The organism is Streptomyces sp. NPDC058619, assembly GCF_042717785.1.
Lineage (GTDB): Bacteria > Actinomycetota > Actinomycetes > Streptomycetales > Streptomycetaceae > Streptomyces.
In genome coordinates this window covers 1-56,174 of the sequence record NZ_JBHXQN010000002.1, presented here as the reverse complement: position 1 = coordinate 56,174, position 56,174 = coordinate 1, and the positions used below count along the sequence as shown (strand labels likewise).

The 56,174-nt window shown below is 74.6% G+C and carries 51 protein-coding genes, 1 pseudogene and 1 riboswitch; of the genes and pseudogenes, 30 read left to right on the top strand and 22 right to left on the bottom strand.

Annotation, left to right across the window (positions count from 1 at the left end; genetic code table 11):
* The first annotated feature begins 219 nt into the window (after positions 1 to 219).
* Positions 220 to 1,806: a hypothetical protein gene (locus tag ACFWTC_RS02285; protein ID WP_384025305.1), complete on the top strand. Its 1,587-nt coding sequence runs from the start codon at positions 220 to 222 to the stop codon at positions 1,804 to 1,806.
* A 335-nt stretch (positions 1,807 to 2,141) separates the two neighbouring features.
* Positions 2,142 to 3,582, top strand: a pseudogene (locus ACFWTC_RS02280) (alkaline phosphatase PhoX).
* A gap of 134 nt (positions 3,583 to 3,716) precedes the next feature.
* Here the strand turns inward: ACFWTC_RS02280 and ACFWTC_RS02275 are convergent.
* The 4 genes from ACFWTC_RS02275 to ACFWTC_RS02260 all read right to left on the bottom strand — a co-directional run bounded on the left by ACFWTC_RS02275 (position 3,717) and on the right by ACFWTC_RS02260 (position 7,166).
* Positions 3,717 to 3,893, bottom strand: a complete 177-nt coding sequence (locus ACFWTC_RS02275) for a hypothetical protein (protein ID WP_383915137.1) — start codon at positions 3,891 to 3,893, stop codon at positions 3,717 to 3,719.
* 103 nt (positions 3,894 to 3,996) lie between these two features.
* Positions 3,997 to 5,247, bottom strand: a complete 1,251-nt coding sequence (locus ACFWTC_RS02270) for a TerD family protein (protein ID WP_384025302.1) — start codon at positions 5,245 to 5,247, stop codon at positions 3,997 to 3,999.
* Between the two features lie 53 nt (positions 5,248 to 5,300).
* Positions 5,301 to 5,522: a hypothetical protein gene (locus tag ACFWTC_RS02265; protein WP_383915135.1), complete on the bottom strand. Its 222-nt coding sequence runs from the start codon at positions 5,520 to 5,522 to the stop codon at positions 5,301 to 5,303.
* Between the two features lie 120 nt (positions 5,523 to 5,642).
* Positions 5,643 to 7,166, bottom strand: coding sequence for an aldehyde dehydrogenase (NADP(+)) (locus tag ACFWTC_RS02260; protein ID WP_384025299.1), 1,524 nt, complete (start codon positions 7,164 to 7,166; stop codon positions 5,643 to 5,645).
* A gap of 127 nt (positions 7,167 to 7,293) precedes the next feature.
* On the opposite strand from ACFWTC_RS02260, the gene ACFWTC_RS02255 reads away from it, so the two are divergent.
* From ACFWTC_RS02255 to ACFWTC_RS02220, 8 genes are all read left to right on the top strand, one after another.
* Positions 7,294 to 8,142, top strand: coding sequence for an IclR family transcriptional regulator (locus ACFWTC_RS02255; protein ID WP_383915133.1), 849 nt, complete (start codon positions 7,294 to 7,296; stop codon positions 8,140 to 8,142).
* Between the two features lie 130 nt (positions 8,143 to 8,272).
* Positions 8,273 to 9,310 (top strand): hypothetical protein, encoded by a 1,038-nt coding sequence (locus tag ACFWTC_RS02250; RefSeq protein WP_384025296.1) that lies wholly within the window; start codon positions 8,273 to 8,275, stop codon positions 9,308 to 9,310.
* The gene (locus tag ACFWTC_RS02245) at positions 9,310 to 10,608 is read left to right on the top strand and encodes a sensor histidine kinase (protein WP_383915131.1); all 1,299 of its coding nucleotides are present in this window, start codon (positions 9,310 to 9,312) and stop codon (positions 10,606 to 10,608) included. Before ACFWTC_RS02250 ends, ACFWTC_RS02245 begins: the two co-directional genes overlap by 1 nt.
* A 146-nt stretch (positions 10,609 to 10,754) precedes the next feature.
* The gene (locus ACFWTC_RS02240; protein WP_384025763.1) at positions 10,755 to 11,405 is read left to right on the top strand and encodes a response regulator; all 651 of its coding nucleotides are present in this window, start codon (positions 10,755 to 10,757) and stop codon (positions 11,403 to 11,405) included.
* Between the two features lie 62 nt (positions 11,406 to 11,467).
* A complete protein-coding gene (locus ACFWTC_RS02235; protein ID WP_384025293.1) occupies positions 11,468 to 12,916 on the top strand; it encodes a penicillin-binding transpeptidase domain-containing protein in 1,449 nt (482 codons plus the stop codon).
* A gap of 63 nt (positions 12,917 to 12,979) precedes the next feature.
* Positions 12,980 to 13,471 (top strand): GNAT family N-acetyltransferase, encoded by a 492-nt coding sequence (locus ACFWTC_RS02230; RefSeq protein WP_383915129.1) that lies wholly within the window; start codon positions 12,980 to 12,982, stop codon positions 13,469 to 13,471.
* A 70-nt stretch (positions 13,472 to 13,541) separates the two neighbouring features.
* The gene (locus tag ACFWTC_RS02225) at positions 13,542 to 14,249 is read left to right on the top strand and encodes a DsbA family oxidoreductase (RefSeq protein ID WP_384025290.1); all 708 of its coding nucleotides are present in this window, start codon (positions 13,542 to 13,544) and stop codon (positions 14,247 to 14,249) included.
* Between the two features lie 135 nt (positions 14,250 to 14,384).
* Complete coding sequence (locus tag ACFWTC_RS02220) at positions 14,385 to 15,440, top strand: aminotransferase class V-fold PLP-dependent enzyme (protein WP_383915117.1); 1,056 nt, start codon at positions 14,385 to 14,387, stop codon at positions 15,438 to 15,440.
* 78 nt (positions 15,441 to 15,518) lie between these two features.
* Here ACFWTC_RS02220 and ACFWTC_RS02215 read toward each other — a convergent pair whose 3' ends face one another.
* Positions 15,519 to 16,601, bottom strand: coding sequence for a pyridoxal-phosphate-dependent aminotransferase family protein (locus ACFWTC_RS02215; RefSeq protein WP_383915116.1), 1,083 nt, complete (start codon positions 16,599 to 16,601; stop codon positions 15,519 to 15,521).
* 84 nt (positions 16,602 to 16,685) lie between these two features.
* On the opposite strand from ACFWTC_RS02215, the gene ACFWTC_RS02210 reads away from it, so the two are divergent.
* A complete protein-coding gene (locus tag ACFWTC_RS02210) occupies positions 16,686 to 17,816 on the top strand; it encodes an amidohydrolase family protein (RefSeq protein ID WP_384025287.1) in 1,131 nt (376 codons plus the stop codon).
* A 365-nt stretch (positions 17,817 to 18,181) separates the two neighbouring features.
* A complete protein-coding gene (locus tag ACFWTC_RS02205) occupies positions 18,182 to 19,123 on the top strand; it encodes an SCO1860 family LAETG-anchored protein (protein ID WP_383915114.1) in 942 nt (313 codons plus the stop codon).
* A gap of 153 nt (positions 19,124 to 19,276) precedes the next feature.
* Here the strand turns inward: ACFWTC_RS02205 and ACFWTC_RS02200 are convergent, their stop codons facing one another.
* Together ACFWTC_RS02200 and cobC are read right to left on the bottom strand one after the other, a co-directional pair.
* Positions 19,277 to 20,521, bottom strand: coding sequence for a CapA family protein (locus tag ACFWTC_RS02200; RefSeq protein WP_383915113.1), 1,245 nt, complete (start codon positions 20,519 to 20,521; stop codon positions 19,277 to 19,279).
* 127 nt (positions 20,522 to 20,648) lie between these two features.
* Positions 20,649 to 22,073 (bottom strand): Rv2231c family pyridoxal phosphate-dependent protein CobC, encoded by a 1,425-nt coding sequence (gene cobC / locus ACFWTC_RS02195; protein ID WP_384025281.1) that lies wholly within the window; start codon positions 22,071 to 22,073, stop codon positions 20,649 to 20,651.
* Between the two features lie 163 nt (positions 22,074 to 22,236).
* Here cobC and ACFWTC_RS02190 point away from each other — a divergent pair, with 163 nt between their 5' ends.
* Positions 22,237 to 22,962 carry a ZIP family metal transporter gene (locus ACFWTC_RS02190; RefSeq protein WP_383915111.1) on the top strand — a complete coding sequence of 242 codons (726 nt, stop codon included), beginning with the start codon at positions 22,237 to 22,239 and terminating at the stop codon, positions 22,960 to 22,962.
* A gap of 2 nt (positions 22,963 to 22,964) precedes the next feature.
* On the opposite strand, the gene ACFWTC_RS02185 is transcribed toward ACFWTC_RS02190, so the two are convergent.
* The 7 genes from ACFWTC_RS02185 to ACFWTC_RS02155 form a co-directional block, all read right to left on the bottom strand.
* Positions 22,965 to 24,383, bottom strand: a complete 1,419-nt coding sequence (locus ACFWTC_RS02185) for a cobyrinate a,c-diamide synthase (RefSeq protein ID WP_383915110.1) — start codon at positions 24,381 to 24,383, stop codon at positions 22,965 to 22,967.
* Positions 24,377 to 24,976 (bottom strand): cob(I)yrinic acid a,c-diamide adenosyltransferase, encoded by a 600-nt coding sequence (gene cobO, locus ACFWTC_RS02180; protein ID WP_383915109.1) that lies wholly within the window; start codon positions 24,974 to 24,976, stop codon positions 24,377 to 24,379. Before cobO ends, ACFWTC_RS02185 begins: the two co-directional genes overlap by 7 nt.
* Entirely contained in the window at positions 24,976 to 27,111 is a 2,136-nt protein-coding gene (locus ACFWTC_RS02175) for a putative cobaltochelatase (RefSeq protein ID WP_384025277.1), read from the bottom strand. Before ACFWTC_RS02175 ends, cobO begins: the two co-directional genes overlap by 1 nt.
* Positions 27,112 to 27,202: 91 nt before the next feature.
* A complete protein-coding gene (locus ACFWTC_RS02170; protein ID WP_383915107.1) occupies positions 27,203 to 28,762 on the bottom strand; it encodes a cobyric acid synthase in 1,560 nt (519 codons plus the stop codon).
* Positions 28,759 to 29,760 (bottom strand): cobalamin biosynthesis protein, encoded by a 1,002-nt coding sequence (locus ACFWTC_RS02165; protein ID WP_383915106.1) that lies wholly within the window; start codon positions 29,758 to 29,760, stop codon positions 28,759 to 28,761. Before ACFWTC_RS02165 ends, ACFWTC_RS02170 begins: the two co-directional genes overlap by 4 nt.
* A gap of 35 nt (positions 29,761 to 29,795) precedes the next feature.
* A riboswitch (cobalamin riboswitch) is annotated at positions 29,796 to 29,927 on the bottom strand.
* Between the two features lie 162 nt (positions 29,928 to 30,089).
* Positions 30,090 to 30,311: a hypothetical protein gene (locus ACFWTC_RS02160; RefSeq protein WP_267722397.1), complete on the bottom strand. Its 222-nt coding sequence runs from the start codon at positions 30,309 to 30,311 to the stop codon at positions 30,090 to 30,092.
* A gap of 25 nt (positions 30,312 to 30,336) precedes the next feature.
* Complete coding sequence (locus ACFWTC_RS02155; RefSeq protein WP_383915105.1) at positions 30,337 to 31,605, bottom strand: anion permease; 1,269 nt, start codon at positions 31,603 to 31,605, stop codon at positions 30,337 to 30,339.
* Positions 31,606 to 31,937: 332 nt separating this feature from the next.
* On the opposite strand from ACFWTC_RS02155, the gene ACFWTC_RS02150 reads away from it, so the two are divergent.
* Entirely contained in the window at positions 31,938 to 33,068 is a 1,131-nt protein-coding gene (locus ACFWTC_RS02150) for an alpha/beta hydrolase family protein (RefSeq protein ID WP_383915104.1), read from the top strand.
* 147 nt (positions 33,069 to 33,215) lie between these two features.
* A complete protein-coding gene (locus ACFWTC_RS02145) occupies positions 33,216 to 34,658 on the top strand; it encodes a hypothetical protein (RefSeq protein ID WP_383915103.1) in 1,443 nt (480 codons plus the stop codon).
* A 139-nt stretch (positions 34,659 to 34,797) separates the two neighbouring features.
* Here the strand turns inward: ACFWTC_RS02145 and ACFWTC_RS02140 are convergent, their stop codons facing one another.
* Entirely contained in the window at positions 34,798 to 35,193 is a 396-nt protein-coding gene (locus tag ACFWTC_RS02140) for a VOC family protein (protein WP_383915102.1), read from the bottom strand.
* 80 nt (positions 35,194 to 35,273) lie between these two features.
* On the bottom strand, positions 35,274 to 36,164 hold the full coding sequence (locus tag ACFWTC_RS02135; RefSeq protein ID WP_384025273.1) for a neutral zinc metallopeptidase: 891 nt from the start codon (positions 36,162 to 36,164) through the stop codon (positions 35,274 to 35,276).
* 262 nt (positions 36,165 to 36,426) lie between these two features.
* Here ACFWTC_RS02135 and ACFWTC_RS02130 point away from each other — a divergent pair, with 262 nt between their 5' ends.
* From ACFWTC_RS02130 to amaP, 8 genes are all read left to right on the top strand, one after another.
* On the top strand, positions 36,427 to 38,025 hold the full coding sequence (locus ACFWTC_RS02130; protein ID WP_267722406.1) for an ABC-F family ATP-binding cassette domain-containing protein: 1,599 nt from the start codon (positions 36,427 to 36,429) through the stop codon (positions 38,023 to 38,025).
* 365 nt (positions 38,026 to 38,390) lie between these two features.
* Positions 38,391 to 38,612, top strand: coding sequence for a helix-turn-helix domain-containing protein (locus ACFWTC_RS02125; RefSeq protein ID WP_030010789.1), 222 nt, complete (start codon positions 38,391 to 38,393; stop codon positions 38,610 to 38,612).
* A gap of 153 nt (positions 38,613 to 38,765) precedes the next feature.
* Positions 38,766 to 39,545 carry an enoyl-CoA hydratase/isomerase family protein gene (locus ACFWTC_RS02120; protein WP_384025270.1) on the top strand — a complete coding sequence of 260 codons (780 nt, stop codon included), beginning with the start codon at positions 38,766 to 38,768 and terminating at the stop codon, positions 39,543 to 39,545.
* 194 nt (positions 39,546 to 39,739) lie between these two features.
* Positions 39,740 to 40,174: an Asp23/Gls24 family envelope stress response protein gene (locus ACFWTC_RS02115; protein ID WP_267722424.1), complete on the top strand. Its 435-nt coding sequence runs from the start codon at positions 39,740 to 39,742 to the stop codon at positions 40,172 to 40,174.
* Positions 40,175 to 40,221: 47 nt separating this feature from the next.
* Entirely contained in the window at positions 40,222 to 40,431 is a 210-nt protein-coding gene (locus ACFWTC_RS02110) for a hypothetical protein (protein ID WP_383915099.1), read from the top strand.
* A gap of 7 nt (positions 40,432 to 40,438) precedes the next feature.
* A complete protein-coding gene (locus ACFWTC_RS02105; protein WP_384025267.1) occupies positions 40,439 to 40,831 on the top strand; it encodes a hypothetical protein in 393 nt (130 codons plus the stop codon).
* A complete protein-coding gene (locus ACFWTC_RS02100; RefSeq protein ID WP_383915097.1) occupies positions 40,732 to 41,400 on the top strand; it encodes a DUF6286 domain-containing protein in 669 nt (222 codons plus the stop codon). The genes ACFWTC_RS02105 and ACFWTC_RS02100 overlap by 100 nt, the downstream gene beginning before the upstream one ends.
* Before the next feature lie 7 nt (positions 41,401 to 41,407).
* On the top strand, positions 41,408 to 41,965 hold the full coding sequence (gene amaP / locus ACFWTC_RS02095) for an alkaline shock response membrane anchor protein AmaP (RefSeq protein ID WP_384025264.1): 558 nt from the start codon (positions 41,408 to 41,410) through the stop codon (positions 41,963 to 41,965).
* Positions 41,966 to 42,151: 186 nt separating this feature from the next.
* On the opposite strand, the gene ACFWTC_RS02090 is transcribed toward amaP, so the two are convergent.
* From ACFWTC_RS02090 to ACFWTC_RS02065, 6 genes are all read right to left on the bottom strand, one after another.
* Positions 42,152 to 42,907 carry an SDR family oxidoreductase gene (locus ACFWTC_RS02090; protein WP_383915095.1) on the bottom strand — a complete coding sequence of 252 codons (756 nt, stop codon included), beginning with the start codon at positions 42,905 to 42,907 and terminating at the stop codon, positions 42,152 to 42,154.
* A gap of 9 nt (positions 42,908 to 42,916) precedes the next feature.
* Entirely contained in the window at positions 42,917 to 43,702 is a 786-nt protein-coding gene (locus ACFWTC_RS02085; protein WP_383915094.1) for an SURF1 family protein, read from the bottom strand.
* 115 nt (positions 43,703 to 43,817) lie between these two features.
* Positions 43,818 to 44,051, bottom strand: coding sequence for a hypothetical protein (locus ACFWTC_RS02080; protein ID WP_383912822.1), 234 nt, complete (start codon positions 44,049 to 44,051; stop codon positions 43,818 to 43,820).
* Between the two features lie 119 nt (positions 44,052 to 44,170).
* Complete coding sequence (locus tag ACFWTC_RS02075; protein ID WP_383915093.1) at positions 44,171 to 45,148, bottom strand: DEDDh family exonuclease; 978 nt, start codon at positions 45,146 to 45,148, stop codon at positions 44,171 to 44,173.
* Positions 45,149 to 45,212: 64 nt separating this feature from the next.
* On the bottom strand, positions 45,213 to 47,864 hold the full coding sequence (locus ACFWTC_RS02070) for an MXAN_6230/SCO0854 family RING domain-containing protein (RefSeq protein WP_384025261.1): 2,652 nt from the start codon (positions 47,862 to 47,864) through the stop codon (positions 45,213 to 45,215).
* A gap of 152 nt (positions 47,865 to 48,016) precedes the next feature.
* Positions 48,017 to 48,673 carry a TetR/AcrR family transcriptional regulator gene (locus ACFWTC_RS02065; RefSeq protein WP_384025258.1) on the bottom strand — a complete coding sequence of 219 codons (657 nt, stop codon included), beginning with the start codon at positions 48,671 to 48,673 and terminating at the stop codon, positions 48,017 to 48,019.
* Between the two features lie 112 nt (positions 48,674 to 48,785).
* Here ACFWTC_RS02065 and ACFWTC_RS02060 point away from each other — a divergent pair, with 112 nt between their 5' ends.
* From ACFWTC_RS02060 to ACFWTC_RS02030, 7 genes are all read left to right on the top strand, one after another.
* A complete protein-coding gene (locus tag ACFWTC_RS02060; RefSeq protein ID WP_383915090.1) occupies positions 48,786 to 49,583 on the top strand; it encodes an acetoacetate decarboxylase family protein in 798 nt (265 codons plus the stop codon).
* 1 nt (position 49,584) lies between these two features.
* On the top strand, positions 49,585 to 50,469 hold the full coding sequence (locus tag ACFWTC_RS02055; RefSeq protein ID WP_383915089.1) for an SDR family NAD(P)-dependent oxidoreductase: 885 nt from the start codon (positions 49,585 to 49,587) through the stop codon (positions 50,467 to 50,469).
* A 10-nt stretch (positions 50,470 to 50,479) separates the two neighbouring features.
* Positions 50,480 to 51,784, top strand: coding sequence for an amidohydrolase family protein (locus tag ACFWTC_RS02050; RefSeq protein ID WP_384025255.1), 1,305 nt, complete (start codon positions 50,480 to 50,482; stop codon positions 51,782 to 51,784).
* On the top strand, positions 51,781 to 53,004 hold the full coding sequence (locus ACFWTC_RS02045; protein WP_383915087.1) for an amidohydrolase family protein: 1,224 nt from the start codon (positions 51,781 to 51,783) through the stop codon (positions 53,002 to 53,004). Before ACFWTC_RS02050 ends, ACFWTC_RS02045 begins: the two co-directional genes overlap by 4 nt.
* 192 nt (positions 53,005 to 53,196) lie before the next feature.
* Positions 53,197 to 54,216 carry a sterol desaturase family protein gene (locus tag ACFWTC_RS02040; protein ID WP_384025253.1) on the top strand — a complete coding sequence of 340 codons (1,020 nt, stop codon included), beginning with the start codon at positions 53,197 to 53,199 and terminating at the stop codon, positions 54,214 to 54,216.
* The gene (locus ACFWTC_RS02035) at positions 54,213 to 54,917 is read left to right on the top strand and encodes a lysoplasmalogenase (RefSeq protein ID WP_383915085.1); all 705 of its coding nucleotides are present in this window, start codon (positions 54,213 to 54,215) and stop codon (positions 54,915 to 54,917) included. The genes ACFWTC_RS02040 and ACFWTC_RS02035 overlap by 4 nt, the downstream gene beginning before the upstream one ends.
* A 27-nt stretch (positions 54,918 to 54,944) precedes the next feature.
* On the top strand, positions 54,945 to 55,988 hold the full coding sequence (locus ACFWTC_RS02030; protein ID WP_384025250.1) for a zinc-dependent alcohol dehydrogenase family protein: 1,044 nt from the start codon (positions 54,945 to 54,947) through the stop codon (positions 55,986 to 55,988).
* Positions 55,989 to 56,174 lie beyond the last annotated feature (186 nt).

Sequence of the window (56,174 nt, the reverse complement as noted above, 5' to 3'; positions counted from 1 at the left end):
AAGGGGTCCAGGGAAGACGACAGCTGACTGTGTGATGAACCAAAGGCGCCGGCCCGCCGGACGCGCCCGAAATGCGTCTACGCTGGGACGCCGTACGGGGGCCCGCGACCGCCCCGGAACGGCCCGGACGGCCCGCCCGGCCGGGCCGGACCTCCGTACCCGTCCGGCCCGGCCGATCATCACGGCCCGCCCCACCGCGTCCGCGAGGAGAACCACCCCATGTCCGCAGAGCCGCACTCCACTCTGCCGCCGGTCCGGCTGCACTCCGACGCGGAACTGGCCGGAGCCGCCCTGGCCGCCCCGCTGTTCGCGCGCGCCGTACGGCTGGCCCGCTGGGCCGGTCCCGCCACCCGCGTCGACGTCGGCGGCGAACTCGTCGCCGAGCAGCTGCCCGACGCCGCCGCGGCCCTCGGACTCGACGCCGGTGAACCGGACTCCGCCATGTACGCGAGCCAGGCGTGGCGGGTGGCCGTGGACACCGGGCTGGTCGACGTGACCGAGCCGGAGGACGTCGGGGCGGACCTCCCCGGTACGGGCGCGGACGCCTCCGGTGCGGGCGCGGACGCCTCCGGTGCGGGCGCGGACGCCTCCGCGGGCGGGGACGCCTCCGCGGCCGGGGAGGGCGGTTTCACGGCGAACCACGGCACCGCCGCGCCCGGCGAGGACCTGGCGCTCGTGACGGGCGGCACGCCCGGCGACGTCCTCGACCTGTGGCTGGCGGCCCTGGACACCGTGCTCACGGACGCGGCGGTGCCCGACCTGGACGACCTCGTCGACGCGCTGGACGCGGGCGGCGAGATCGACTTCGACCGACTGGACTGGAACCCGGGCCGCGAGGCGGACTTCCTCGACGGGGTCCTCGCCAACCTCTACCTGCTCACCGTCGCCGAGGGCGGAGCCGCGGACGGCCCGGTTCCGCTGCCCGTGCTCGCCGCGTCGATGGTGGTGCCCGACGACATGGGCGAGCCGACCGACGCCGTACTGGAGCAGGTCTCCGACGCGATGATGCGCCTCGACGACCAGTTCCGGCAGCTGGAGCCCATCGGGCTGGTCGAGTTCCGGCCTGTCGACGAGGAGCTGATGGCGGAGGCGGACGACGCGGACATCGCGGCCGGGCGCCCCGACGGCGGGGACGGGGACGAGGACGTGTCCCGCTACGGCATGGTCCGCCTGACACCGCTGGGCCTCTACGGCGTACGCGCCCGGATGCTGGAGGCCGGGGTCGACGCCCCGGCCGTCGGCGACCTGGCCGACAAGGGCGCGGACGTGCTGCTCGACGCGGTCTCCTGCTACCCCGAGGGCGCCGCGCAGACCGAGATGGAGCAGTGGATGAGCGGCCGCGAACTGCCCGCCGCCGTTGCCGAGCTGCTCGCCGCGGCCCGCGGCGCGGACGAGGCCGCCCCGTTGCGCCGGCTGCGCTGCCAGCTGGCCCTCGCGCCGGTCGGACCGGAGGCGGAGGGGGCGGTCCGCGCCGTACTGGACGACCCGGAGCTCGGCGGGCTCGCCCGGGTCTGGCTGGCCGAGCGCGGGGCGGCCGACGTACCGGCGCCGGACGCGGCCCTGGTGTTCTGGCTGACGGTCGACACGATCGCGGCGCAGCTCGCCGCGGACGGCGAGACGCAGGAGCTGCCGCTCCTGATGGAGACCCTGACCGCCCATCACGCGGGCTTCTTCGAGAAGGCGTGGCGGGTGGAACACCCGGCGACGGCCCACGTACTGGAGGCGATGGGGCGGCTGCACCCGGACAAGAAGGCGGCGAAGGAGGCTCGCAAGGCCGCGTTCAAGGCCCGGTCCCGACCGGCCTGAGCGACGGCCCTCCCGGGCAGGGGGACGGGGACGGGCACGGGGACGCGGGGCGCGCCGAGCCGGGCCCGGACGCGCTCCGGCGGTCCGGGAGGCGGTCCGCGGCGGGAGGTGGTCCGGTCCGGGAGGCGGCCGGGGCGCGGGCCGGGCGGGCCGGGCGGGCCGGTCGGGTAAGGCGGCGACAACGCGCCGTTCCTGAGCCGGAGTTCGCCATTCCGGCCCCCGGCAAGGGGCCGGTTCGTCTTGTTGGGTAGTTCAGCCGCCGTTCACGTGCGGGCGGGAGCGTGTGCGCCGACGACCGCACGACAGGCGCACCACCTCCCCACCCTGGAGACCCGATGCCGCTCACCCGCAGAGACTTTCACCGCCCGCACCGTGATCGCCGGAGCGGGAGTCGCGCTCACCGGGACGGTCGGCGCCCTGGCCACCGCGCCGGGCGCCCTCGCCGCCGACGACGGCACGCTCCGCGACGCGCACGGAAAGCCCTGCGAGCCCGGCTACGGACCGCTCGTCCCCGACCCGGCCGGAGTGCTCGCCCTCCCCGCCGGGTTCCGCTACCGGGTGATCACCCACAGCGGGGTGACGCGGCTGGAGTCCGGGGAGACCACCCCCTCGAACCACGACGGCACGGCCGCCTTCGAAGGGCCCCGCGGGGTCACCCTCCTCGTCAACAACCACGAGCTCAAGGGCAGGCGCGAGACCTGGCCCCGCCCCGTCCCGCTCGCCGAGGGCCTCGTCTACGACCCGGCCGCGGCCGGCGGCTGCACGGTCGTCGAGGTCCGGCGCGGCGGCGAGGTCGCCGAATGGGTGGGCATCGCCGGTACGTCGACCAACTGCGCGGGCGGCGCCACCCCGTGGGGCACCTGGCTGACCTGCGAGGAGAACTCCGACCGCGCCGGCAAGAACGGCATGACCAAGGACCACGGCTACGTCTTCGAGGTCGACCCGCACGACCGGCGCGCCAACCGCGACCCGCGGCCCGTGAAGGCCTTCGGGCGCTACGACCACGAAGCCGTGGTCATCGACCCCCGCCAGGGCCACGCCTACCTGACGGAGGACGCCTCCGGCCCCAACGGGCTGCTCTACCGCTGGACCCCGCCCCGCGGCTTCCGGCACGGTCGCGGCATGCTCCGTACGCTCGCCGACGACGCCGGGGTGCTGCAGGCCGCCAAGTGCATCGACCGTACGGGCCGGTTCGTCGACGACCTCTCGCGCGCGACGCGGATCGGAACCCTCTACGGGGTCGACTGGGTGGACGTGCCGGACCGCGACGCGCGGACCGTGCCGGTGCGCGGGCAGTTCGCGGACGGTGTCGTGACGCGCGGCCGCAAGCTGGAGGGCATGTGGTGGGCCGACGGCGGCGCGTACTTCGTCTCGTCCTACGCGCGTGCGGAGAGCCCGGGCGCCGCGCACGACGGCCAGGTGTGGTTCTACGACCCCAAGCGGCGCACGGTCCGGCTGACCGTCCTGATCGGGGTGAACGCCGACCCGTCGGCGGACGGCGGCTACGACGGCCCCGACAACATCACCGTGTCGCCGTACGGCGGCCTGGTCATCGCGGAGGACGGTTCGGGGCTGCAGCACCTCTTCGGCGCCACCGACTCGGGCCGGACGTACCCGCTGGCGCGCAACGAGCTGAACATCGGGTCGCCGCAGGACCCGGAGTACGCGGAGTTCACAGGCGTCTGCTTCTCACCGGACGGGCGCACGCTGTACGCCAACATCCAGGACCCGGGGATCATGCTGGCCGTCACCGGCCCGTGGCGGCGCGGGCACTGAGAACGGCCCTGGCGGCGGGAAGGGGCCCTGCCGGCCGGACGGGACACGGCCCTGCCGCGCCAACCCTCGGGGCGCCCCGTCGGAGGAGTCGCCTCGGAGGGCCGGGGGGCCGCCGCATCGGACGGCCCGCCGGCTCACTGGGCTGCGGAGACCTCCGCGCGGGAGGCGTCGGCCCACTCGGCGAGGAGGAATTCATACGCCTCCGAGGGCCACTCGCCGCCCACCCCGGTCTCGACGAGGTGCCGGATCGCCTCGTTCGCCTCTGAGGCGGACGGGCGGGCCGGACCCGCGGGTGTGAGTGACTCGTGCATGAGTCCAAGGCTACGGGCGGGCACTGACAGCCACCTCCGGATTACGCGTGGCTTCCATCACCCGCTGACGCTTACCAGTGGCAGCACGTGCCCGCCCACCTGCTCAGAGTGCCTGCGCGGCGGGCTTGACCATGCCGCGCACTGTGCGCGACTTCACAAAGTCGCCGATCGCCGTCATCTCCCACTCGCCGGTGAACTGCTTGATGAGCTTCGCCATCATCACGCCGGTCTGCGGCTCGGCGCCCGTGAGGTCGAAGCGGACCAGCTCCTCGCCGCTCGCCGCGTCGATCAGGCGGCAGTAGGCCTTGGCGACCTCGCTGAACTTCTGGCCGGAGAAGGAGTTGACGGTGAAGACCAGGCCCGTCGCGTCGGCGGGCAGCCGCCCGAGGTCCACGACGATCACCTCGTCGTCGCCCGCGCCCTCTCCGGTGAGGTTGTCACCGGAGTGCTTGACGGCGCCGCCGAGGATGGACAGCTTGCCGAAGTAGCAGCTGTCGATGTGGTTGCGCTGCGGGCCGTACGCGATGACCGAGGCGTCGAGGTCGATGTCCTTGCCGCGGAACGCGGGCTCCCAGCCCAGACCCATCTTGACCTGGGACAGGAGCGGGCGGCCGCCCTTGACCAGGGAGACGGTCTGGTTCTTCTGGAGGGTGACCCGGCCCTTGTCGAGGTTGATCTTCCCGGCGCCGGGGGCGGCCGCGGGGGCAGGCGGAGCGGCGGCGGGGACCGGTGCGGCCGGGGCGGGCGTCGTCGCACCGCCGAGCCAGGGGGAGACGGGGTGGGCCGCGGGCTGGGCGGGCGGCGCCGGCGGCGCGGGCGGGGCGACCGGGGCCGCCGCCGCGGGGGCCGGCTCCTCCTCCACGGAGACACCGAAGTCGGTGGCGATGCCGGCGAGGCCGTTCGCGTAGCCCTGGCCGACGGCGCGGACCTTCCACACGCCGCCGCGCTGGTAGACCTCGACGACGACCAGCGCCGTCTCGGTGCCCAGCTGCGGCGGGGTGAAGGTGGAGATCACCGCGCCGCCGTCCGCGTTGCGCACGGTGGCGGTGGGTTCGATGCCCTGGAAGGACTGTCCGGCGGCGTCGGGGCTGGCCGTGACCACGATGCGCTCGATGCCCGGCGGTACCGAGGCGGTGTCCACGGTGATCGAGTCCGGCGCCGACCCCCCGCCGGACCGGTAGGTGACACCGGGCCTGGAGGGCTGGTTGAAGAAGATGAAGTCCTCGTCGGAGCGCACCTTGCCGTCCGCCGTGAGGAGCAGGGCCGATACGTCGAGCCGTACCGGCGCCGCCACGTCGACCGTCACGCGGACGGCGTTGAGCGGCAGGTTGGATCCAGGGGTCATAGCGGTCATGCCGGGAGAACGACCGGAGGTGCTTTGCCGTTCCCTTGCCCTCGCGAGAGATTTCAGCGGCGGTTGCGCGGGTGGTTCCTCGCGGTGCGCTCGTTGCCGAACTTGTACGAGCCCGTCCAGCGGGCCATCACGAGCTGCGGGTCCCCCGACCCCACCTCGGCGAGGAACTTCTCGGCCCGGCTCCCGCGCAGGGTGGCCGCGGCGCGCCCCTGGTGGGTGATGGCGACGCAGCGCTCGCCCAGCTGTTCGTACGTGAATCCGTGCGGTTTCGGCATGGGCCGCAGCCTGCCGGGCCGCGGGCGGGACGGCAACGGCTTTCGCGGGCGGCCGCGGCGGGCGGAGAGGGGGGCGGGTCCGGGCCGGCAGGGCGTGTGCGGTGGCGGCCCGGACCCCGGTCAGGCGCCCGTGACGCGGCGCGGCAGTCCGAGCGGGTTGGCCTCGCGCAGCTCCGCCGGAAGGAGGGCGTCCGGCACCGACTGGTACGCCACCGGGCGCAGCCACCGCTCGATCGCGGTCCCGCCGACCGAAGTGGAGTGCGAGGTGGCCGCCGGGTACGGGCCGCCGTGGTGCTGGGCCGGGGCCACCGCGACCCCGGTCGGCCAGCCGTTGACCACGATCCGGCCGGCCAGCCCGGTGACCTGCGCGATCAGTTCGGCGGCGGGCCCCGGAGCCCCCTCCGTCTCGGCCGACGAGAGCTGGAGGGTGGCGCTCAGGTTCCCGGGGAGGCGCCCGAGCACCGCGGCGGCCTCGGCCCGGGAGGCGTACCGGGCGACCACGGTCACCGGGCCGAAGCACTCCTCCAGCAGGAGCGCGTGCGCGCTGCTTCCGACGAGGCTGCCGGCGGGCACGGTCAGGTATCCCGCGCCGACGGTGTGCTCCCCGCCGGAGCCCGGGGTGACGGGCGCCCCGACACCGGGCAGCGCGGCCCGCTCCCGTACGCCGGCGACGAAGTTCTCCCGCATCCGGTGGTCCAGCAGCACCCCCGGCTCGGTCTCGCCGAGCGCCTTCGTGAGCGCCTCGGCGAGGCGGTCGCCGTCCGGCCCCTCGGGGACGAGGACCAGGCCGGGCTTCACGCAGAACTGGCCGACCCCGAGGGTGACCGCGCCCGCGAGTCCGGCGCCGATCTCCTCGGCGCGCTCCGCGGCCGCGGCGGGCGTGACCACGACGGGGTTGAGGGAGCCGAGCTCGCCGTGGAAGGGGATGGGCACGGGCCGCGCGGCGGCCGCGTCGAACAGGGCCCGCCCGCCACGGATGGAACCGGTGAACCCGGCGGCGGCCACCAGCGGGTGCCGGATCAGCTCCAGACCGGCGTCGAACCCGTGGACCACAGACACCACGTCGGCGGGCAGCCCGGCGGAGACCGCCGCGCGGCGCAGCAGCGAGGCGCACAGTTCGGAGGTGGCCGGGTGGTCCGGGTGGACCTTGACCACCACGGGGCAGCCCGCGGCCAGCGCGCTCGCGGTGTCCCCGCCGGGAACGGAGAAGGCGAGCGGGAAGTTGGAGGCGGCATAGACGGCGACCACGCCCAGCGGGACCTTGTAACGGCGCAGTTCGGGGCGCGGAGGGCTGAGGGAGGGGTCGGCGCGGTCGATCCGGACGTCGAGGTAGGACCCCTCGTCCACGGCGTCGGCGAAGGCGCGCAGCTGGCCGGTGGTGCGGGCCAGCTCGCCGGTGAGCCGGCCCGGACCGAGTGCGGTCTCGGCGTCGGCGGCCTCGATGACGTGGGCGGCGGCCTCGTCGAGGAGACCGGCGGCGGCGCGCAGGAAGGCGGCGCGGGCGGCGGCGTCGGCGAGGGCGCCGCGGGAGGCGTGGGCCGCGCGCACGGCCTCGTCCACCTCACGGGGTGTGGCTTCCACCGCAACCTGCTCGCGCTGCTTCCCGGTGCGGGGGTCCACACTCCAGACTGGTGTCGTTGTCATGGCCCACTGCCTCCTGGAACGTTCAGTATTCTGAACGCCGTTCCGGTGGATGAATGATCACATCTGCTGCGGACTCTATTTCCGCGTCCTCCGCGTGACAAGGGGCGCCCTGAGGGGAAGCAGGCGTATGACGACGACCGAGTCGGGGAGCGCGGTACAGGGAGCACGGGGCGCGGTACGGGCCGTACCGGAGGCGGCGGAACTCCCGGCGGTACCGGCAGGGCCGGCGGCGCCGGTCAAGTCGGCGGTGCGGACGGTGCTGCTGCTGGAGCACTTCGCGGCGCGGCCCGGGCTGCACAGCCTGGCCGACATCCAGAACGACCTCTCCCTGCCCAAGTCCAGCCTGTACATGCTGCTGCGCACGCTCGTGAACCTCGGATGGGTGGAGACCGACGCCACGGGCACCCGGTACGGCATCGGCGTACGGGCCCTGCTCGTCGGCAGCTCCTACATCGACGGCGACGAGGTGGTGGCGGCGGCCCGGCCGACTCTGGACCGGCTGTCCGACGACACGACGGAGACCATCCACCTGGCCCGGATGGACGGCACGAGCGTGGTGTACCTGGCCACCCGGCAGTCCCAGCACTACCTGCGGCCCTTCACCCGGGTCGGACGGCGGCTGCCCGTGCACTCGACCGCGCTGGGCAAGGCGCTGCTGGCCACGCACACGGACGAAGAGGTACGACGACTGCTGCCGAGGCGGCTGGAGGCGGTCACCGAGCACACCATCACCGACCGGGAGCAGCTCGTGGAGGAGCTGGCGCTGGTGAGGGAGCAGGGGTACGCGGTGGACCGGGAGGAGAACACGCTGGGGCTGCGCTGCTTCGGCGTGGCCGTGCCGTACCGGACGCCGGCGCGGGACGCGGTGAGCTGCTCGGTGCCGGTGGCCCGGCTGACGCCGGGGCACGAGCAGGGCATCAAGGCGGCGCTGTTCGAGGCGCGGGACCGGCTGTCGGTGGTGACGCGACGGATGTGAGGTGTCGGCGGGGGCGGCTCGGTGAGGGGCTGCGGGGGCCGGCGGAGCCCGTGGTTCCTCCCCCGCGCGGGGGAGGCGGTTCCCCATCACGGGGGAGGTGGCGGGGCGGCGCGCGCGGGACCGTTGGGTCATGACCACACGAACCGTTCACCCGTCGTACGCATCGCGGCCGCAGGCCCCCCGACCGGGGGCGGGGCGGCGGACCCTGCGGGCGGTGGCCGTGACCGCCACCCTTCCGTACCTGACGCTCAAGGCCGCCTGGCTGGCGGGGAGCCGGACGGGGATACCGGACGGCAGCGTGCTGACCGAGCCCGGGACGTTCCTCGTCCTGGCGAACTCCGTCACGCTGCTCATGGACGCCTGCGTGATCGTGCTCGTGCTGCTCCTCACCCAGCCCTGGGGCATGCGGGTGCCGTCCTGGCTGCTCACCGTCCCGGCGTACGCGGCCTCCGGACTGCTGACCCCGATCCTCCTCGGGTTCCCGGGCCAACTGCTCATACGGGCCGCCGGGTTCGGGGCGGATCCGTCCGGGAGCGCGCAGCGCGAGCCCTTCCTGGACCCCTGGGTCTTCAACGTCGTCTACGGGGGGTTCATCGTCCAGGGGCTCGCCCTGGCGGGGCTGTTCGTGCCGTACGCCCGGGAGCGCTGGGGCTGGGGCCGGAGCCGGATCGCCGACCGGCCGGGTGATGGCGCGGAGCGGGCGACGGCGTCCACGCGGCCCGCGGAGTCCGTGCGGGTGACGGCGTCCACGCGGGTGGTGGCGACGGCCGCGGCGCTGGGGAGCGCGGGGGTGGCCGCGGCGTACTTCACCTGGGCCTTCGGGGGTACGGCCGGGATGGGCGCGGAGCGGGCGGCGTCGTGGTCCGCCGAGGCGGGCGTGGTCTCCGCGGTCCACGCGGTGTGCGCACTGGCCGCCGGTGCGGGGGCGCTGCTGCTGGCCTCGGACCGGGGGCGCCGGGCCTGGTGGCCGATGGCCCTGGCCTGGGTCGGCTCGGGGGCCGCGCTCGGCTGGGGCCTGTGGCCGCTGATCGCCTCGCTGGGCCCGCAGCTGGACGGGGGCGAAGCCCCTTCCGGCGCCTCGCAGTTGATCTACGCTGGTCAGATGGCCACTGGAGCGCTCGCCGCCGTCGTCCTCACCCGGTTCCTGACCCGCCGCAGCGAGGGGTGATGCGCGGGTACGGCCCGGGGCGGCTGTTCGGGCCGTGGGTCCGGCTGCGCTGGGTCCACCTCATTCTCGGCGGGGCCCTGTTGATGCCGTACTTCCTCCTCACCCAGGTGGGGGTCGGCATGGCGGCGGGCGGGGTCAACGCGCTCTCCTCCATGCCGCTGGTCCTCGCCTCCTACGCGGCGGCCCTGCCCCTGGCCGCGGCCACCGGGGTGTTCGGGCTGGTCCGGCCGATGTCCGTGGCCGCCGTCCGGGCCATGTGCGGGGTACCGGGGGAGCGGCTGGCCGAGGGCCCGGCGCGGTCCTGGGCCGCCCGGGGGCGGGCCTCGGCCTGGTGGACCCTGCACCTGGGGGTCGGCGCCGCGCTCAGCGGGATGACCCTCGCGGTGCCGCCCGCGGCGGTGGCGCTGATCGCGCTGCCGTTCGTGAGCGGGCTGCGGGGCATCCCGCGGGAACTGGGCTGGGGCGGTGTGGCGGCCGACCCGTACGTGGCGCCCCTGCTCGGAGCGGCCCTGCTGGCCGCGCTCGTCCTGTGCGCCGTCGGGGCCGGGGCGCTGTTGGCCCGGATGGCGCCCGTACTGCTCGGGCCGACGGCCGCGGACCGGCTGGCCGCGGCCGAGGAGCGGGCCGCCGACCTCGCCGTGCGCAACCGGCTGGCCCGGGAGCTGCACGACGCGGTGGGGCACGCGCTGAGCGCCGTCACCCTCCAGGCGGTCGCCGCCCGGCGGGTGCTCGACACCGACCCCGGGTTCGTACGGGAGGCGCTCGCCGCCATCGAGGACACGACGCGGCGCACGGTGGGCGAACTGGACGCCGTACTGGGCCTGCTGCGGGACGGCGACCCGGCCCGGACGGACGCCGCGCCCTCGCCGACCCTCGCCGCCGACCTCGACGGGCTGCTGGCCCGCACCCGGGCCGCCGGCACCACCGTCACCGCCCACCAGGACCCCGGGCCGGCGGGGGACTGGTCCGGGCTCCCGGCGATCGCCTCCCGCGAGGCGTACCGGATCGTCCAGGAGGGCCTCAGCAACGCCCTGCGCCACGGCGCGGGCCCCGTGGACCTGCGGGTCCGCCTCCGGCGCGGCGGCCCGTCCGGCCACGGCGCGCATCCCGACCTGGAGATCACCATGACGAACCCGCCCGCTGCCGCCGACGGTCCGGAGCCCCGTACCACCGGGGGCCGCGGCCTGCGCGGCGCCGCCGAACGGGCCGCCCTGCTCGGCGGCCGCGTCGAGGCCGGCCCGTACGAAGGAGGGTGGCGACTGCGCGCCGTCCTCCCGCTCGCCGGACCCACCCGATGACCCCCGCCCGCCCGGACAGCGGACCCGTGGCCCCCGTGCCCGGGCAGGCGGCGTCCTCGTCCCCGGGGTCGGCGGCCGGGCAGGCCGGCGCTCCCGACACACCCGCCGGTGCCGGGAGGCCCGCGGCGGCGGCCGGGCGGCGGGCGCTGCGGATCGTGCTCTGCGACGACGAGCGGATGGTCCGCACCGCGCTGCGGGTCATCCTCGAGGCCGAACCGGACCTGGAGGTCGTCGGCGAGGCCGCCACCGGGTCCGAGGCCGTCTCCCTGGTCCGCTCCCTGGCACCCGACGTGGTGCTGATGGACGTCCGGATGCCCGAGATCGACGGCATCCGGGCCACCGAGCAGATCCTCGCCACCATGTCCGAGCCGCCCCGGGTGGTGGTCGTCACCACCTTCGAGAACGACGCCCACGTCTACGACGCGCTGCGCGCGGGCGCCGCCGGGTTCCTCCTGAAGCGGGCCGACCCGGACGAGCTGATCGGCGCGGTCCGGCTCGTCGCCCGCAGCGACTCGCTGCTCTTCCCGTCCGCGGTCCGCTCCCTCGCCGCCGCCCACACGGCCGGCGCCCCGGCCACGGCCGCCGCACCGTGGGAGGCCCGGCTCACCGACCGGGAGGCCGACGTCCTGCGCCTCATCGCCACCGGCCTGTCCAACCACGAGATGAGCGAGCGCCTGGGCGTCGGACCGCAGACGGTGAAGACCCACGTGGCGGCCGTCCTCGCCAAGACCGGCTCCCGCGACCGGACCCAGGCGGTGATCGCCGCCTACGAGGGCGGCTTCATGAGGAAGGGCTGAGAACTCCGCCACAATCGGGGCAGAGCGGAACGACCGGGGCCGCCGGGGCGTCCTTCCGGGGGATGAACAAGACGATCAGGCGTGCGTCGGTCTTCTGTCTGCTTCTGGTGCTGGCCCTGCTGGTCCGTGTCACCTGGGTGCAGGCATACCAAGGCCAGGCCCTCGCAGACGACAAGAACAACCGCCGGAACCTCATCGGGCAGTACGAGAACCCGCTGGGCAACATCATCGTGGGCGGGGAGGCGGTCACGGGCTCGACGAAGACGGGCGGCAAGGACTTCGGGTACAAGCGCACGTACACCGACGGCCCGCTCTACGCGCCCGTCACCGGGTACAGCTCCCAGGCCTTCGGGACGAGCATGCTGGAGGGCGTCTACAAGAACGTCCTCAACGGCTCCGACAGCCGGCTGAAGACCATGATGGACATGCTGACCAACAAGCGGGCCGCCCCGGGCGACGTGCTGACGACCATCGACAAGGACGTCCAGAAGGCCGGCTTCGACGCCCTCCAGGGCAAGCAGGGCGCCGCCGTGGCCATCGATCCCGCGACGGGTCAGATCCTCGGCATCGTCAACAATCCCTCCTTCGACCCGGGCCGGATCGCCGGCGCGAACGACAAGGAGGCCTGGGAGGAGCTGTCCGCCGACAAGGGCAAGGCGCTGGAGAACGTGGCCCTGCGCAAACCGCAGGCGCCCGGCTCCACCTTCAAGCTCGTCACCCTCGCGGCGGCGATCGAGAACGGCCTGGTCAGCGACATCGACACGCCGACCGGCATCAAGGCCCCGTACACGATCCCCGGCACCCGCACCGATCTGCGCAGCGAGGCCCCGGCGGAGATGTGCAACAACGTCTCGGCGCGCGTCGCCCTCAGGCTGTCCTGCAACAACGTCTTCGCCGAGCTGGCGCACCGGCTCGGCCAGGACAAGATGCGGGCCATGGCCGAGAAGCTCGGTTTCAACACGCAGATCGACACCCCGGTCCGCACCAACCCGCCGAGCTCGTACCCCAAGGCGAAGATGTCCGTCGACCAGGTCGCGCAGACGGGTATCGGCCAGCTCGACGTCCAGGCCACCCCGCTCCAGATGGCCATGGTCACGGCCGCCGTCGAGAACGGCGGCAAGCTCGTCGCGCCGCACATGGTCTCCCAGGTCACCGACGCCAACGGCAACGTCCTGGAGAGCTTCAAGGACCCGAAGTCCGAGCAGGTCATGAAGGCCAGGACCGCCTCGATGCTGCGGGACGCGATGAAGACGGTGGTCAGCGAGGGCGGCGGCAAGCCCGCCCAGGTGAGCGGCGCCGAGGTGGGCGGCAAGACGGGCACCGCCCAGCGCGGCGTCAACAACAGCCTCCCGCCGCTGGCCTGGTTCACCTCCTACGGCAAGCTGAACGGCAAGCAGATCGCCGTCGCGGTCGTGATCGAGAACTCGGACACCGACCGCTCCGAGATCGGCGGCGGCAAGCTCGCAGCCCCGATCGCGCAGAAGATGATGGAGGCGTGGCTGAAGAAGTAGCCACGCGGACCGCCCGGCCGGCGCGCCGGGAACCTTCGCGGTTCCCGGCGCGTCCGTCATTCCATGATCAGGACCGCGCAGCCCGCCGACCTCGACGCCATAGCCGCCCTCCACACCCGGGCGCGGGCCACCTACTACCAGGGCCGCCTGCCCGAGGAGGCCTACGGCGGCGCGGCCGAGCTCGCGCGGACCCGTGAGGGCTGGTCCCGCGCCGTAGCCCGGTCCGCAGCCGACGGCAGCGTGCTCTGCGCCGAGCGGGACGGGCGCATCACCGGCGTCGCCGCCTTCCGCACCGCGGACGGCGAGACCACCCTCACCCAGCTCCACGTCGACCCGGACCACTGGCGCCGGGGCACCGGAACCGCCCTGCACGCGGCCTGCCTCGACGCCTGGCGCCGGGCCGGGGCGCACAGGGTCCGGCTGGAGGTCTACGAACACAACCTGCGCGCCCGGGCCTTCTACGCCCGCCGGGGCTGGCTCCCGGAACCGGAGTCCGCCGCCTCCGGCTCCCACCGCGTCCTGTGGCTCGCGGTGACGTCGCCGACCGGGGAATGAGCCGCCCCCCCCCAGGTCGTTGAAGGGGGAACTGTTTCATCCCGCTCGGAACCCGGAGAGAAGAAGGATCATGCGCGTCGAGATCTGGAGCGACATCGCCTGCCCCTGGTGCTACATCGGCAAGGCCCGTTTCACCAAGGGGCTGGCCAGGTTCGCGCACCGCGACGAGGTGGAGGTCGTCTTCCGGTCCTTCGAGCTCGACCCCAACGGCCCCAAGGGCGTCACCGCCCCCGTCGTGGAGATGCTCGCCCAGAAGTACGGCCGCACCCTCGAAGAGGCGCGCGGCATGGAGGAGCACGTCGCGCAGAGCGCCCGCGCGGAGGGGCTGACGTACCGCACCGAGGGCCGCGACCACGGCAACACCTTCGACATCCACCGCCTCTTGCACCTGGCCGCTGCCCGCGGCCGCCAGGAGGAGCTGCTCGACCTGGCCTACCGCGCCAACTTCGCCGAGGAGCGCTCCGTCTTCGACACCGGGGTACTGCTCGCGCTCGCCGTCGAGGCCGGACTCGACGGGGCCGAGGCCCGCGCCGTCCTCGCCGACGACTCCGCCTACGCCGAGGAGGTCCGCACCGACGAGCGCGAGGCCACCGAGCTGGGCGCGAACGCCGTGCCGTTCTTCGTCCTCGACCGCCGTTACGGGATCTCCGGCGGACAGCCGGCCGAGGTGTTCACCCGCGCCCTGGAGCAGGCCTGGGCGGGGCGCGAGGTGGAGGAACCGGCTCCCGCCGAGGGGGCGTGCGAGCCCGACGGGGCGTGCGCGGTCCCGCAGTCCTGACCTCTTGGCCGGCAGCCCTGCCCCCCCCCCCGCGGCCCCGATGCGGCCCCGACCACCCCGCATAAGGATCGCTTTGGGTCAACCCGGGAAACTCGGCCATGGACTTTGGGTCGGTCCTGGGTCAGAGTGGAAGGCATGGATCTTCCCCTCGCCGAGACGGCCCGCGCCGAGTTCGCCCCGTCCACCGTCTACCTCAACACCGCCACCTGCGGCGTGCTGCCGCGCGCGGCCGTCGCCGCGGTACGGGAGCTGTCCGAGGCGGCGGGGGCCGCAGTCCCCGCCGGCTTCGGCGACTTCGACCGGGTGAACCGGGTCCGCGCCGCCTTCGCCCGCCTGGTCGGGGTCGGCGCCGACCGCGTGGCCGTCGGCTCGGCCGTCTCCACGCACGTCGGCCTCGTCGCCGCCTCCCTGCCGTCCGGCTCCGAAGTCCTCTGCCCCGAGGGCGAGTTCGCCTCCGTCATCAACCCCTTCGTGGTGCGCGGGGACCTCAAGGTCCGCTTCGCCCCGCTGGAATCCCTCGCCGAAGCCGTCGACGCCGGCACGGCGCTGGTGTCGCTGAGCGCCGTGCAGTCCGCCGACGGGCGGACGGCGGACCTGGCCGCGGTGCGCGCGGCGACGGCCGCGCACGGGGCCCGGATGCTGGTGGACGCGACACAGGCGGCGGGCTGGCTGCCCTTCGACGCCTCGCCGTACGAGTACACGGTCACCGCCGGGTACAAGTGGCTGCTCGGCGCCCGCGGAGCCTCCTACCTGACCGTCTCGGAGGACGCCGAGCGCACCCTGACCCCGCTGCACGCCGGCTGGGTCGCGGCCGAGTCCATGTGGGAGGCCACGTATGGGCCGATGCCGGAACTCGCGCACGGGGCGCGGAAGTTCGACGAGTCCCCGGCCTTCCTCGCCTACCACGCGGCCGAGCCCTCGCTGGCGCTGCTGGAGGGCGTCGGCATCGAGGCGGTGCACGCCCACGACACCGCCCTGGCCGCCCGCTACCGGGCCGGGCTCGCCCGGCTGGGCCACGAACCGGTGCCCGGCGACGCCGCCATCGTCTCCGTCCCGGGCCTCGCAGACCGCCTGCCCGCCCTCCAGGCGGCCGGCATCGCCACCGCCGCCCGCGCGGGCGCCCTGCGGGCCTCGTTCCACCTCTACACCACCGAGGCGGACGTGGACCGGCTGCTGGACGCCCTGTCCTGACGGCCCGTCCCGGGCCCCGCGCCGTGGAGCCGGCGCGGGGCCGCGGCCGCCGTCCGAGCCGGCACCGACCCCGCGGGGTCAGCGCAGGGCCGCCTCCCACGCCGCGTCCGCCGCGTCGAGCGCCGGACCCGGCTCGACGTCCAGAGCCGCCCCGAGGGCGGCCAGCGCGCTCCGTACCACCGGCAGCGAGGCCGCCCGGCCGTAGTGGTTGACCCGGACCATCTCCTTCGCCAGCGCGCCGCCGCCGGCCGCGAGCGGGGCCGCCGGATCGGCCGCCAGGGCCGCGCCCGCGACCAGCGAGGCGTCCGGGACCCGCAGGGTGGTGGCCACCGGGGCCGCCTCCGCCGCCCGGCCCACGAACGGGGGGAGGCCCAGGGCCGCCGCGCCCACCCGGGTCGCCGCGGCCGCGGCCGCGTGGCGGGCCTCCACCACGGGGAGACCCTCGGCGGCGATCCGGTCCAGGCAGGCCTCCAGGGCCAGCATCTCCAGCTGCGCCGGCGCGTGGAGCAGCGCCGTGCGCCCGCCGTCGATCCAGCGCTCCTTCCAGTCCAGGAGGGAGAGGTACGAGCGGCGCGGCGCCGCCGGGTTCTCCGCGAAGCGGGCCCAGGCGCGCTCCGACACCGACACCGCCGAGACCCCCGCCGGGCCGCCCATCGCCTTCTGCGCGCCGATCACGCACAGGTCGACGCCCCACGCGTCCGGGAGCAGCGGTTCGGCGCCCACCGACGCCACCGCGTCGAGCATGAACAGCGCGCCGTGGGCCCGTACGGCCTCGCCGATCTCCGCGACCGGGTTGGTGTTGCCGGTGGCCGCCTCGGCGTGGACCAGCGAGACGAAGTCGATCTCCGGGCGCTCGGCGAGCGCCGCCGCCACCTGCCCGGCCGTCACCGCGGTGTCGAAGGGCACCTCCAGGTCCACCACCGTGGCCCCGCAGTCGCGCAGCCAGTTGCCGAAGGTGGTCCCGTACGGGCCGGTGACGAGGTTCAGCGCCGTAGAACCGGGCCGCGCTGCCGACCGGATGCACCCCTCCAGGGGCAGCAGCGCCTCGCCCTGGGTGATCACCACGTCCTGCCGGGTGGAGAGGAGCTCGGCGACTCGCCGCTCGATCGACGCGAAGCGCTCCGCGGTCAACGGCGGGAAGTCCAGGAGGGGGTGGGTCACGGCGGCGCTCTCTTCGTCCGGGCTCGTCCGGGGTCGTCCGGACGTACCGGGAGAGCGTACCGAGCACGCACGTACAGTGCCGGCATGACCGATGCCGATGTGACCGACACCGATGCCGACGTCCCGCGGGACGGCGCGGTGTTGCATGTGAAGGGGCGGGTGCTCGTCGGCCCCGACGACGTCCGCGACGAGCTCTGGGTGGTCGGCGGGCGGATCGCCTGGGAACGCCCGCACACCGCCCGCGAGATCACCACGGTGACCGGCTGGGCCCTGCCGGGCCTGGTCGACGCGCACTGCCACGTCGGGCTGGACTCCCACGGCCCGGTCGACGCCGGGACGGCGGAGCGTCAGGCCCGCGCCGACCGGGATGCGGGCACCCTGCTGATCCGCGACGCGGGATCGCCCTCGGACACCCGCTGGATCGACGGCCGCGACGACCTCCCGAAGATCATCAGGGCGGGTCGCCACATCGCGCGGACCCGCCGCTACATCCGCAACTACGCGCACGAGATCGAGCCGGCCGACCTCGTCGAGTACGTCGGCCGGGAGGCGCTGCGGGGCGACGGCTGGGTGAAGCTGGTGGGGGACTGGATCGACCGCGAGGCGGGCGACCTGACGGCCTGCTGGCCGCGCGCGGAGGTCGAGGCGGCCATCGCCGAGGCGCACCGGCTCGGCGCCCGCGTCACCGCGCACTGCTTCGCGGAGGACTCGCTGCGGGACCTGGTCGAGGCGGGCATCGACTGCGTCGAGCACGCCACCGGGCTCACCGAGGACACCGTCCCGCTGTTCGCGGAGCGCGGCGTCGCGATCGTCCCGACCCTGGTGAACATCGCGACGTTTCCGAGGATGGCGGCGGGCGGCGAGGCCAAGTTCCCGCGCTGGTCGGCGCACATGCGACGGCTGCACGAGCGCCGGTACGACACCGTCCGGGCGGCCTACGACGCGGGGGTCCCGGTGTACGTCGGCACGGACGCGGGCGGTTCGCTGCCGCACGGGCTGGTCGCGGCGGAGGTCTCCGAGCTGGTGAAGGCCGGCATCCCGCCGCTGGAGGCGCTCTCGGCGACCACCTGGGCGGCCCGTGCGTGGCTCGGGCGGCCCGGTCTGGCCGAGGGGGCGCCGGCGGACCTCGTGGTGTACGCCGAGGACCCGCGGGCCGACGTGCGCGCGCTCGCGCGGCCGCTGCGGGTCGTGGTGAACGGCACGGTCCGCGCCTGAGGCCGGCGCCGGGCCCGGGGGCGGGGCAGGGCCCGGGCGCCGACCCCGGGTTCCGGGTTCCGGCCCGGGCGCCGAGGCCGGCGACGCCGCGTTGACGGGGCGTGACATCGGGGGCCCCGGCGTCGTTGTGCACGCCCGCGCGGCTCCCCAGGTCCGGGACACCTGCGAGAGGAGCGCACTCGCGTTCCTCGTGAGGCGCGGAAAATCGAATGTATGCGTGGAAACCACCCATTGGGGTGAACTGACGTCAGGTTGTCGCCCGTTCACCCACAGTGCGTAAAGATTTCGAGGGTCGAAGCCGTCGGCGCGTGCGATGTCCCCATTGGCGCCGCCACGGCACCCATCTCCCCGGGGGTTCCACCACCTTGAACAGCAACACCTTCCGCATGCCCGCGGTCGCCCTGCTCGCCACGGGCGCGGTCGCCCTGCTCACCGCTCCCCCCGCCTTCGCCACGGGAGGAGGCGGCGCGGGGTCCGGGGGAGTGGGCAAGGCCGGAGCCGTCGTCCTGCGGGCCGGCCTGGACGTGGGCCTGCTCGACAAGACCGTTGACATCCCCCTCAAGACCACGCTCAACGAGGTGACCGCACCGGCCGCCCCGGCACAGAAGACGGCGCTGACCGTCACCCTGGACGGCGTCGAGGGAGGCGCCCCGGTCAGCGTGCTCCGCGCCGACGTGGCCACGTCCAAGGCGACCGCGGACAAGAACAGGGCCGAGGCCGAGGTGAACCTCGCCAAGGCCCGGGTGCACGTGCCGGGACTGCCGGCCCTCTCGCTCGTCGAGGTGGAGCAGGTCACCTCCAAGGCCGTCTGCGAGGCCGGCAAGAAGCCCGTGGCGAGCGCGAACGTCCTCGGCAAGGTCACCGCGCTCGGCAAGAAGGTCACCCTGTCGGCCGGCGGGCCGACCAAGGTCGAGGTCCCGGGCGTGGGCCTGGTCAGCCTGGAGCTGTCCGGCACCGAGACCACCTCCGACACGGCGGCCGCGTCGGCGCTGCGGCTCAGGGTCTCCGTGAACCCGCTGAACCTGAACGTGGCGGAGGTCCAGGGCGAGATCGTGCTCGCCGAGGCGCACTGCGCGTCCCCGCCGGCGCCCGCCCCGATCCCGCCGAAGCCGGAGGGGAAGCCCGACGTGAAGCCGCAGGCGGTCACGGACACCCGGACCGGAACCGTCACGCCCGTCACCACCGACGCCAACCTGGCCGAGACGGGCGGCGGTTCGATGGCCCCGTACGTCGCGGGCGCCGCCCTGGTCCTGCTCGGGATCGGCGGGGGCGCCCTGCTCCTGACCCGGCGGGGCAGGACCTCGTGACCCCCGCCGTCCGCTAGCGGCGCCGTCCCGAGGAGCACCCGGAGGGGAGTGCTCAACGGGACGCGCACCCCGCGGAGACGGAGACGGGCGGAGGGCCCCCGGCGGGGGCGGGGCGGGCAGGAGGCAGGGGCACGATCGACCGCGGGTGGGGGCTCAGCGGGTGGCGTGTTCCAGCCCCTGTGCCGCCGCACCGCGCGACAGCACGGCCTCCGTGACCTGCCGGTCGATCCGCGCGTACTCGGCGCGCTTGGCCGCCCCGAGCCCGGTGTCGGCCGCCGCGCAGGACGCGCAGACGACGCGGAACGGCGGCCCCATGTCCGAGAACTGCGTCAGGTACTCGGCCTTGACCACCTCCCAGCGACCCGGGAGGTCCGCCGCCGGGGCGAAGGTGAACCGGGGCACCGATGACTGGTTGCCGCGCAGCTTGTCCGCCGGCACGAAGCTGGCGACCTGGTCGCCCATCCCGAAGACCACCCAGGTGCCGTTGATCTTCTCGTAGGGCTGCGGCACGTGGTTGTGGGTGCCCAGGACCAGATCGAGGTCGGGGAGGCCGTCGGCGCCGCGGGAGGCGGTCAGCGCCTGCGCCAGCTCGCGCTGCTGCTCGTCGGGGGCCGTCTGCCACTCGGTGCCCCAGTGGACGCTCAGCACCACCACGTTCGCGCCCCCGGCCCGGGCGGCGCGGGCGTCGGCGACGATCCGGTCCCGGTCGACGAGGTTCACCGCCCACGGCTTGTCCGGGGGGAGGGGGATACCGTTCGTGCCGTACGTGTACGACAGCTGCGCCACCTTCGCGCCGCCGGCCGACATCACGGCCGGCGCGACGGCCTCCTGCGCGCTGCGGGCCGAGCCGACGTGCGGGACACCGGCGCGGTCGAGGTGCTCCAGGGTGCGGGCGAGGCCCTCGAAGCCGTCGTCCAGGGTGTGGTTCGACGCCGTGGAACAGCTGTCGTAGCCCGCGTCCTTGAGGGCATCGGCCAGTTGGTGCGGGGCCTTGAAGAGCGGGTAGCCCGTGTACGGTCCGCCGGGCCGCCCGTACGGTATCTCGTGGTGGCATATCGCCAGGTCGGCAGCGGAGACGAGGGGTTTGACCCCGGCGAGGATCGGGCGGAAGTCGTACCCGCCGGCTGTGCCCGCGTCGTCGGCCGCCCGCTGGATGATCGACGGGTACGGGATGATGTCGCCGGTCGCCACCAGGGTGAACGGCCGCCCGGCCGGGGCGTCCGCCGCCCGCGGGGACGGTGTCGCCGACGCGGCCCCGCCCCGGCCCGCCCCCTCCTGGAGCCGCTGCGGCGCGGCGGGCGCACCACCGCGGTCCAGCAGCCGGGGCGCGGCGTAGACGCCGCCGCCCACCACGGCCAGCGCGGCCAGTGCCGCGCAGATCCTGACGGATGCCTTCATGTCCGACCCCCCGGTGCGTACGTCCGCTGCGGGGCCCGTCGCCGCCCCCGGCGCCCCGCCGCCAGCGTACGTCGCCCGTACGGAGACCGCAGGCGCGCGGCGGGGGCGGGAGACCCGGCCCCCGGGGTCAGCGGCCGCCGGTGAGGGCCAGCGCGTGGTCCAGGGCCTGGAGCAGCCGGCCCGTCGTCACCCGGTCGCGGACCGCGAGCCGCAGCCAGGAGCGGTCCAGCCCGGGGAAGGTGTCCCCGCGCCGGACCGCGAACCCGAGGGCGCGCAGCCGGAGGCGGACCTCCGCGGCTCCGTCCACCCGGATCAGGACGAACGGACCCTCCGCCACTCCCGTGACGGTGATCTCCTCGAACTCCGCGAGCCCGGCCAGCAGGTGCGCCCGGTCCACCGCGACCTGCCGCGCCGCCTCCTCCGCCTCGGCCAGCGCCGCCGGGGCCACGCAGGCCTCGGCGGCCACCAGCGCCGGGGTCGACACCGGCCACAGCGGCTGTGCGGCCGCCAGCTTCGCGATCACCCCGGGCTCGGCCAGGACGTAACCGATCCGCAGCCCGGCCAGCCCCCAGGTCTTCGTCAGGCTCCGCAGCACCACCAGGCCCGGCAGGTCCATCCGGCCGGCCAGGGCCTCCCGCTCGCCCGGGACCGCGTCCATGAACGCCTCGTCCACCACCAGCAGGCGGCCCGGCCGGGCCAGCGCGGCCAGGGTGTCCGCCGGGTGCAGCACGGAGGTCGGGTTGGTGGGGTTGCCGACCACCACCAGGTCCGCGTCCTCGGGCACCGCCGCCGGGTCCAGGCGGAACCCGTCCTCCGCCCGCAGCACGACCCGCTCGACCCGGTGGCCCGCGTCCCGCAGGGCCGACTCCGGCTCGGTGAACTGCGGATGCACCACCACCGGCCGCACGGCGTCCAGGGCCCGTGCGATCAGCACGAACGCCTCCGCCGCCCCGGCCGTCAACAGCACCCGCTCGACCGGCAGCCCGTGCCGGTCCGCGACGGCCGCGCGGGCCGCCCGGCCGTCGGGGTACGCCGCGAGATCCCCGAGCGACGCCGCGATCCGCCGCGTGAGCCACTCCGGGGGAGTGTGCGCCCGTACGTTGACCGCGAGGTCCACCAGCGCGGCGTCCGCGTCCAGCACCTCCGCGTCGCCGTGGTGGCGCAGGTCGTGCCCCTGCGCCGTGGCCACCGCACAGGTCGCCGCCACCGACCGGCGCTTGGGCACGAGGAGTTCCCCGCCCGCCGCCAGCGCCGCGGCCTCCGCCACCGAGGGGGTTCCGGCGGCCGCGCGCGCCGCCTCCGAGGGGTGCGGCACCGCGACCTGGGCCAGTACCGCGGCGGGGTAGCTGAGGAGTGGCACGCCGAAACGTTTCGCCGCGCCGGTGATCCCCTCCTCGTCCGCCTTCGACTCCACCGTGGCCAGCGCCGTCACCGCCCCGGCGGCCAGCCCGGCCCCCCGCAGCGTCTCCTCGACCAGCGCGCAGACCTCCGCGACGGAGACCCCCGCGCGTCCGCCGACCCCGACCACCAACCGCGTCGCGTACTCACCCACCGGGAAGCCTCCCTCCGTCGTCACCGTCACCCGGGCACCACCCGAAACCGTCACCCGCGCACCACCCGAACCTCGCCCGCCGCCGTCCGTTCGTCAACCGGCCGCCCCCCGGCACCCGGGCGCGGACGTGCGCGCGGGGCGGGGAGTCGGTATCCAGGGGGGCATGGCCGTGATCGTCGCGTTGGGCGCGTTCCTGATGACCCTGGCGGGCGGATGGACGGCACAACGCGTCACCGACCGCCGCCACCTCGTGCTGGGCCTGGCCGGCGGGCTGATGCTCGGCGTCGTCGGCCTGGACCTGCTCCCGGAGGCCCTGCACGCGGCGGGCGACGAGCTCTTCGGCGTCCCGCTCGCCCTGCTGCTCTTCGTGGCCGGCTTCCTCGTCGCGCACGTCGTGGAACGCCTGCTGGCCGTACGCCGGGCCTCGCACGGCGCCGAGGACGGGGCCCGCGCCCCCGAGGTGGGGCTCACCGCGGCCTCCGCGATGGTCGGCCACAGCCTCGCCGACGGGGTCGCGCTGGGCGCGGCCTTCCAGGTCGGCGGGGGCATGGGCGCCGCCGTGGCACTGGCCGTCATCACCCACGACTTCGCCGACGGGTTCAACACGTACACGCTCACCAGCCTGTACGGGAACGACCGCCGCAAGGCGGTGATGATGCTCTTCGCCGACGCGCTGGCCCCGGTCGTGGGCGCGGCGTCCACTCTGCTGTTCACCCTTCCGGAGGAACCCCTCGGCGCGTACCTCGGCTTCTTCGGCGGGGTCCTGCTGTACCTGGCCGCCGCCGAGATCCTGCCCGAGGCGCACCACGAACACCCCGCCCTGTCCACGCTGATGTGCACGGTGGGCGGGGTGGCCGGGATCTGGCTGGTGGTCGGCCTCGCGGAGTGAGCTCACGGACGGCCCGCGGCCGCCCGCGCGAAGCGTCGGGCGACGGACGGCTCCGCCGCCCAGTGCGTGTGCAGGTAACTGGCGTGCACGCCCTGCTGTACGAAGCCCTCGACCCGGCGCTCCGGATGCGTGAACCCCCACGCGGGCGCCGCCCCGGCACCCGGTTCGATCACCGTCCGGTGGAACTCGTGCCCGCGCAGCCGGGTCCCGGCCGCCGCGAGCACGCTGTCGGACACCGCCACCGCCTCGCGGTAGCCCAGCGTGAGGCGCTCCGACATCCGCGCGTCGGCGTCGAGCACCCCGCACATGGGCTTCCCGTCCAGCGACCGCCCCAGGTACAGCAGCCCGGCGCACTCGGCGGCCACCGGGCCGCCCGCCGCGGCGAAGGCCGCCACCGACCGGCGCAGCGCCTCGTTGGCGGACAGTTCGGGCGCGTACACCTCGGGGAAGCCGCCGCCGATCACCAGCCCGCCGGTGCCCTCGGGGAGCTCCTCGTCCCGCAGCGGGTCGAAGGCGACGACCTCGGCGCCCGCCGCTGTGAGCAGCTCCGCGTGCTCGGCGTACGAGAACGTGAACGCCGGTCCGCCCGCGACGGCGACGACCGGCCGCCCGCCGGGGAGCCCGGAGACGCCGTCCGCCGGTCCGGCAGCGGTCGCCGGGCCGCCGCCCGCAGTCGCCAGGGCGGCCGACGGCGACCAGGGCTCGCAGTGCAGCGGCGGGGCCGTCCGGGCCAGGGCCATCAGGGCGTCCAGGTCACAGCCCCGGCGCACCTGCTCCGCCAGCGCCGCCACCGAGGCCAGGGCGTCCGCCCGCCGCTCGGCGACCGGGACCAGCCCCAGGTGCCGCGAGGGCGCGGCCACCTGCGGGGCCCGGCGCAGCACGCCGAGCACCGGCATCCCGGCCTCCTCCAGCGCCTCCCGCAGCATCACCTCGTGCCGGTCGGAGCCGACCTTGTTGAGGATCACGCCGCCCAGGCGCACCTGCGGGTCGAAGGAGGCGAAGCCGTGCACCAGCGCCGCGACCGACCGGGACTGCGAGGACGCGTCGACGACCAGCACCACCGGCGCCCGCAGCAGCTTCGCCACCTGCGCCGTGGACGCCAGCTCGCCCCGCCCGGCGGCCCCGTCGTAGAGCCCCATCACGCCCTCGACGACCGCGAGGTCGCACCCGGCGGCCCCGTGCGCGAACAGCGGCGCGACCAGGTCCGGCCCGCACATGAACGCGTCCAGGTTCCGCCCCGGCCGGCCGGTGGCCAGCGCGTGGTATCCGGGGTCGATGTAGTCGGGCCCGGCCTTGTGCGGGGACACGGCGAGGCCGCGCTCCGCGAAGGCCGCCATCAGGCCCGTGGTCACGGTGGTCTTGCCGCTCCCGGAGGACGGAGCGGCGACGACCAGCCGCGGTATGCCGGGCGACGTCACCACTCGATGCCCTTCTGGCCCTTCTGGCCGGCGTCCATCGGGTGCTTGACCTTGGTCATCTCGGTGACCAGGTCCGCGAACTCCACCAGCTTCGCGGGCGCGTTGCGCCCGGTGATGACCACGTGCTGGGTACCGGGTCGGTTGCGCAGCACCTCGATGACCTCGTCGACGTCGATCCAGCCCCAGTGCATCGGGTACGCGAACTCGTCGAGGACGTACAGCTTGTGCGTCTCGGCGGCCAGGTCGCGCTTGACCTGCTCCCAGCCCTCCCTGGCCGCCTGCTCGTTGTCGAGCTGGGCGTCGCGCTGCACCCAGGACCAGCCCTCGCCCATCTTGTGCCAGACGACGGAGCCGCCCTCGCCGGAGGCGCCGAGCACCTTGAGCGCGTTCTCCTCGCCGACCTTCCACTTCGCCGACTTGACGAACTGGAACACCCCGATCGGCCAGCCCTGGTTCCAGGCGCGCAGCGCCAGCCCGAAGGCCGCCGTCGACTTGCCCTTGCCGGGGCCGGTGTGGACGAAGACGAGCGGGCGGTTGCGGCGCTGGCGCGTCGTGAGTCCGTCGTCCGGAACGACGGACGGCTGTCCCTGTGGCATTACGCGGCCCTCCTGTTGCTGCTCTGCGGTGATGAGGTGGTGGTCACGGCGGTACGCACGTCCTTCACGAGGCCGGCCAGCGAGTCCGCCCGAAGCCCGTCCAGGGTCACGGCGGGTGCTGCGAGGTCCGCGGCCAGCACCCCCGCCAGCCCCAGCCGGACCGGCCCGGACTCGCAGTCCACGACCACGGAGGTCAGGCCCTCGGCCGCCAGCAGCCGGGCGGCACGGCCCGACAGCTCGCGGGGCGTGTCCCCCGGCAGCCCGCCGCCGAGCCCGCCCGCCGAGGTGGCCCGCCCGTCGGTGACCACGACCAGCAGCGGCCGCCGCGAGGGGTCCCGCAGGCGTTCGATCCGCAGCACCTCACGGGCCTTCAGCAGACCGGCGGCCAGCGGGGTGCGGCCCCCGGTCGGCAGCTGCTCCAGCCGCGCCGCGGCCGAATCGACCGAGGAGGTCGGCGGCAGCGCCAGCTCGGCGCCGGAGCCCCGGAAGGTGATCAGGCCGACCTTGTCGCGGCGCTGGTAGGCGTCCAGCAGCAGCGACAGCACGGCGCCCTTGACCGCGCTCATCCGCTGCCGGGCCGCCATGGAGCCGGAGGCGTCGACGAGGAACAGGACGAGGTTCCCCTCGCGGCCCTCCCGGGTCGCCTGCCGCAGGTCGTCCTTACGGATCACGAGTCCGCGTCCGCTGCGCCCGCGCGCCTTCTGGTGCGGGGCCGCCGCGTGCACGGTGGCCGCCAGGTGCAGCTTGGTCAGCTGGCCGCGCGGGCGCTGGGCGCCGGTGGTCCGGCCGTGGGCGGTACGGGCGCGCGAGCGCCGCCCGGCCGCGCCCTCGCCTAGGCCCGGCACGCTCAGCACCTTGGTGCGGAACGGCTCGGCGGCGCGCACCGCGGCCTGCTCGGGCGCCGCTTCGGCCGCCCCGGACGGCTGCGGTCCCTCGGGGGCGTCCTGCTCCCCGGGGGCCTCCTGGGGCCGTGCGTCGTCCGGGTCCTGCTGCCGCTCGGGCGCCTCGGGGCCGCCGTCCCGCGGGGGGAGCCCGCCGCCCCCGCCGTCGGGGCCGCCGTCGTCGGGGCCGCCGTCCTGCGGGGAGCCGTCGTCCGGGCCCTGCGGCTCCGGTTCCGGCTCGTCGTCCGGGAAGCCGTCCAGGATGCGGTCCAGCTTCTCCTCGTCCAGGCCCGGCGCGTCGAAGGGGTTGCGGCGCCGCCGGTGGGGGAGGGCCAGCAGGGCGGCCTGCCGGACGTCCTCCTTGCGCACCTCGGTCCGGCCGGCCCAGGCGGCCAGCGCGGTCGCGGTCCGCGCCATCACGATGTCGGCGCGCATGCCGTCGACCTCGAAGCCGGCGCAGATCGCCGCGATCTGGAGCAGCGAGCCGTCCCCGAGCACCACCTTCGCCAGCAGCGACCGCGCCGCCACCACGCGGGCCCGTACCTCGTGCTCGTCCCCGGCCCAGCGGTCCGCGAAGCCCGTGGGATCGTCCTCGTACGCGAGCCGGCGGCGCACCACCTCGACGCGCTGGGCGGGCTCCCGGGAGGCGGCGACCTCCACCGTCAGGCCGAACCGGTCCAGGAGCTGCGGGCGGAGCTCGCCCTCCTCCGGGTTCATGGTCCCGACCAGCAGGAAGCGGGCGGCGTGGCGGACCGAGACGCCCTCGCGCTCGACGTACGAGGCGCCCATCGCGGCCGCGTCGAGCAGCAGGTCGATCAGGTGGTCGTGGAGGAGGTTGACCTCGTCCACGTAGAGGATGCCGCGGTGGGCGTCGGCCAACAGGCCCGGCTCGAAGGCCTTCACGCCCTCGGAGAGGGCCCGTTCGATGTCGAGGGCGCCGACGAGCCGGTCCTCGGACGCGCCGACCGGCAGTTCCACCATCCGCGCCGGCCGGGTGCCGCCGGGAGCCTCCCCGTGGGGGCCGTCCGGGCAGGCCGGGTCCGGCGCGGCGGGCGCGCACGAGAACCGGCACCCGGACACGACGTCCACCTGCGGCAGCAGCGCGGAGAGCGCGCGCACGGCGGTGGACTTGGCGGTCCCCTTCTCGCCGCGCACGAGCACGCCGCCGACCGCCGGGCTCACGGCATTGAGCAGGAGCGCCAGCCGCAGGTCGTTCTGGCCGACCAGTGCGGTGAACGGATAGGGCGTGCTCATCGGTTGCTCACTCCTTCTAGGGATATGTGCGGCACGGAGAGGGTGAGGGCGCGGACCGCTGCGGCGCCCGGCGCGCCGTCGCCGCGGCCCGTCACGGAGCGCCCGGCGGCAGGAACGGCAGCCCCGCCGGGGCCCCGTCCTCGATCAGCCGCAGCAGCGCGCCGGTGTCGGCGTGTTCCTCGATCAAGTCGCCGAGCAGGTCGAGCTGTTCCTCGCGCAGCACCCCGAACGAGGTGTCCGGGGCCGGGACGAAGCGCCGCCCGGCGGCCGCCGCGACCTCGCGCAGGAACGCCCGGCGAAAGCCGTCCGACTCCAGCGAGCCGTGCCAGTGGGTCCCCCACACGGCCCCGACCCGGCACCCGTCCAGGAACGGCTCCCCGCCCAGCACCTCGGCCACGCCGTGGTGGATCTCGTACCCCTCGACCGGCTCGCCGAGCGCGGTGCCCACGGGCCGGGCGAGGGTCTTCTCCCGCTCGAAGCGGACGCGCACGGGCAGCAGACCGAGGCCGTCGACCGCTCCGGCCCGCGATTCGACCTCGTCCTCGATGTGCTCGCCGAGCACCTGGAACCCGCCGCAGATCCCCAGCACCGGCCGGCCCTCGGCGGCCCGCCGCACCAGGGCGTCGGCCAGGCCCCGCTCGCGCAGCCAGGCCAGCGCCTTCACCGTGCCGCGCGTACCGGGTACGACGACCAGGTCCGCGTCGGCCAGCTCCTCGGCCCGGTCCACGAACCGCACCACGACCCCCGGCTCGGCGGCGAGCGCGTCGACGTCCGTGAAGTTGGACATCAGCGGCACCGCGCACACCGCGACCCGCAGCACGTCCTCGCCGACCGGCGGAGCCACCACGGACTCGCGGACCGCGCCGCGCAGGGACACCCGCAGCCCGTCCTCCTCGTCGATGCCGAGGCCGTGCCGGAAGGGCAGCACCCCGTACGTCCCCCGGCCCGTGAGGCCGCGGAGCATCTCCATGCCGGGCTCCAGCAGCGACACGTCACCGCGGAACTTGTTCACCAGGTACCCCGCGATCAGCGACTGGTCCTCCGGGGACAGCAGCGCCGTCGTCCCGAAGAAGGACGCGAAGACCCCGCCCCGGTCGATGTCCCCGACGACGACCACCGGGAACCGCGCGGCGCGGGCGATCCCCATGTTCACGATGTCGGTCCGGCGCAGGTTGATCTCGGCCGGGCTGCCCGCGCCCTCGCAGATCACGGCGTCGTACGTGCCCCGCAGCTGCTCCAGGCAGTCCGTGACGACGCCGAGCAGCTGTTCCCGCCGGCCGCCCCGCAGCGCCTTCCCGGGGGCCGCGCCCCCGGCCGTCCCGAAGAACCCGCGGGCGCTCATCTCGCCCACCGGCCTGCCCAGCAGCACCACCTGGCTGCTCTGGTCGCCGCCCGGCTTGAGCAGCACCGGGTTCATCAGCGCGGTCGGCTCCACGCGGGCCGCCTGTGCCTGCATCGCCTGGGCGCGCCCGATCTCGGCGCCCTCCCGGGTGACGAAGGAGTTCAGCGACATGTTCTGCGCCTTGAAGGGCGCCACCTTCACGCCGGTGCGGGCCAGCCAGCGGCAGATGCCCGCCGTGACCACGCTCTTGCCCGCGTCCGACGTCGTACCGGCGACCAGCAGTCCGCCGCCGCGCTTCGCGCCGCTCACGGGCGACCTTTCCTCGTACGGGAGATGGGGGGGACGGGGGAGGTGTGGGAGCCGCAGAAGGCGCGCGCGGCCAGCGTCCGGGCGGCCACGCAGGCCCCCAGCGCCAGCCAGGTCACGTTCCGCGACAGCCGTACCGCCCGCTCGATGTCGGCGACCTCGACGGGCCGTCCGGCCGCGCCGTTCAGCACGGCCCGGTGCTCGACGCGGCCGCCGTACGCCAGGGTGCCGCCAAGGCGCACGCCGAGCGCCCCCGCGAAGGAGGACTCGACGGGGCCGGCGTTCGGGCTGGGGTGCCGGGCGGCGTCCGCGCGCCAGGCCCGTACGGCACCCCGCCGGTCGGGGCCGGCCAGGACGGCGGCGAGCGCGGTCAGCCGGGCGCCGGGCCAGCCCGCCACGTCGTCGAGCCGGGCGGAGGCCCAGCCGTAGCGCAGGTGGCGGGGGGACTTGTGGCCGACCATCGCGTCCAGGGTGTTCACGGCGCGGAAGGCCAGCAGCCCGGGCACCCCGGCGACGGCGCCCCACACCAGGGCCCCGACGACCGCGTCGGAGGTGTTCTCGGCGACGGACTCCACGACGGCCCGGGCCATCTGCTGCTCGTCCAGGGCCTGTGGATCGCGCCCGCACAGGTGCGGCAGCCGCTGACGGGCCGCCTCGGCGTCCCCGGCGGCCAGCGATCCGCCGATGCTGCGGGCCTCCCGGCCCAGCGAGGTGCCGCCCACGACGGCCCAGGTGGCGGCGGCGGTGAGGGCGATGCGGGTGGCCGCGGGCCGGGCGCGCACGGCGCGGGCGCCGAGCACGCCGACGGCGGTCGCGCCGCCGGCGCACACCAGGGTGTGCAGGACCCCCCGGGCGCGGTCGTCGCGCCACAGGGCGCGCTCGACGGCGGCGGCGGCCCGTCCGAAGGCGGCCACGGGGTGCCCGCGGCGCGGATCCCCGAGGATCCGGTCACCGATCAGGCCCGCCGCGGCGCCGTACGCGAAGACGCGGTCGGCACGCATGGTGAAAGGCATGTCCTCACTCAGGGTCCGCGCCCTGGTTCGACGTGACCGGCGGCGAGAGTTCCTGGCTCCCGGGTCGCACTCGGACGAGTGCCCCCGGTGACAGTGGCGGGACCGCGCCGGAATCGCACCGGCTTCCTCTCCATGCCGCCGTAATGGCTCGGGCAGTCCACCACGCACCGCGAAGGCCCGTCAACTCGCCGTTGACCTGCGGCGGGGCCGCGGGCGGGGATGATGCGGGCCCCGCGCCGGCGTACGGCGGCGCGGGGCCGGTCATGCGAAAGCTCCCTCCGGGTTGAAACCCGGAGGGAGCCCGCGCGCCCGGTGTCTCAGGCGACGATCAGGTAGATCCCGTACGCGACGGCCGCCGTGACGAGCGCGAAGCAGGCGTACGCCCCGCTGCGGGCCAGGGTGGCGCTGCCGCCCTGCTCGGTGGCGGCCTCGTGCTTGGACAGGCCCACCAGGCCCAGGGTGAAGAGGGCCACGAGGGCGACGGTGGCGGAGAGGCTGACCCCGAAGACGGAGCCGAGTGCTTCCCAGTCGATCTTCATACTGCCGTTCCTCTGCAGATCTCGGTCAGACCGCGGCGGCCGGAGCCGCCGGGGTCGTCGTCGCGGCCGGGATGGTGGCCCGGAGGTCGTCGTCGGCCGCGGCCGCCGCCGCGGCAGCGGTGGTCGGCGGGACGGTGACGGCGGCCATGGCCGTGGTCACGACATCGGCCTCCGGCTCCCCGGCGCCGGCCGGCTCCACCTCGTTGACGTTGTGGTGGTCGACGACCTGGCGGCGGGAGATGACCCAGATGGCGAAGCACGAGGCGACCAGGAAGACCGTGACGCCGGCGATGCCGATGTCACCGGTCCGCATGACGAGCTCCGCTCCGGCGGCGACCAGGGCGGCGGCCGGCAGGGTCAGGCCCCAGGCGATGAACATGCGGGTGGCGGTGGACCAGCGGACCACGCCGCCCTTGCGTCCCAGGCCCGCACCCATGACCGCGCCGGAGCAGGCGTGGGTGGTGGAGAGGGAGAAGCCGAGGGTCGAGGAGGCCAGGATGACGCTCGCCGCGGAGGTCTGGGCGGCGAAGCCCTGCTGCGGCTGGAGGTCGGTCAGGCCCTTGCCCATGGTGCGGATGATGCGCCAGCCGCCCAGGTAGGTGCCCATCGCGATGGCCAGGCCGGCGGAGACGATGACCCAGACCGGCGGGTTGGCACCGGCGGGCAGCGCGTTGCCGGCGACGAGCGCCAGCGTGATGATGCCCATCGTCTTCTGCGCGTCGTTGGTGCCGTGCGCGAGGGAGACGAGGCCGGCCGAGGCGATCTGACCGGCGCGGTAGCCCTTCGCGGAGGTCTTCTCACCGACCCTGTTGCCGAGTTTGTAGGTGACCTTCGCCGCCAGCAGCGCGGCCAGGCCGGCGACCAGGGGGGCGGCGATCGCGGGGATGAGGACCTTGGTGACGACGACGCTGCCGTTCACCGCGCCCATGCCGGCCGACGCCACCGCGGCACCGATCAGGCCGCCCATCAGGGCGTGGGAGGAGCTGGAGGGCAGGCCGACCAGCCAGGTGACGAGGTTCCAGAGGATGGCTCCGACCAGGGCGGCGAAGATCACCTCTGGCTGGATGCCTTCCTCGTTGACCAGGCCCTTGGAGATCGTCTTGGCGACCTCCACGGACATGAACGCGCCGACGAGGTTGAGTACGGCGGACATGGCCACCGCCGTCTTGGGCTTGAGGGCGCCGGTCGAGATGGTGGTGGCCATCGCGTTGGCCGTGTCGTGAAAACCGTTCGTGAAGTCGAACACGAGAGCGGTGATGATCACGATCCCGAGGAGAAGCGTTATGTGCTCCATTTACCCAGGCTTCTGTTTGACGTCAGTGGCTCGGCGAACGTAGGCAACCTGGATGAACGGAAGATGAACTGGCGCGGGCGGAGCGGTGTACTGGTGCGCCACCCGATCGGGACCTTCGTCCCGGTTCTGCCGTAGATATATCGATTAATGCACGTCAAAGCCGGGTGAATGCGCCCCTCCGTCAAACAGGACCGCCTGCCCCGGGAGTCCGTGACGCCACCGAAAGAGAGCTAGGTCACCCCGCTTCCGGTCTCCGCGGGGCGAGCTCCGCACCTCCCGCGGGGCGATCGCCTCCGGTGGCCCGCCGGAGCCCGCGCGCCGACACTGGAGCGGTGCGTACCGCCACAGCGACGGCAGCGGCCGTCACCACCACGCTCCTGGGCGCCGGCGCGGCCGCGGTCGCGGCCGGCCGCTGCGCCGCCGGCGCCGCCCTGCGGCCCGAACCTGGGCGCCCCCTGCCCGGCGGACGCCGGCTCAGCGTGCACTCCACGGCCCCCGGCCGGGTCGAGCTGACCCGCTCCCTCGGCTCCCTGCGCCCCGGCACGTACGGTCTGGACGCCCCCGGGGTACACGCCGTCGTCGGCCCCGTCCTGCCCGACGTCCCGCACGGCCCCGACACCGTGGTCCGCCGGCTCGTCGCCGTCACCCACGGCAGCCTCGACCCCGGAACCCGGGTCACCCTCACCCCCCAGGTCCACCTCGGGAACCCGCGCACCGCCCTCGGGTTCGACCACGCCGACGTGGACATCCCCGGGGAGCTGGGCGCCCTGCCCGCCTGGTTCGTGCCCGCGGACCGGGACACCTGGGTCATCGCCGTGCACGGGCTCGGCAGCAGCCGCGAGCACCCGATGGTGGTCATGCCCTTCCTCCACCGCCACCAGGTGCCCGTCCTCGACCTCGCCTACCGGGGCGACCTAGGCGCACCCGCCCCGCCCGACGGCCTCGGGCACCTCGGCGAATCGGAGTGGCGGGACCTGGACGCCGCCATCCGCTACGCCCTGCGCCACGGAGCCCGCCATGTGATCCTGTACGGCTGGTCCACCGGGGCCGCCATGGCCCTGCGCGCCGCCGAGCGCTCGGCGCTCGCCGACCGGATCTCCGGGCTCGTGCTGGACTCGCCCGTCCTCGACTGGCACGCGACGCTGCGCGCGCTGGCGGCCGCGCGCCGCACCCCGGCCGCGGTGCTGCCGTTGGCGGTCCGGGCCGCCGAGAGTCGCGCGGGGCTGAGCGCCGCCCGGCTGCCGCCGGGCGCCGACCCCGGCGCGCTCCGCGTCCCGGTCCTGGTCTTCCACGGCCCGGCCGACACGCTCGCCCCCTGGGAGCCCTCCCGGCGGCTCGCCGCAGCCCGCCCCGACCTCGTCACCCTGCACACCGTGGCCGGGGCCGGGCACGGGGCGATGTGGAACGCGGACCCGGCCGGGTACGAGGAGGTCCTGCGCCGCTTCCTCACTCCGCTCATGTGAGCGCGTCTCGCGGGGGTTTCCGTCATGTGAAGGCCCTGTGGCGGCCGGGGCCCAGAGGGTGGCTTGTCCCGGTCTGTGCCCCGGGTGAGCAGCGGTAACCGCCGGTTCCGTTTGGGCTTTCGGCCCGTCACGGGCGAGACTGCTTCCGTGACGTCCCGAAAGCCTGATGAGCAGTTGGCTCGCGACTCCAGACTCCGACTCGTCTCCCCGCGTTCCGTCGCCACGGCCCGCAAGGCGGTGACCGACCGACGGACCAGAACCATCCCGCGGCCCCCGGCGGGTACGCCCGCCACGGCGGACCTCGCGAACCGGGCCAGGGCCTCGCTCGTCGACGCCGTACGCCTGACCCGGTGGGCCGAGCTCAACCTCGGAGCCGGTGACGGCGGCCGCCCCGCACCCGCGGGTGCGCTGGCGGCCTCCGACGTCGAACGCGCCGCCGCGGAACTGGATCTGACCCACGGCCAGATCCGGGTCGGCTGGGACCGCGCCCGGCTCGCCGGCCTCGTCGAGGTGCACGGCGGCCACGCCCGGCCCGGCTGGCGGCTGCGCGCCTGGGACCGCGACGACACCGCCGTGCTGCGCGGCTGGGTCGCGCTCTTCGACGCCTGGTCGCTGGTCCACCCCGCCCCAGCCGACATCGCCCCCGCGGCGGTCGCCGAGGTCGTCGAGGCGATGCCCCAACTGCTCTCCCTGCTGCAACTGTCGGCCGGCCCGGTGACCGTGCCCGACCTCCTGGACCTGCTGGGGCAGCGCGTCACCGAGCTGCGCGACGAGCGGTGCGAGGTCCCGTACGGCGCGGAATCCGCCTCCGCACCGGCCGACCGGGTCCCCGGACCCGCCCCGGTGCCCGCCGCCGAGACCCGCCCCTTCCCGCTCGCCAGGCTGCTGCGCTGGGCGCTCGGCGGCCTCGCCGCCGTGGACGCCGTCACGCTCGGCCCCGCGCGGGCCGCCCTCACCCCGCTGGGGAGCTGGGCCGTCTGGGTCAAGCTGGAGCAGATCTGCGTCGCCGCGCAGAGCCCCGCCGGGAACATCGAACAGTCCGCCGCCGCCATGCTGCACGGCTGCGCCCGCCTCACCCCGGGTCCGGCCCGCGCCGAGTACCAGGCCTGGCTCGCCGCCCGGCCCGTCGGCCACGCGGTCAGTGAACTCCTGCACGCCGCCCGGGGCGAGGACGCGCTGCTGCGAGGCCTCGCCTTCGAGGCGCTGCGCGTGGTCGGAGCCCCTGCGGAGCCCGAGGTCCGCGCCGCCGTCCGCGAGGCCACCCTGCGGCCGTACGCCCTGCTCTGGCTCGCCGAGCACGACGGGGTCGACCCGGACGAGGCGCAGCACGTGCTCACCGCCGAGGAGTCGACCTGGCTCTGGGTGGACACCGCGGCCGCCATCGCCGACCACGGGGAGGCGGACCTGCTGGCCCGCCACCTCGACTCGGCCGTACGGACCACCGTCCCCCGGCTGCTGGACGAGGTCCGCGCGGTCGGCCACCCGCGCACCGTGCAGGTCTTGGTGGCGCTGGCCGCGGCCCACCCCGACCCGGCGCTCGCCAAAGCGGTCCGGCGGGCCGCGTTCCAGGTGCACACCGGCGGCGCGTGACACCGCGTACGGGCCGCGCGCGGAGCGTCGTACGGACCGCGGCGCACGAGGCCTCGGGCCGCACCGGGCGGCGCGGAGCCGCTCCTGCGCCGGCCGGGCTCCGCGCGGTCCGTGCGCGCCGCAACGGGCGCCGCGGGCCTCAGGCCTGCGGCGCGTACGTCCCGAAGCTCCAGACGTTGCCCTCGGCGTCCCGGGCCATGTAGTCCCGCGAGCCGTAGTCCTGGTCGGTGGGCTCCATCAGGATCTCCACGCCGTGCTCGACGGCCCGCCGGTGGTGGCCGTCCACGTCGTCGACCACGACGTAGACCCCGGTGGGGCCCGCCCCCTCCATGGCCTTGTCGAAGAGCCCGCCCCGGCCCTTGCTGCCGAGCATCACGATGCCGCTGCCGTACGAGAGCTCGGCGTGCGCCACGGAGCCGTCGTCCCCCTCGTACACGGCGACCTGGTGGAACCCGAACGCCTCCGTCAGCTGCCGGATCGCCGCCTTGGCGTCGCGGTACAGCAGGGTCGGACAGATCGACGGAACGCCTGCCATGACGATCACTCCCTCTCACTGGTGCATGTCATCGGCCGTGAATGTGACCCACGGCACAGCATGGCAGGTGCCGCCGACAGTCAGCGGAAGGTGTTGCACTGGGCCATGTCCCCGGTGCGGTAGCCCTGGTAGAACCACTGCTGGCGCTGCTCGGCCGACCCGTGCGTCCAGGACTCCGGGGTCACCCGGCCCTGGAACTTCTCCTGGATCCGGTCGTCGCCGACCGCGGCCGCCGCGTCCAGGCCGTCCTTGATGTCCTGGTCCGTCAGGCTGGTGATCAGCGGGCGGCCCGTGGACTCGTCCGGGGTCTTCGTCGCGTTGCGCGCCCACACCCCCGCGTAGCAGTCCGCCTGGAGCTCCACCTTCACCGCGTTGCTGTTCGCGCCCTGCTGTCCGTCCTGCGAGCGCTGGAGCGTGCCGGTCAGGTTCTGGATGTGGTGCCCGTACTCATGGGCGACCACGTACGCCTGCGCGAAGGGGCCGCCGCTCGCGCCGAACTTCGTCCGGAGCTCGTTGAAGAAGCCCAGGTCCAGGTAGACCTTCCGGTCCCCGGGGCAGTAGAAGGGGCCGACCGCGGAGGTGGCCGCGCCGCAGGCGGTGCCCACGCGGCCGGAGAAGAAGACCGTCTGCGCCGGGCTGTACTGCCCGCCGCGCCGGGTGAACTCCTGCTTCCAGAAGTCCTGGGTGCTGTTGACCACCGCGACCAGCCGGCAGTCCTCCCGCGCGTTCGCGTCCTGCCCCGTCCGGCAGGCCTGCTGCACCTGGTTGACGGAGGAGGCGGCCGGGTCCGGCTCCTCGTTCCCGGAAGAGAGCCCCAGCTGCTCGGGGCCCACGCCGAAGAGCAGGCCCATGATCAACGCGATGATGCCGACGATGCCGCCGCCGACCGTGGCCCTTCCGCCGGGGATGCGGCTGCCGCGCACGTCGTTGACCTCGGAAGCGTCCAGCTTGGCGTTGTCGTCGAACTGCATCCCGCACCGCCCTCGCATCCACGTGTCCGCCCCTGCGGCGGGTATCAACCCGTTCATCCTGATACGCGCTCCGGCCGACCGGTGCGCTCCCTGGGCCGAACGGGGGACGCGGGGGAGCCTGCGTCCTCCGTCCGCATGCCCGGAAAGTAGTTGCGGACCCCCGGTAGAATGGTCCTCATGGCAAATCTCCTCGCGGATTAGCGGCGTCGAAGCATCGCGTCCTGCCCCCCTTCCGCCGTCCACACCGCCCTGGAGTATTTCCGTGATCACCGCCACCGGCGTCGAGCTGCGCGCCGGCGCCCGCGTCCTCATCGAGTCCGCCTCGTTCCGCATCGCCAAGGGCGACCGCATCGGCCTCGTGGGCCGCAACGGAGCCGGCAAGACCACCCTCACCAAGTGCCTCGCCGGTGAGGGGCAGCCCGCCGCGGGCTCCATCGCCCGCTCGGGCGAGGTCGGCTACCTCCCGCAGGACCCGCGCACCGGCGACCTCGACACCCTGGCCCGCGACCGCATCCTGTCGGCCCGCGGCCTCGACGTCCTCATCAAGAAGATGCGGATGAACGAGGAGCGGATCGCCACCGGCTCCGGCGGCACCCGCGACAAGGCGATGCGCCAGTACGAGCGCCAGGAGACCGAGTTCCTGACCAAGGGCGGGTACGCCGCCGAGTCGGAGGCCGCGACCATCTCGGCAGCCCTCGGCCTGCCCGACCGGGTCCTCGGCCAGCCGCTGCACACCCTCTCGGGCGGCCAGCGCCGCCGGGTCGAGCTCGCCCGGATCCTCTTCTCGGACGCCGACACGCTGCTCCTCGACGAGCCCACCAACCACCTCGACGCCGACTCGATCGTCTGGCTCCGGGACTACCTGAAGAACTACCGCGGCGGCTTCATCGTGATCTCCCACGACGTCGACCTGGTCGAGACCGTCGTGAACAAGGTCTTCTACCTGGACGCCAACCGCTCCCAGATCGATGTCTACAACATGGGCTGGAAGCTCTACCAGCAGCAGCGCGAGGCCGACGAGAAGCGCCGCAAGCGCGAGCGGCAGAACGCCGAGAAGAAGGCCGCGGCCCTGAACTCGCAGGCCGACAAGATGCGCGCCAAGGCGACCAAGACCGTCGCCGCCCAGAACATGGCCAAGCGCGCCGACCGGCTGCTCGCGGGCCTGGACGCCGTCCGCGTCTCCGACAAGGTCGCCAAGCTGCGCTTCCCCGACCCGGCCCCCTGCGGCAAGACCCCGCTGACCGCCGAGGGCCTCTCGAAGTCCTACGGCTCGCTGGAGATCTTCACCGACGTCGACCTGGCCATCGACAAGGGCTCCCGCGTCGTCATCCTCGGCCTCAACGGCGCCGGCAAGACCACCCTCCTGCGCCTGCTGTCCGGCACGGAGAAGCCCGACACCGGCCAGGTCACCCCGGGCCACGGCCTCAAGCTCGGCTACTACGCCCAGGAGCACGAGACCCTGGACCCGGAGCGGACGGTCCTGGAGAACATGCGGTCCTCCGCGCCCGACCTGGACCTGGTCGCCGTGCGCAAGACGCTCGGCTCCTTCCTGTTCTCGGGCGACGACGTGGACAAGCCCGCCGGAGTGCTCTCGGGCGGCGAGAAGACCCGGCTGGCCCTGGCCACGCTGGTCGTCTCCTCGGCGAACGTGCTGCTGCTCGACGAGCCCACGAACAACCTCGACCCGGCCAGCCGCGAGGAGATCCTGGGCGCCCTGCGCACCTACAAGGGCGCCGTCATCCTCGTCACGCACGACGAGGGCGCCGTCGAGGCGCTGGAGCCGGAGCGGATCATCCTGCTCCCGGACGGTGTCGAGGACCTCTGGGGACCGGACTACCGGGACCTCGTCTCCCTCGCCTGATCCGGCGCCCGATCGGGGTTCCGCTTCTGATCCAATTCCTTATGGATCATTCGGCTCAGTGGTGATCCATCATCTGGATGAGGCGGTCTCGTACCGTCGCGCGTCGTTCGACGGCCCCGGCTGCACTCCTGCGAGTGCGCGGCCGGGGCCTTCCGTTTTTCCTCGCCGGGCCCCTGACCTGGTGGTTTCCGGCGGGGGGTGCGGAGTGTGATGGAGGTCATACAGCGGAAGTGGAGATTCCGATCTGCCCGTGTGTCCACCCCTCGGGAAATGCGGTCGTACCGACCTTGCGGAATGGGTGGCCAGGAAGCGTGGGAGGGGTGATCATGAGAAGTCCAGAGCGCACTTCCCACGAGGAGGCACGGGTGGCCGAGACTCTGAAGAAGGGCAGCCGGGTAACCGGCGCCGCGCGCGACAAGCTCGCGGCAGACCTGAAGAAGAAATACGACTCCGGTGCGAGTATCCGGGCGCTGGCCGAAGAGACCGGCCGGTCCTACGGATTCGTCCACCGGATGCTCAGTGAGTCCGGGGTCTCGCTGCGCGGTCGCGGAGGCGCGACACGCGGCAAGAAGGCCGCCACGGCCTGATTCCCCCCGGTCCCATCGGTTCCGACGTTCCACCGCTCCACTGAACCAGCGGTTTCCTTCGGTGACCCCCGGTCGGTCCTCGGGCCGACCGGATGGTTACTGTGCAGTCACTTAGGCCGGGCTTGCGGCCGACTGCACACCGGAGGCATACAGATGGCTCTGCTCGACAAGGACGGCGTACGACTCACCGTCGACGACACGGTCGCCACGGTGACACTGACCAATCCGGCCAAGCGAAACGCCCAGTCCCCCGCGCTCTGGCGGGCATTGGCCGAGGCCGGAAGGTCGTTGCCGGGCACCGTCCGGGTCGTCGTGCTGCGCGGCGAGGGACAGTCCTTCTCCGCCGGGCTCGACCGGCAGGCGTTCACCCCCGAGGGTTTCGAGGGCGAGCCGTCCTTCCTCGACCTGGCACGCGGTCCGGACGAACTGCTCGACTCCACCATCGCCGAGTACCAGGAGGCTTTCACCTGGTGGCGGCGCACTGACATCATCTCCGTCGCCGCGGTGCAGGGACACGCGATCGGCGCCGGCTTCCAGCTCGCTCTCGCATGCGATCTGCGCGTCGTCGCGGACGACGTGCAGTTCGCCATGCGCGAGACCAGCCTGGGCCTGGTTCCCGACCTGACCGGAACCCAGCCCCTGACCTCCCTCGTCGGCTACGCCCGCGCACTGGAGATCTGCGCCACGGGCCGCTTCGTGCACGCCGCGGAGGCCGAGCGGGTCGGCCTCGCCAACCTCGTCGTCCCGGCGGACGAACTCGACGCCGCCGTCCAGGACCTCACGACCGCGCTGCTGGCCCCGCCGCGGGACGCCGTGATCGAGACCAAGGCCCTGCTCCGCGACGCCCCCTCCCGCCCGTACGACGAGCAGCGCGCCGCCGAGCGCGCCGCCCAGGCCCGCCGCCTGCGCGATCTGGCGGGCCTCTCCGACTGATCCGCGCGGTCCCCGCACGGGCCGCCCCGCCGCCCCGTCCCCTGCCCGGGGGCGGGGCGGCGGCATGTCCCGGCCGAGGCGGGGCAGGTGCCGGTCAATCCGGTTGCGGCCGACCGGCCTAGCTCCCGGTGCGTCACGGGGGATACACGCCTACCGTGGTCGGGAGTCCAAGCTTCCACTTCTAAGGACAAGCGATGACTGAATCCGCAGCAGGGGGACACATCACCAAGGAGCCCGGCGACCGGGGCCGTACGACCGTCGCCGACGGGGTGGTCGAGAAGATCGCCGGACTGGCCGCGCGCGAAGTGTTCGGGGTACACGCCATGGGGAGCGGCACCGGCCTCTCCCGTACGTTCGGGGCCGTCCGGGACCGGGTTCCCGGCGGCGCCAAAGCCGGCGTGAGCCGCGGGGTGAAGGCGGAGGTCGGCGAGGTCCAGACCGCCCTCGACCTGGAGATCGTCGTCGAGTACGGCGTGTCGATCCGCGACGTGGCCCGAGCCGTCCGTGAGAACGTCATCTCCGCGGTCGAGCGGATGACCGGCCTGGAGGTGGTGGAGGTCAACATCGCCGTCAGCGACGTCAAACTGCCCGACGAGGAAGACGAAGAGCCGGAGTCCCGGCTCCACTAGGCGCCATCCACCCCCCTCCACACTTCGCTCCGGCGAAAGGAGCCCGCATGAGCATGGCGGTCGTCGGCCTGCTGGCCGGCATGGCATTGGGGTTCGCCGGCTATTTCGGCGGCTTCGGGGCCTTCCTCCTGGTGGCCGCACTCGGCGCCATCGGATTCATCCTGGGCCGGTTCCTCGACGGGGACCTGGAGGCGGCCGACCTGTTCCGCCCCCGGGACCGCGATCGGGGCCGCGGACGCGACGACCGGGGCAGGTGAGGCCCGGATGAGCACGCCCAGGACCACCACGCCGCAGACGGACCCCGCGGACCGGGGGGCCACCCGCATCGCCGACCGGGTCGTAGCGAAGATCGCCGCCCAGGCCGCGCGGGAGGCGCTCGCGGCCCGGTCGGGCCGGCCCGCGCCCGGCCCGACCTCGACGGCGGCGGCTCCGCACGCCACCGTCACGGTCCACCACGACATCGCCCGGGTCCGGATCAGCCTGGAGCTGGACTACCCCTCCGACGTCGGCGCGCAGTGCGCGGCCGTGCGCAGCCAGGTCGTCCGGCGGGTCGAGGAGTGCGCGTCGATGTCCGTGCCCGAGGTGGACATCGACGTCGAGCACCTGCACTCCGCGCACACCCGGCTCCCCGCCGGGCGGGACCGGGGGCTGCGGTGAGTGATGCGCCGCCGCCCGACGGCACCGCCCCCTCGGCCCGGCTGCGTTCCGCGCGGCGGGTCCCGGCCGCCCTCACCGCTTGCGTGGTGCTGGGCGCGGCGGGCCTGCTCCTGTACGACCTGATCGCCGTGCGGGCCCACCGCCCCGGGATGAGCTGGCGCCGCGACCTCGCCCACCAGCTCGAACGGCACACTCCGGCGGACCCGGGCGTGATGGTCGGCGGCGGCGTGCTGGCCGCGGCCGGGCTGCTGCTCCTGGTGCTGGCGATCGCCCCCGGGCTCCGCTCGATCCTGCCGATGCGCACCCCCGACCCGGACCCGGCCACGGGCGTACGGGCCGCGCTCGGCCGCAAGGACGCGGCCCAGGTGCTGCGGGACCGGGCCATGGAGGTGTCCGGGGTGCGGTCGGTCCGCGTCTCGGTGGGCCGCTCCCGCATCGGGGTGCGGGCCACCTCGCACTTCCGGGAGCTGGACGACGTACGGGCCGACCTGGACGCGGTGCTCGCGGTCGGCATCGAGGAACTGGGTCTCGCGCGCCCGCCGCGGACGCGCGTACGGGTGGGGAGGTGAGCGCGGCGTGCTCAACGTGGTGAACCGGATCGTGCTGGCGCTGCTCGGGCTGGCCCTGATGGCGGCCGGGGCCGCGGTGCTGACGGGGTCGTGGCCGTTCGGCGGCCGGCACGCGCCGCTGCTGACCGCCGCCACCCGGCAGCGGTACGGGCACGGCGAGGGCTGGTACTGGTGGGCGGTGGCCGCCGGGCTGGGGCTGTGCGTGCTGCTGGCCCTGTGGTGGCTGCTCGCCCAGCTGAGGCGCTCGCGCCTGCAGGCCGTGGCAGTCGACACCGGGGACGGGGCCTTCGCCCTGGTGCGGGGCCGGGCGCTGGAGGAGGCGGTGGCCGCGGAGGCCGGCGCCCTCGACGGCGTCGCCCGCTGCCGGGTGGCGCTGCGCCGCCGGCGCGGATCGCCCGCGCTGCGGGTCGCGCTGGAACTGGAGCCGTACGCGGTCCCGGCCGACGCCCTCGCCGGGCTGGCCGGCCCGGTCATGGCCAACGCCCGCACCTCGGCGGGACTTCCGGCACTGTCGGCCGAGGCCCGTCTGAAGGTGACGTCCCACCGGGCCCGACGGGTGACGTGAACGTGAACCGGACCCGGTGACGGCGTGGGCCCGGCCCGGCTATGACGCGGGCCGGGCCCGGTCCCGGAGTGGGCCGGACCGGCTGGCGGCGGCCGCAGGAGCGGCGCCCGGGAGGCGCCGCCGGTTCTGGAGCCGTACACCGGACGTCCTTCGGACGCCCGTCCGCACGCCGCGTCGGAACCCCCGTCAGAAGCCGTGCCGTGAGCCCCCGTCGACCGGGAGCATGACGCCCGTCAGGTAGGACGCGGCGGGGGACAGCAGGAACGCCGCCGTGCGGCCGAACTCCTCCGGGGCCCCGTAGCGCCGCAGCGGGATGCGGGACTCGTTCCCCGCCCGCGCGGCCGCCGCGTCGCCGGACAGCGCGTCGAGCTCGCGCACCCGGTCGGTGTCGATGCGCGCCGGGAGCAGGCCCACGACGCGGATGCCGCGCGGACCGAGCTCGACGGACAGGGACTTCGCGAAGCCCGCCAGGCCGGGGCGCAGGCCGTTGGAGATGGTCAGGCCGGGGATCGGCTCGTGGACCGAGCCCGACAGGACGAAGCCGATGACCCCGCCCTCGCCCAGCTCGGCGGCGGCCGTCCGCGCGAGGCGGACCGCGCCCAGGAAGACCGACTCGAAGGCCGCCGACCACTGCTCGTCGGTGTTGTCGGCCGCGCTGCCCGGGGCCGGGCCGCCGACGCTGATCAGGATGCCGTCGAGGCGGCCGAAGCGCTCGCGCGCGGTGGCGACGAGCCGTCCGGCCGCGGCCGGGTCGGAGTTGTCGGCGGCGACGCCGGCCGCGTTCGGGCCGAGCGAGGCGGCGGCGTCGGCCGCCCGCTTCTCGTCGCGGCCGGTCAGGAGCACTTTCGCGCCGTCGGCGGCCAGTTCGCGGGCGGAGGCGTAGCCGAGGCCGCGCGTGGCCCCGGTGACGACGTAGACACGGTCCTTCAGTCCAAGATCCATGCCGACACGCTACGCCGTCGCGGGCTCCCGCTCGGCGGATCGGGCGGCCTGCTCGTCGAGGTCGCGCTTCTCGCGCCGTACGAGGATCACCCAGCCCACCGGAACCGCGGCGGTGAACAGCCACCACTGGACGGCGTACGCCATGTGGGGGCCGATGGAGTCGTGGTCGGGGTCGCCGATCATCCGCGGGCTGCCGTCCGCGGGGGCCGGGCCGGTGAGTTCCATGTAGCCGCCGAGGACCGGGCGGCCCAGGTACTCCGCCTGCCGGGCGCTGTTGATCAGCATCACCTGGCGGTCCGGGAGGCCCTTGCGGTCCTTGATCCCACTGCTGCCGCTCGTCTCGTCGGCCTTCAGCCGGCCGGTGAGCGTCACCTCGCCCGCGGGGGCGGCCGGCACCGGCGGGTACGCGCGGGGGTCGTCGCCGCCCGGCACCCAGCCGCGGTTGACCAGGACGGCCCGGCCGTCGGCGAGCACGAGCGGGGTCAGGACGTGGAAGCCGACCTTGTCGTCCCCGTCGGTCCGCATCCGCACGACCACCTCGTGCGCGGTGTCGTACGTACCGGTCGCGGTGACGGCGCGCCAGAAGTCCGCGCGGGGGACCCGGTGGCCGGGAGAGGTGACCTCGGTCACGGGCACCGGCTCGTCCCGCAGGTTCGCCTCGATGAGCTCGTTCTGCGCGACCCGGTGCTCATGGCGGTGGAACTGCCAGAACCCCAGCTTGATCGTCGCGGGGATGAAGGCCAGGGCGACGAGGGTCAGGCACACCCACTGCCGGGTCAGTACAAAGCGGTACACGCCCACGACGGTACCCCCAGCCGGAGGGTCCCCGGCGGCCGGGTGGCCGTCCGGGGTCGGGGCGCGGGGGACGCGGTGCCGGGAACGTGGGTCGACACCGCCCCGGTCGAGGGGGTCAGACGCGGTCTACGACGCCCACCTTCCCCTCCGCACGGGCGCAGTGCGCCCCGCAGAACCACTGGCCCTCGACCTCTACGCCCTGCCCGATGATCTGGACCCGGCAGTGCTCGCAGATGGGCGCCATGCGGTGGATGGCGCAGGCGAAGCAGTCGAAGACGTGCACGGCGCCCTGCGCGTGCACCTCGAACGACATGCCGTAATCATTTCCGCATACCTCACAACGTGCCATGCGCCGAATGCTGCGCACGGCGGCCGGGCGGAACAAGATCCACCGGGGTGAGTCGCCGTGCCTGCACCCGGCCGGAGCAACGCGCGGCCCGGGCGGGCCCACCTCCTGCGCGCCGGCCCTCAGTCCTCGACGGCGGCCACGTCGCGCAGCAGCTGGGTGAAGGCCGCCTCGTCGACGACCGGGGTGCCGAAGGCCTGCGCCTTGACGGTCTTGGAGGTCGCCGAGCCGGGGTCGTTCGTCACCAGCAGGCTGGTGAGCCGCGACACGCTCGTCGCCACGTGCAGTCCCGCCTCGACGGCGCGGTCCTCCAGCAGGTCCCGGTCCACCGAGGTGTCGCCGGAGAAGGCGACCCGCATGCCCTGCTTCAGCGGCTTGCCGTCCTCGAACCGCCCCGGGTTCGGGTGCGGGCACGGCGGCCGCTTGCGCGAGGCGCGCCAGCTGCCGCCCCCGTACGAGGCCTGGTGGCCGATCCGCGGCGCGGCCGGGGTGTCCGACCACTCCGTCAGCGGCCGGCACTCCAGCAGGGGCAGCCGTACGCCGTCCCGCGCGGCCGCGTGCAGCGAGGGGCGGAAGGCCTCCGCGAGCACCCGGGCGTCGTCGAGCGCGTGGTGGGCGCGCTGCTGGACCACGCCGAAGTGCGCGGCCAGCGACTCCAGCTTGTGGTTGGGCAGCGGCAGGTTGAGCTCCTTCGACAGTGCGATGGTGCACAGCCGCTGACGGACCGGCGGGGCGCCTGCGGCCCGCGCGTACTCCCGGGCGATCATCTGCCAGTCGAAGATGGCGTTGTGCGCGACGAGCACCCGGTCCGCGAGCCGCCCGGCGAACTCCTCGGCGATGTCCCCGAAGAGCGGGGCGTCCTGGAGCAGGTCGCTGGTGAGGCCGTGGATCCACACGGGCCCGGGGTCCCGCTGCGGGTTGACCAGGGTGTACCAGTGGTCCTCCACATTGCCCTGCGCGTCGAGCCGGTAGACGGCTGCGGAGACTATCCGGTCGTCGCGAGCGAGCCCGGTGGTCTCCACGTCGACGACCGCGTACCCCTGTGGGTACGCGGTCGGCCACATCGTGTCTGCGGTCGTACGGTCGTCGAGCATGGTCACAGAGGATATCGGCCCCGACCGACAGCCGTGGCCGCGGCGGGTGCGCGCGGGCGCCGTGCGGCGCTCAGCCCAGGGCGGCGACCAGGTCCCCCGCGGCGAGCTGTTCGAGCCCGCAGCCGTCAACGGGCCCCGGCAGCAGCCGGTATACCGAGCCGCTCGCACCGGTCGGCGCCACCTCGCCGTCCACCAGCGCGAGGAACACCGACCGGCCGCACGCGGCGGCGCCCGCCAGCGCACCGACCCGGCCGGAGGCCTCCCGGGCGTCCGGCTCGCCCAGGCCCACCAGCCGCGCGGCGAACCCGGCGGTGTCCTCGCCGGCCCGGCGCCGGTACGTCCACAGCTCGTCGGGGTCGCTCGGCCGGGGCGTGCGGCGCAGCACCGCCACTTCCCGGCAGCGCGCCGCCGCGTGCCAGCCGGCCAGCTCCCACAGGGTGGTGCGGCCGGTGGAGAAGTACTGGAACAGGTCCCGGCCGATGCGGGCCAGGTCGGCGCCGTGCGCCCCGACGCTGTGGAAGCCCTCGTCGTCCGGGAGGTGGACGTCGGTCCACAGGAAGCCGCGGCGTTCGAGGTCGACGAGGAGCGGCACGTGGATCCGGGAACTGCCGACCAGGTCGTAGCGCTGGCGCACCGTCCGCGGGTCGTAGCGGGAGGTCCGCCCGGAGCGGGAGGGCAGGGCCATGAACCCGGCGAAGGCGTCGGGCAGCAGCTCGAAGGGGATGTTGTTGTAGCTGAAGACGACGGGTACGGCGAAGCGCACACCGGTGTCGGCCAGCGCGTCCAGGTCGATGTCGACGTACTCGCTCGCCCCCGCGGGGGCGGGGGCCGAGGTGAGGTCCCCGGAGTGGACGACGGCGCCGCCGCCGTACACGAGGTTCGTGAAGTCGCACACGCCCGCGTGGTTCCAGTCCGCGTCGAACAGCGCCACCGACAGGTCCAGGTCCACCCGCTTCCTCGGCGGCTGCGTCCAGTGCAGGAACATGCGCAGCACCTGCCCGTCGGGCAGGGCCTGGAAGCTGCCCTTGGGGACGGTGACCAGCGCCTTGGCCGCCGCCCGCTCGGTCGACGGGACGTGGAGGTGGGCCAGGCGCGTGTCGAGCACCGCCAGGTCGTACGGGTCCGCCGCGGACAGCCGGCGCAGCACCTCCCGCTCGAACACCTCGCACACCGACCGGGTCACGGCCTCTGGGAACGGGGCGCGGTCCTCGTCCCGGGTGTAGGAGAGGGCGACCTGTCCGCGGGGGAAGAACACCCGCCGGGACCCCGGGAGGTGACGGACGCGCAGCCGTCCGAGCGCGGACAGCACGGGGCCGGGCCCGGCCTTCGGCAGCCGCTCCTCCAGGACCCGGGCGACCTGCGGGGGCAGGGTGTCCGCCGCGTACCGCCGCAGCAGGTGGTCCAGGCGCCGTACGAGTTCCCCCGGCCGTTCGGCGAGCACGGCGAGCGCCCGGTCCGGGTCCGGGTGCCGCAGCGCCTCCTCGGCGCGGCCCTTCCAGGTGGCCGCCCGCAGGAGCGGGCCGTCGGCGCGGACCGCGTGCGGGTGCGCGGCGGCCGTGGCGAGCAGGGCCGCGCCCAGGCCGGTGCCACGGGTGTCGGTCCCGCGCAGTACGGCGAAGGCGAGCGCGGCGCGCGGGTGGCGCGCGTGCCCCTCGAAGGGGTGCAGGATCTCGGCGGCGCGCTTCCAGGGATCGGGGTGGCGCAGCACGTCCTCGACCAGGTCGGCCGGGTCCAGCGCGTCCAGGACGGCCAGGAGTTCACGGCGCAGGGAGCGCGGCAGGGAGCGTACGCGCGGCGGTTCCAGCAGGTTCGCCTCGCCGCCGGACCACACGGCGAGCAGCCGCAGTACGTCGGTGGCGGTGGTGAGGCGCGCGGGCAGCAGGGCGCGCACGGCCTCGCGGGTTCGGCGCTCCCGCAGCAGGGTGCCCAGCACCAGGGCCTTGGTCTCCCGTACGGGGATGTCGTCCGGGAGCCAGCCGAGCCCGGCGTGGGCGTGGGCGAGCAGCACCCGGGTCTCCTCGACGTCGTGCGGGGAGAGCGGGGTGCGGCGCGCAAGCAGCCTGCCGAGGGCGGTGACGCAGTCGGCGGGGCGGTCGGCGCCGAACCGGAGCAGCCGCAGCGGTCCGGCGGAGGTGTCGTCGTCCGGGTCGCCGCCGTCCGCGGGGCCGGTGCCGCCGGGGCCGGGCCCGCCGCCGCCGTTGTCCGGGGCCGGCGCCGACGGGAGGCGCAGGAACGGGTCGTCGGGGTCGACGCGGCCGTGGCAGACCGGACAGCCCGTATACACGGAGCCGTCCCAGCAGCTCCGGCAGACCAGATGGGCGCAGGGCGCGACGGGGTGGACGCTTCCGGGGTTCGCACACCGCACGCAGGGCTGGTCCGGCCACTGGAGGAGGAGGGTGAGGACCCGGTCGATCCACAGTCGGTACATGTCGTCCGGCACGGAGGCGGGGAAGGTGCGGAACAGCGGCATGTGGGTGCGGTCGGAGCCCAGCAGGACGTCGATGTCGCCCACCAGCTGCGCGCCGGCCCGGGCGAGTCCGGCGGGGCCGAGCCAGGCGAGGGCCGCCCGCAGCGGCGGCGTCAGGGCGTAGCCCCGGTCGAGGAGTTCGGCCTCCAGGGCCATCAGGCCCCCGTCCGTCGGGGGGTCGCCGGGGCGCGGCCCGGCCTGGTCGACGTACACGGTCTGGAGACGGCGCAGCAGGACGGTCGACAGCTCGGGCAAAAGGGGGATTCCTCCGGAACGGGGAAGGGAGTGGGGCGGGGGCGGAGAGGGGGCGCGCTACGGGTTTTCGAAGGAGGTCGAGAAGGAAGCACGCCGCGGAGCCGCCCCCGCGCCGCAGATACAACCACGGGCGCCGGAGCGTGCCAAGCGAATTAACGGCAGGGCCCGGCGGCTCGACGGGAGGGCCCGGCGGCCTCCGGGAGCAGCGCCGTGACCAGGGACCTGACCGACATCAGGAAGATCCGCTCCGGATCGGCCGGGCGGGCCAGGGCCCGGGCGAGGGCCGGGTCGCGGGGCGCGGCGGCCGGGTCCCAGAGGTCGCTCTCGGCCGGGGACTGGGCGGGGGAGCGTTCGCGGTTGCGCTCGACGAGGAGGAAGCCGATGACCTGGAACTGGATCACACGCACCGCGTCGGCCGCCCGGGCGCCGCGCAGCCCGGCGGCGTGCACCTCGTGGACGAGGGCCTGCTGCGCGGGCAGGAACATCCGCTCGGTGAGACCGTGTTCGTGGACCATCGCGATCAGGTGCGGCCGCGCCCGCAGTTCGCGGCGCAGGGTCCGGGCCACCGACAGGATGCGGGCGCCGGGGGTACGTCCGGCCGGGCGGATCGCGCCCATCTCCTCGACGGTCCGTTCCACGAGGGCGTCCAGCAGCGACTCGCGGTTGCCGACGTGCCAGTAGATGGAGGTGACCGCGGTGCCCAGCTCGGCGGCGAGTTTGCGCATGGTGAGGGCGGCCGGACCGTGCTGTCTGACCAGGAGCGCGGCGGCGTCCAGGACCTCTCCTCGGGTCAGTGTGCTTCTGGCCATCCTCGTATCGCCTATCTGTTGATCCGTCAGTTCTGTTGTGTGCAAGGGTATTTACCCTTCATCGGCGGCGGTGTAACTGTGTTACAGAACCGACCGAAGGGTGGTGCGAGAGATGGCACGCGTACGGTACGGAGCGCGGACCGAGGCCGAGATCGCGGCGTCGCGCGAGAAGAGCTCCAAGCTCCCCGACATCTGGTCCACGGGCGTGGTGGCGGTCTGGGAGAGCGATCCCGACGTGGTGGCGGCGGTCCTTCCGCCCCCGCTCAAGCCGGCCGACCGGCCCCTGGTGCGGGCCAACATCAGCAAGGTCGACCTGCCCGGCTACCCGCTCGGGGCGGGCTCGGTGGCCGTCGCCGCCCGGCACGGCGGGGTCGAGGGCTGGTACCCGCTGGTCATGCCGATGACCCACGAGCGCGCCCTGATCGGCGGGCGCGAGGTCTTCGGAGAGCCGAAGAAGCTGGGCGAGGTCACCGTGGAGCGCGACGGCCTCGTGGTCCGGGCCGCGCTCGCCCGGCACGGCATCGCGTTCGTCGAGGTCCGCGGGGCGGTGGACCGCGCACTGCCGCTGCCCGAACCGACCCGCAAGACCGACTTCTACTTCAAGTTCTCCCCCGCGGTGGACGGTTCGGGCTTCGACGCCGACCCGGTGCTCGTCCACTGCACGCGCAACGAGAAGGTCCGCAAGCTGGAGCACATCACCGGCGACGTGGTGCTCCGGGAGTCGATGTTCGACCCCGTCGCCGACCTTCCCGTCCTGCGGATCGTGGAGATCACCATCGGCGAGAAGACCACCGACCAGCGGGGCCGGGTCGTCGAGCGGGTCAGCGCCCAGGCCCTGCTCCCGTACATCCACCAGCGCTACGACGACCCCCTGCAGATCCTCGACGGCCCGCCCGAGGGGAGCGTCTGAGATGCGGCTCGAACCGGGACAGGTGGCCGTCGTCACCGGCGCCGCGAGCGGCATCGGCCTCGCGATGGCCCGCCGCTTCGCCGCCGAGGGCCTGAAGGTCGTCCTCGCCGACGTGGAGGAGGGCGCCCTGCGCAAGGCGGCCGGCGAACTCGCCGAGGACGGGGCCGAGGTACTGGCCAAGGCCGTCGACGTCAGCGACCGCGAATGCGTGCTCTCCCTCGCGGACGCGGCGTACGACGCCTTCGGCGCCGTCCACGTGCTCTGCAACAACGCGGGCGTCGGCTCCGGCGCCGAGGGCCGGATGTGGGAGCACGAGCCCAACGACTGGAAATGGGCCTTCTCCGTCAACGTCTGGGGCGTCTTCCACGGCATCCAGGCCTTCGTCCCCCGCATGATCGCGGCCGGCGGCCCCGGCCACGTCGTCAACACCTCCTCCGGCGACGGCGGCATCGCCCCGCTGCCCACCGCCTCCGTGTACGCCGTCACCAAGGCGGCCGTGGTCACCATGACCGAGTCGCTGTACGCCCACCTCAGGGCGGAGGGCGCCGACATCGGCGCCTCCGTCCTCTTCCCCGGACCGCACATGCTGCGCACCGGCCTGTGGGAGTCCCACCGCAACCGGCCCGACCGGTACGCGAAGGAGCGCCCGCGCAGGTCCCCGTACCGCAGCCTCGACCAGTACGAGGCCGCCATGAAGCAGGCCGGGCACGCGGTGGAGTTCACGCCCGTCGAGGAGGTCGCCGAGCACGTCGTCGACGGCATCCGCGCCGACCGCTTCTGGATGCTCCCGGCGAGCGCGCACAGCGACCGGCAGATCCGCGCCCGGTCGCAGTCGATGCTCGACCGCGCCAACCCCGCCTACCTGGAAAGCTTCATCCTCGACTGAGGGGCCCGCCGTGCCTGACGACACCATTGAAGACCCGTACCTGATCATCTCCTCCGACTGCCACGCGGGCCTGCCGACCGAGCAGTACCGCCCCTACCTCGACTCCCGGTTCCACCCGCAGTTCGACGAGTTCCTCGGCCAACGCGACGCCCGCCGCGCGGAGGCCACCCGCCTCGGCGTACGCAACGAGGCCTTCGCGGAGAAGTGGTTCCACGACCACGAGGAAGGCCTCAAGGGCGGCTGGGACACCGGACAGCGGCTGAAGGAACTCGACGGCGACGGCGTGGCGGCCGAGGTCGTCTTCCCCGACGCGGACGCCGTCGACAGCCAGACCGCGGCCCCCTTCGGGGTGGGCCTCGGCCTCTCCGGCGACCAGGACCCCGAACTCGGCATGGCGGGCGCGCAGGCGCACAACCGGTGGCTGGCCGAGTTCGTCGGCGCCGGGGCCGGCAAGAACGCGGCGCGCCACTGCGGCGTCGCCCTGCTCCCCATCACGGGCGAGCCGGACAAGGTCGTCGCGGAGATCCACCGGGCCAAGGAGTCCGGGCTGGGCGCGCTGATGATCCCCGCGATGTGGGTCGACAAGGCGCCCTACCACGACCGCCGTTACGACCCGGTGTGGGCGGCGGCGGCCGAGACGCGGATGCCGATCGTCACCCACTCCGGCTCCTCGCCGCGCCACGAGTACGGCGACCACCTGGGCATCTTCGTCTCCGAGGTCACCTGGTGGCCGGCCCGCCCGCTGTGGTTCCTGCTCTGGTCGGGCGTCTTCGAGCGGCACCCGGGCCTGAAGTTCGGCGTCGCGGAGTCGGGCTGCTGGTGGCTGCCGAACCAGCTGTGGTTCATGGACCGCCTCTACCTCGGCGCCCACGGCGGCAAGAAGCTCTCGCCGTTCGAGGAGCTCAAGCGCCCGCCCAGCGAGTACCTGGACCGGCAGGTGTTCGTCTGCGCCACGAACACCAAGCGGCGGGAGCTGGCGCAGCGCTACGAGATCGGCGTGGACAACATCCTGTGGGGCTCGGACTTCCCGCACCCCGAGGGCACCTGGCCGAACACCCGGGCGTGGCTGCGGAACACCTTCCACGACATCCCGGTCGCCGAGACCCGGCGGATGCTCGGCCTGGCGGCCGCGGAGGTGTTCGGCTTCGACACGGACGCGCTCGCCCCGATCGCCCGCCAGATCGGACCCACCCCGGCCGACCTGGGCCAGCCCGCCGACCAGGGTGCGGTGGAGGCCTCCTGGTCCCGCTCCCGGGAGGTGGGCCGGCACTGGCTGACCGAGCACGACTTCCCGGTGCTGGGGGTGAACCCGTGAGCGCGGCGGACCGCTACACCGTCATCTCGGCGGACTGCCACGCGGGCGCCGACCTGCTGGACTACAAGCCGTACCTGGAGAAGCGCCACCACGACGAGTTCGACGCCTGGGCGGCCTCGTACACCAACCCGTACGAGGACCTGCTCGCGGACACGGCGGACCGCAACTGGAACTCCCGGCGCCGGCTGGCCGAGATGGAGGCCGACGGGATCGTGGCGGAGGTCCTCTTCCCCAACACCATCCCGCCGTTCTTCCCCAACGCCTCGCTGATGGCCCAGCCCCCGACGGCCGCGGAGTTCACCCTGCGCTGGGCCGGGCTCCAGGCCCACAACCGCTGGCTGGCGGACTTCTGCGCGGACGCCCCGGGCCGGCGGGCGGGCGTGGCGCAGATCCTGCTGAACGACGTCGGGGAGGCCGTGCGGGAGATCCGCCGCACGAAGGAGGCCGGCCTGACGGGCGGCATCCTGCTGCCGGGCGCCCCGCCCGGCAGCGGGGTCCCGGAGCTCTACTCGGCCGCGTACGACCCGATCTGGGCGGTCTGCGACGAGCTGGACGTACCGGTCAACCACCACGGCGGCTCGGCGTCCCCGCCGCTCGGCGACGAACCGGCCGCGCGGGCCGTCTTCATGGTGGAGACGACCTGGTTCTCGCACCGGGCCCTGTGGCACCTCATGTTCGGCGGAGCCTTCCGCCGCCATCCGGGCCTCAAACTGGTCCTGACGGAGCAGGGCTCCGGCTGGATCCCGGGCGTGATGCAGATGCTGGACTACTACCACGGCCGCCTGGTCGCGGCCTCGGCCACGGCCGAGTCCAAGTTCGGCGCGGGCCTCGCCGACTCCATGGGCAAGGGCCCGAGCGAGGTGTGGCGGGACAACTGCTTCGTGGGCGCGAGCTTCATGCGCCCCCACGAGGTCCCGCTGCGGGACCGGATCGGCCTCGACAAGATCATGTGGGGCAGCGACTACCCCCACGACGAGGGCACCGCCCCGTTCTCCCGCGAGGGCCTGCGCATCGCGTACGCGGGCCTCCCGCGCGAGGAGGTCGCGGCGATGGTCGGCGGCAACGCGGCCCGCGTCTACGGCTTCGACCTCGCCCTCCTGGGCGCGGTGGCCGCCGAGCACGGCCCGCTGGTCTCCGAGATCGCCGAGCCGCTGACGGAGGTCCCCCCGCAGGCCACCAGCCCGGCCTTCGCCCGCGGCGGCTCGGTCCGCGTCTGGTGACACCGGGTGCCGCCCGCCGCAGGAGCCCGGGTCCGGGACGACCCGGGCCCCTCCGGCGGGCCGGTCGGGACCCGGGGACGGAGCCGGGGACCCGCGCAGCCGCGCCGTCGGGTGAACCGTCGGTAACACCGGTGAATACCGATCGGTAACAACCCCTAGCGGCGCCCGGGAGAGCGCCTCTATGGTGCGGTCATGCCGAACCTGCCCGATGTCGTGCTGTGGTCCATACCAGCCTTCGTGCTGCTCACCGTCGTGGAGTTGGTGAGCTACCGGATCCATCCCGACGAGGACGCCGCCGGGTACGAGACCAAGGACGCCGTCACCAGCCTCGGCATGGGGATCGGCAGTCTCGTCTTCGACTTCCTCTGGAAGATCCCGATCGCCCTGATCTACGCGGCGGTCTACGAGCTGACCCCCCTGCGCGTCCCCGTGCTGTGGTGGACCGTCCTGCTGATGCTGCTCGCGCAGGACTTCCTCTACTACTGGCAGCACCGCGGCCACCACGTGATCCGCATCCTGTGGGCCTGCCACGTCGTGCACCACAGCAGCCGCAAGTTCAACCTCACCACCGCCCTGCGCCAGCCCTGGACCAGCTGGACCTCCTGGCCGTTCTACCTGCCGATGATCGCCCTGGGCGTACACCCGGCCGCCGTGGCCTTCTGCTACTCCGTCAACCTCGTCTACCAGTTCGGGATCCACACCGAGCGCATCGGCAAGCTGCCGCGGCCGGTCGAGTACGTCTTCAACACCCCGTCCCACCACCGCGTCCACCACGCCTCCCAGGGCGGGTACCTGGACCGCAACTTCGGCGGGATCCTGATCGTCTGGGACCGGATGTTCGGCTCGTGGGTGGGGGAGGGGGACAAGCCGGTCTTCGGCCTCACCAAGAACATCAGCACCTACAACCCGCTGCGCGTGGCCACCCACGAGTACGCCTCCATCGCCCGGGACGTCCGCGCCGCCGACAGCTGGCGCGAGCGGGCCGGCCGCGTCTTCGGCGGCCCGGGCTGGCAGCCGGCCGCGGCCGGCTCCGAGGCTCCGGTCCCACCCCGGACCGGGAGCCCGGCCCAGGCCCAGGCCCCGGCCCAAGCCCCGGCTCCCGCCCCAGCCCCGGCCCAGGCCCCGGCCCCGGCCGGGAGTCCGGTCGCGTTCCCCGTCCAGGCGACCGACGCCGCCGACGCCCCCCAGCCCGTACGGGAGACCACCGCGTGAGCACCGCAGAGTCGGCCGGCACGCCCGCCCCCTCCTGGGCCGCCGGCCGGGCGCCCGCCGGGCGGGACCGGCTCGGCCGGGCCGCCCTCGCCGGGTTCGCCCTCGCCACCGCCGCCGACCTCGGCTCCCTCCTCGTCGGCTGGGACCCCGGGCACCCGGTCTTCAAGCCGCTGCTGATGCCGCTGCTCGTCGCGTACGCGCTCACCCGCGGCGCGCCCCGGCTGCTGGTCGCGGCCCTGCTGTTCGGGTGGGGCGGGGACCTGGCGCTGCTCTTCGACGCGGAGCCGGCCTTCCTCGTCGGCATGGGCTCCTTCGCCGCCGGGCACGTCTGCTACCTCGTGCTCTTCGGCCGGCGCCCGACGAACCCGCTGCTCGCGGGCGGGTACGCGCTCGCCCTCCTCGGGACCGTCGGCCTGATGTGGGGCGACCTCCCCGCCGACCTGCGCATCCCCGTCGCCGGCTACAGCCTGCTGCTCACCGCCATGGCGTTGCGCTCCAGCGCCCTCGGCCTGCGGGCCGGCCTCGGCGGTGCGCTGTTCCTGCTCTCCGACACGCTCATCGCCACCGGGGTCGCCGCGTGGCCGCAACTGCCCCGCCCGGACCTCTGGATCATGGCCACCTACCTGGCCGCGCAGTACCTGCTGGCCACGGGCGTCCTGGCCGCGGGGCAGGCGTACCGTAGGGAAGTCATACAAGACTGAACCCCTGAGCCGGAGGACTGCACCACCATGCGCGCCACCGTCATCCACGCTCCGCACGACATCCGCGTGGAGGAGGTGCCCGACGCCGCGGTCCAGCGTCCGGAGGACGCCGTCGTCCGCGTCCTGCGCTCCTGCATCTGCGGCAGCGACCTCTGGGCCTACCGGGGCGAGGCCGCGCGCCAGCCCGGCCAGCGCATCGGCCACGAGTTCCTCGGCGTCGTGGAGGAGACCGGCCCGGCCGTGTCCGGCCTGCGCGCGGGCGACCTGGTCGTCGCACCCTTCATGTGGTCCGACGGCACCTGCGACTTCTGCTCCGAGGGCCTCTACACGTCCTGCGAGCACGGCGGCTTCTGGGGCTCGGTCGGCCACGACGGCGGCCAGGGCGAAGCCGTCCGCGTACCGCACGCCGACGGCACCCTGGTGAAGCTGCCCGCCGCGTCCGCCTCCGACGACCACCTGCTGACCGGGCTGCTCGCGCTCTCCGACGTCCTGGGCACGGGACACCACGCCGCGCTGGGCGCGGGCGTGCGCCCCGGCTCCACCGTCGCCGTCGTCGGCGACGGCGCGGTCGGCCTGTGCGGGGTCCTCGCCGCCAGGCGCCTGGGCGCCGAGCGGATCATCGCGCTGGGCCGCCACACCGCCCGTACGGACATCGCCAAGCTCTTCGGGGCCACCGACGTCGTCGCCGAGCGCGGCGAGGCCGCCGAGGCCGCCGTGCGCGAGCTCACCCGCGGCCGGGGCGCCCACGCGGTCATCGAGGCGGTCGGCACCGAGCAGTCCATGCGCACGGCCGTGAACATCACCCGCGACGGCGGGGCGGTCGGCTACGTCGGCGTCCCGCACGGCAGCGGCACCGGCCTCGACCTCGGCATCATGTTCGACCGCAACATCACCCTGCGCGGCGGTGTCGCCCCCGTCCGCGCCTACATCCCGGAGTTGCTGGAGGACGTGCTCAGCGGCGCGATCGATCCGGCTCCGGTCTTCGACCGGGCGGTGACCCTGGACGGGGTGCCGGACGGCTACCGCGCGATGGACGACCGCTCCGCGCTGAAGGTCCTGATCAAGGCCTGACGCCAGGGCCTGGCGCCGGGGCGCGACGCCGGGGCGCGCGAGTACGCCGGACGTGCGGGAGGGCCGGGGGGGGGGGGCCCCCCCCCCCCCCGCCCCCCCCCCCGGGGGCCCCGCGCGGGGATAGTGACGGCCGTCCGCCCGGCGCCCCCCCCGGGGGCCGGGGAGCCCCGCGGGCCCCCCCATCGC

Excerpts from the sequence above, each read along its gene's own strand:
- ACFWTC_RS02080 (WP_383912822.1), bottom strand. The coding sequence starts at position 44,051 with ATGGCACGTTGTGAGGTATGCGGAAATGATTACGGCATGTCGTTCGAG.
- ACFWTC_RS02210 (WP_384025287.1), top strand. The coding sequence starts at position 16,686 with ATGACCGATGCCGATGTGACCGACACCGATGCCGACGTCCCGCGGGAC.
- ACFWTC_RS02250 (WP_384025296.1), top strand. The coding sequence starts at position 8,273 with ATGACCACACGAACCGTTCACCCGTCGTACGCATCGCGGCCGCAGGCC.
- ACFWTC_RS02060 (WP_383915090.1), top strand. The coding sequence starts at position 48,786 with ATGGCACGCGTACGGTACGGAGCGCGGACCGAGGCCGAGATCGCGGCG.
- ACFWTC_RS02260 (WP_384025299.1), bottom strand. The coding sequence starts at position 7,166 with ATGACAACGACACCAGTCTGGAGTGTGGACCCCCGCACCGGGAAGCAG.
- ACFWTC_RS02165 (WP_383915106.1), bottom strand. The coding sequence starts at position 29,760 with ATGCGTGCCGACCGCGTCTTCGCGTACGGCGCCGCGGCGGGCCTGATC.
- ACFWTC_RS02245 (WP_383915131.1), top strand. The coding sequence starts at position 9,310 with ATGCGCGGGTACGGCCCGGGGCGGCTGTTCGGGCCGTGGGTCCGGCTG.
- ACFWTC_RS02235 (WP_384025293.1), top strand. The coding sequence starts at position 11,468 with ATGAACAAGACGATCAGGCGTGCGTCGGTCTTCTGTCTGCTTCTGGTG.
- ACFWTC_RS02105 (WP_384025267.1), top strand. The coding sequence starts at position 40,439 with ATGAGCACGCCCAGGACCACCACGCCGCAGACGGACCCCGCGGACCGG.
- ACFWTC_RS02090 (WP_383915095.1), bottom strand. The coding sequence starts at position 42,907 with ATGGATCTTGGACTGAAGGACCGTGTCTACGTCGTCACCGGGGCCACG.
- ACFWTC_RS02135 (WP_384025273.1), bottom strand. The coding sequence starts at position 36,164 with ATGCAGTTCGACGACAACGCCAAGCTGGACGCTTCCGAGGTCAACGAC.
- ACFWTC_RS02065 (WP_384025258.1), bottom strand. The coding sequence starts at position 48,673 with ATGGCCAGAAGCACACTGACCCGAGGAGAGGTCCTGGACGCCGCCGCG.
- ACFWTC_RS02030 (WP_384025250.1), top strand. The coding sequence starts at position 54,945 with ATGCGCGCCACCGTCATCCACGCTCCGCACGACATCCGCGTGGAGGAG.
- ACFWTC_RS02120 (WP_384025270.1), top strand. The coding sequence starts at position 38,766 with ATGGCTCTGCTCGACAAGGACGGCGTACGACTCACCGTCGACGACACG.
- ACFWTC_RS02200 (WP_383915113.1), bottom strand. The coding sequence starts at position 20,521 with ATGAAGGCATCCGTCAGGATCTGCGCGGCACTGGCCGCGCTGGCCGTG.
- ACFWTC_RS02225 (WP_384025290.1), top strand. The coding sequence starts at position 13,542 with ATGCGCGTCGAGATCTGGAGCGACATCGCCTGCCCCTGGTGCTACATC.
- ACFWTC_RS02055 (WP_383915089.1), top strand. The coding sequence starts at position 49,585 with ATGCGGCTCGAACCGGGACAGGTGGCCGTCGTCACCGGCGCCGCGAGC.
- ACFWTC_RS02285 (WP_384025305.1), top strand. The coding sequence starts at position 220 with ATGTCCGCAGAGCCGCACTCCACTCTGCCGCCGGTCCGGCTGCACTCC.
- ACFWTC_RS02230 (WP_383915129.1), top strand. The coding sequence starts at position 12,980 with ATGATCAGGACCGCGCAGCCCGCCGACCTCGACGCCATAGCCGCCCTC.
- cobO (WP_383915109.1), bottom strand. The coding sequence starts at position 24,976 with ATGCCACAGGGACAGCCGTCCGTCGTTCCGGACGACGGACTCACGACG.
- ACFWTC_RS02160 (WP_267722397.1), bottom strand. The coding sequence starts at position 30,311 with ATGAAGATCGACTGGGAAGCACTCGGCTCCGTCTTCGGGGTCAGCCTC.
- ACFWTC_RS02220 (WP_383915117.1), top strand. The coding sequence starts at position 14,385 with ATGGATCTTCCCCTCGCCGAGACGGCCCGCGCCGAGTTCGCCCCGTCC.
- ACFWTC_RS02140 (WP_383915102.1), bottom strand. The coding sequence starts at position 35,193 with ATGGCAGGCGTTCCGTCGATCTGTCCGACCCTGCTGTACCGCGACGCC.
- ACFWTC_RS02175 (WP_384025277.1), bottom strand. The coding sequence starts at position 27,111 with ATGAGCACGCCCTATCCGTTCACCGCACTGGTCGGCCAGAACGACCTG.
- ACFWTC_RS02115 (WP_267722424.1), top strand. The coding sequence starts at position 39,740 with ATGACTGAATCCGCAGCAGGGGGACACATCACCAAGGAGCCCGGCGAC.
- ACFWTC_RS02155 (WP_383915105.1), bottom strand. The coding sequence starts at position 31,605 with ATGGAGCACATAACGCTTCTCCTCGGGATCGTGATCATCACCGCTCTC.
- ACFWTC_RS02110 (WP_383915099.1), top strand. The coding sequence starts at position 40,222 with ATGAGCATGGCGGTCGTCGGCCTGCTGGCCGGCATGGCATTGGGGTTC.
- ACFWTC_RS02275 (WP_383915137.1), bottom strand. The coding sequence starts at position 3,893 with ATGCACGAGTCACTCACACCCGCGGGTCCGGCCCGCCCGTCCGCCTCA.
- ACFWTC_RS02265 (WP_383915135.1), bottom strand. The coding sequence starts at position 5,522 with ATGCCGAAACCGCACGGATTCACGTACGAACAGCTGGGCGAGCGCTGC.
- ACFWTC_RS02040 (WP_384025253.1), top strand. The coding sequence starts at position 53,197 with ATGCCGAACCTGCCCGATGTCGTGCTGTGGTCCATACCAGCCTTCGTG.
- ACFWTC_RS02190 (WP_383915111.1), top strand. The coding sequence starts at position 22,237 with ATGGCCGTGATCGTCGCGTTGGGCGCGTTCCTGATGACCCTGGCGGGC.
- ACFWTC_RS02255 (WP_383915133.1), top strand. The coding sequence starts at position 7,294 with ATGACGACGACCGAGTCGGGGAGCGCGGTACAGGGAGCACGGGGCGCG.
- ACFWTC_RS02270 (WP_384025302.1), bottom strand. The coding sequence starts at position 5,247 with ATGACCGCTATGACCCCTGGATCCAACCTGCCGCTCAACGCCGTCCGC.